The organism is Streptomyces sp. ADI95-17, assembly GCF_003846175.1.
In the GTDB taxonomy this organism is placed as follows: Bacteria; Actinomycetota; Actinomycetes; order Streptomycetales; family Streptomycetaceae; genus Streptomyces; species Streptomyces sanglieri.
Map to the genome: position 1 here is coordinate 876,877 of NZ_ML123044.1, position 56,040 is coordinate 932,916.

55 protein-coding genes and 1 pseudogene (1 of these 56 only partly in view) are annotated in these 56,040 nt (G+C 69.6%); 27 read left to right on the forward strand and 29 right to left on the reverse strand.

Going from position 1 to position 56,040, the window contains the following annotated elements; genetic code table 11:
* A partial coding sequence (locus tag EES42_RS03770; protein WP_164495159.1) for a transglycosylase domain-containing protein occupies positions 1-2,246 on the reverse strand: 2,246 nt, incomplete at its 3' end.
* A 222-nt stretch (positions 2,247-2,468) separates the two neighbouring features.
* Here EES42_RS03770 and EES42_RS03775 point away from each other — a divergent pair.
* The 5 genes from EES42_RS03775 (at position 2,469) to EES42_RS03795 (ending at position 7,372) form a co-directional block, all read left to right on the forward strand.
* Positions 2,469-3,440 (forward strand): SPFH domain-containing protein, encoded by a 972-nt coding sequence (locus EES42_RS03775; RefSeq protein ID WP_124716642.1) that lies wholly within the window; start codon positions 2,469-2,471, stop codon positions 3,438-3,440.
* The gene (locus EES42_RS03780) at positions 3,437-3,685 is read left to right on the forward strand and encodes a type II toxin-antitoxin system antitoxin (RefSeq protein ID WP_124716643.1); all 249 of its coding nucleotides are present in this window, start codon (positions 3,437-3,439) and stop codon (positions 3,683-3,685) included. Before EES42_RS03775 ends, EES42_RS03780 begins: the two co-directional genes overlap by 4 nt.
* A gap of 83 nt (positions 3,686-3,768) precedes the next feature.
* Positions 3,769-4,293 carry a PadR family transcriptional regulator gene (locus EES42_RS03785; RefSeq protein WP_124716644.1) on the forward strand — a complete coding sequence of 175 codons (525 nt, stop codon included), beginning with the start codon at positions 3,769-3,771 and terminating at the stop codon, positions 4,291-4,293.
* A complete protein-coding gene (locus EES42_RS03790) occupies positions 4,290-4,976 on the forward strand; it encodes an ABC transporter ATP-binding protein (protein ID WP_124716645.1) in 687 nt (228 codons plus the stop codon). The genes EES42_RS03785 and EES42_RS03790 overlap by 4 nt, the downstream gene beginning before the upstream one ends.
* A complete protein-coding gene (locus EES42_RS03795; protein ID WP_124716646.1) occupies positions 4,973-7,372 on the forward strand; it encodes an ABC transporter permease in 2,400 nt (799 codons plus the stop codon). The genes EES42_RS03790 and EES42_RS03795 overlap by 4 nt, the downstream gene beginning before the upstream one ends.
* Positions 7,373-7,486: 114 nt before the next feature.
* On the opposite strand, the gene EES42_RS03800 is transcribed toward EES42_RS03795, so the two are convergent.
* From EES42_RS03800 to EES42_RS03815, 4 genes are all read right to left on the reverse strand, one after another.
* Entirely contained in the window at positions 7,487-7,978 is a 492-nt protein-coding gene (locus EES42_RS03800) for a hypothetical protein (protein ID WP_241196284.1), read from the reverse strand.
* 110 nt (positions 7,979-8,088) lie between these two features.
* Positions 8,089-9,879, reverse strand: a complete 1,791-nt coding sequence (locus EES42_RS03805; protein ID WP_124716648.1) for an alpha/beta hydrolase — start codon at positions 9,877-9,879, stop codon at positions 8,089-8,091.
* Between the two features lie 2 nt (positions 9,880-9,881).
* Positions 9,882-10,322, reverse strand: coding sequence for an amino acid ABC transporter permease (locus EES42_RS03810; protein ID WP_124716649.1), 441 nt, complete (start codon positions 10,320-10,322; stop codon positions 9,882-9,884).
* Positions 10,323-10,930: 608 nt separating this feature from the next.
* Positions 10,931-11,890, reverse strand: a complete 960-nt coding sequence (locus EES42_RS03815; protein WP_124716650.1) for a hydrogen peroxide-inducible genes activator — start codon at positions 11,888-11,890, stop codon at positions 10,931-10,933.
* A 131-nt stretch (positions 11,891-12,021) separates the two neighbouring features.
* Between EES42_RS03815 and EES42_RS03820 the strand changes: the two genes are divergently transcribed.
* Together EES42_RS03820 and EES42_RS03825 are read left to right on the forward strand one after the other, a co-directional pair.
* A complete protein-coding gene (locus EES42_RS03820; RefSeq protein WP_124716651.1) occupies positions 12,022-12,576 on the forward strand; it encodes a peroxiredoxin in 555 nt (184 codons plus the stop codon).
* A 12-nt stretch (positions 12,577-12,588) separates the two neighbouring features.
* Positions 12,589-13,122 carry an alkyl hydroperoxide reductase gene (locus EES42_RS03825; protein WP_072483998.1) on the forward strand — a complete coding sequence of 178 codons (534 nt, stop codon included), beginning with the start codon at positions 12,589-12,591 and terminating at the stop codon, positions 13,120-13,122.
* An 82-nt stretch (positions 13,123-13,204) separates the two neighbouring features.
* Here the strand turns inward: EES42_RS03825 and EES42_RS03830 are convergent, their stop codons facing one another.
* The 4 genes from EES42_RS03830 to EES42_RS03845 form a co-directional block, all read right to left on the reverse strand.
* Positions 13,205-14,677 (reverse strand): AI-2E family transporter, encoded by a 1,473-nt coding sequence (locus EES42_RS03830; RefSeq protein WP_124716652.1) that lies wholly within the window; start codon positions 14,675-14,677, stop codon positions 13,205-13,207.
* Positions 14,678-14,820: 143 nt separating this feature from the next.
* Positions 14,821-15,531 (reverse strand): aggregation-promoting factor C-terminal-like domain-containing protein, encoded by a 711-nt coding sequence (locus tag EES42_RS03835; protein ID WP_124716653.1) that lies wholly within the window; start codon positions 15,529-15,531, stop codon positions 14,821-14,823.
* Between the two features lie 390 nt (positions 15,532-15,921).
* Positions 15,922-17,244, reverse strand: a complete 1,323-nt coding sequence (locus EES42_RS03840; protein WP_124716654.1) for a PhoH family protein — start codon at positions 17,242-17,244, stop codon at positions 15,922-15,924.
* Positions 17,245-17,581: 337 nt separating this feature from the next.
* Positions 17,582-18,343, reverse strand: coding sequence for an isoprenyl transferase (locus tag EES42_RS03845; RefSeq protein ID WP_124716655.1), 762 nt, complete (start codon positions 18,341-18,343; stop codon positions 17,582-17,584).
* A gap of 199 nt (positions 18,344-18,542) precedes the next feature.
* Between EES42_RS03845 and mgrA the strand changes: the two genes are divergently transcribed.
* A complete protein-coding gene (gene mgrA / locus EES42_RS03850) occupies positions 18,543-19,583 on the forward strand; it encodes an L-glyceraldehyde 3-phosphate reductase (protein ID WP_124716656.1) in 1,041 nt (346 codons plus the stop codon).
* Between the two features lie 203 nt (positions 19,584-19,786).
* Here the strand turns inward: mgrA and EES42_RS03855 are convergent, their stop codons facing one another.
* Positions 19,787-20,314 (reverse strand): hypothetical protein, encoded by a 528-nt coding sequence (locus EES42_RS03855; protein ID WP_124716657.1) that lies wholly within the window; start codon positions 20,312-20,314, stop codon positions 19,787-19,789.
* A gap of 51 nt (positions 20,315-20,365) precedes the next feature.
* Between EES42_RS03855 and EES42_RS03860 the strand changes: the two genes are divergently transcribed.
* A complete protein-coding gene (locus EES42_RS03860) occupies positions 20,366-21,517 on the forward strand; it encodes a winged helix DNA-binding domain-containing protein (protein WP_124716658.1) in 1,152 nt (383 codons plus the stop codon).
* A 103-nt stretch (positions 21,518-21,620) separates the two neighbouring features.
* Here the strand turns inward: EES42_RS03860 and EES42_RS03865 are convergent, their stop codons facing one another.
* From EES42_RS03865 to EES42_RS03875, 3 genes are all read right to left on the reverse strand, one after another.
* Positions 21,621-22,079: a hypothetical protein gene (locus tag EES42_RS03865; RefSeq protein WP_124716659.1), complete on the reverse strand. Its 459-nt coding sequence runs from the start codon at positions 22,077-22,079 to the stop codon at positions 21,621-21,623.
* Positions 22,080-22,147: 68 nt separating this feature from the next.
* Positions 22,148-22,954 carry a class I SAM-dependent methyltransferase gene (locus EES42_RS03870; protein ID WP_124716660.1) on the reverse strand — a complete coding sequence of 269 codons (807 nt, stop codon included), beginning with the start codon at positions 22,952-22,954 and terminating at the stop codon, positions 22,148-22,150.
* Positions 22,955-23,036: 82 nt separating this feature from the next.
* A complete protein-coding gene (locus tag EES42_RS03875) occupies positions 23,037-23,843 on the reverse strand; it encodes a prepilin peptidase (protein ID WP_124716661.1) in 807 nt (268 codons plus the stop codon).
* A 96-nt stretch (positions 23,844-23,939) separates the two neighbouring features.
* On the opposite strand from EES42_RS03875, the gene EES42_RS03880 reads away from it, so the two are divergent.
* Positions 23,940-24,329, forward strand: a complete 390-nt coding sequence (locus EES42_RS03880; RefSeq protein ID WP_124716662.1) for a DUF192 domain-containing protein — start codon at positions 23,940-23,942, stop codon at positions 24,327-24,329.
* A 56-nt stretch (positions 24,330-24,385) separates the two neighbouring features.
* Here the strand turns inward: EES42_RS03880 and EES42_RS03885 are convergent, their stop codons facing one another.
* Positions 24,386-24,970, reverse strand: coding sequence for a helix-turn-helix domain-containing protein (locus tag EES42_RS03885; protein WP_241196231.1), 585 nt, complete (start codon positions 24,968-24,970; stop codon positions 24,386-24,388).
* Between the two features lie 217 nt (positions 24,971-25,187).
* Here EES42_RS03885 and EES42_RS03890 point away from each other — a divergent pair, with 217 nt between their 5' ends.
* The 5 genes from EES42_RS03890 (at position 25,188) to EES42_RS03910 (ending at position 31,046) form a co-directional block, all read left to right on the forward strand.
* Positions 25,188-26,336 (forward strand): Zn-dependent alcohol dehydrogenase, encoded by a 1,149-nt coding sequence (locus tag EES42_RS03890; RefSeq protein WP_124716663.1) that lies wholly within the window; start codon positions 25,188-25,190, stop codon positions 26,334-26,336.
* The gene (locus tag EES42_RS03895; RefSeq protein ID WP_124716664.1) at positions 26,333-27,763 is read left to right on the forward strand and encodes an APC family permease; all 1,431 of its coding nucleotides are present in this window, start codon (positions 26,333-26,335) and stop codon (positions 27,761-27,763) included. The genes EES42_RS03890 and EES42_RS03895 overlap by 4 nt, the downstream gene beginning before the upstream one ends.
* A gap of 191 nt (positions 27,764-27,954) precedes the next feature.
* On the forward strand, positions 27,955-29,952 hold the full coding sequence (locus tag EES42_RS03900; protein WP_124716665.1) for a hypothetical protein: 1,998 nt from the start codon (positions 27,955-27,957) through the stop codon (positions 29,950-29,952).
* A 45-nt stretch (positions 29,953-29,997) separates the two neighbouring features.
* On the forward strand, positions 29,998-30,576 hold the full coding sequence (locus EES42_RS03905; protein WP_124716666.1) for a hypothetical protein: 579 nt from the start codon (positions 29,998-30,000) through the stop codon (positions 30,574-30,576).
* 20 nt (positions 30,577-30,596) lie between these two features.
* Complete coding sequence (locus EES42_RS03910) at positions 30,597-31,046, forward strand: DUF3592 domain-containing protein (protein WP_124716667.1); 450 nt, start codon at positions 30,597-30,599, stop codon at positions 31,044-31,046.
* 96 nt (positions 31,047-31,142) lie between these two features.
* On the opposite strand, the gene EES42_RS03915 is transcribed toward EES42_RS03910, so the two are convergent.
* The 3 genes from EES42_RS03915 to EES42_RS03925 form a co-directional block, all read right to left on the reverse strand.
* A complete protein-coding gene (locus EES42_RS03915) occupies positions 31,143-31,871 on the reverse strand; it encodes a hypothetical protein (RefSeq protein WP_124716668.1) in 729 nt (242 codons plus the stop codon).
* Positions 31,872-31,921: 50 nt separating this feature from the next.
* On the reverse strand, positions 31,922-34,201 hold the full coding sequence (locus EES42_RS03920; protein ID WP_346775348.1) for a Tox-REase-5 domain-containing protein: 2,280 nt from the start codon (positions 34,199-34,201) through the stop codon (positions 31,922-31,924).
* 235 nt (positions 34,202-34,436) lie between these two features.
* The gene (locus tag EES42_RS03925; protein WP_124716670.1) at positions 34,437-35,030 is read right to left on the reverse strand and encodes a hypothetical protein; all 594 of its coding nucleotides are present in this window, start codon (positions 35,028-35,030) and stop codon (positions 34,437-34,439) included.
* Positions 35,031-35,252: 222 nt separating this feature from the next.
* Here EES42_RS03925 and EES42_RS03930 point away from each other — a divergent pair, with 222 nt between their 5' ends.
* Positions 35,253-35,756 (forward strand): DinB family protein, encoded by a 504-nt coding sequence (locus EES42_RS03930; RefSeq protein WP_124716671.1) that lies wholly within the window; start codon positions 35,253-35,255, stop codon positions 35,754-35,756.
* A 46-nt stretch (positions 35,757-35,802) separates the two neighbouring features.
* Here the strand turns inward: EES42_RS03930 and EES42_RS03935 are convergent, their stop codons facing one another.
* On the reverse strand, positions 35,803-36,672 hold the full coding sequence (locus tag EES42_RS03935) for an LLM class F420-dependent oxidoreductase (RefSeq protein ID WP_124716672.1): 870 nt from the start codon (positions 36,670-36,672) through the stop codon (positions 35,803-35,805).
* 215 nt (positions 36,673-36,887) lie between these two features.
* Positions 36,888-37,229: pseudogene (locus EES42_RS03940) on the reverse strand (transposase); the annotation flags it as partial.
* A gap of 153 nt (positions 37,230-37,382) precedes the next feature.
* On the opposite strand from EES42_RS03940, the gene EES42_RS03945 reads away from it, so the two are divergent.
* The 3 genes from EES42_RS03945 (at position 37,383) to EES42_RS03955 (ending at position 41,928) form a co-directional block, all read left to right on the forward strand.
* A complete protein-coding gene (locus EES42_RS03945) occupies positions 37,383-37,928 on the forward strand; it encodes a MarR family winged helix-turn-helix transcriptional regulator (RefSeq protein WP_124716673.1) in 546 nt (181 codons plus the stop codon).
* A 112-nt stretch (positions 37,929-38,040) separates the two neighbouring features.
* Positions 38,041-40,629, forward strand: coding sequence for an MDR family MFS transporter (locus EES42_RS47540; protein WP_124716674.1), 2,589 nt, complete (start codon positions 38,041-38,043; stop codon positions 40,627-40,629).
* A 123-nt stretch (positions 40,630-40,752) separates the two neighbouring features.
* On the forward strand, positions 40,753-41,928 hold the full coding sequence (locus tag EES42_RS03955) for a serine hydrolase domain-containing protein (RefSeq protein WP_124716675.1): 1,176 nt from the start codon (positions 40,753-40,755) through the stop codon (positions 41,926-41,928).
* Positions 41,929-42,056: 128 nt separating this feature from the next.
* Here the strand turns inward: EES42_RS03955 and EES42_RS03960 are convergent, their stop codons facing one another.
* A complete protein-coding gene (locus tag EES42_RS03960; RefSeq protein WP_164495160.1) occupies positions 42,057-44,510 on the reverse strand; it encodes an LAETG motif-containing sortase-dependent surface protein in 2,454 nt (817 codons plus the stop codon).
* A gap of 371 nt (positions 44,511-44,881) precedes the next feature.
* Here EES42_RS03960 and EES42_RS03965 point away from each other — a divergent pair, with 371 nt between their 5' ends.
* A complete protein-coding gene (locus EES42_RS03965) occupies positions 44,882-45,601 on the forward strand; it encodes an MBL fold metallo-hydrolase (RefSeq protein WP_124716677.1) in 720 nt (239 codons plus the stop codon).
* Between the two features lie 120 nt (positions 45,602-45,721).
* On the opposite strand, the gene EES42_RS03970 is transcribed toward EES42_RS03965, so the two are convergent.
* A complete protein-coding gene (locus EES42_RS03970) occupies positions 45,722-46,438 on the reverse strand; it encodes a DUF6333 family protein (RefSeq protein ID WP_241196232.1) in 717 nt (238 codons plus the stop codon).
* A 116-nt stretch (positions 46,439-46,554) separates the two neighbouring features.
* On the reverse strand, positions 46,555-47,772 hold the full coding sequence (locus EES42_RS03975; RefSeq protein ID WP_124716678.1) for an erythromycin esterase family protein: 1,218 nt from the start codon (positions 47,770-47,772) through the stop codon (positions 46,555-46,557).
* Positions 47,773-47,830: 58 nt separating this feature from the next.
* Here EES42_RS03975 and EES42_RS03980 point away from each other — a divergent pair, with 58 nt between their 5' ends.
* From EES42_RS03980 to EES42_RS04000, 5 genes are all read left to right on the forward strand, one after another.
* Positions 47,831-48,607: a TioE family transcriptional regulator gene (locus tag EES42_RS03980; protein WP_124716679.1), complete on the forward strand. Its 777-nt coding sequence runs from the start codon at positions 47,831-47,833 to the stop codon at positions 48,605-48,607.
* A 65-nt stretch (positions 48,608-48,672) separates the two neighbouring features.
* Positions 48,673-49,245 (forward strand): dihydrofolate reductase family protein, encoded by a 573-nt coding sequence (locus EES42_RS03985; protein WP_124716680.1) that lies wholly within the window; start codon positions 48,673-48,675, stop codon positions 49,243-49,245.
* A 32-nt stretch (positions 49,246-49,277) separates the two neighbouring features.
* Positions 49,278-49,484, forward strand: coding sequence for a hypothetical protein (locus EES42_RS03990; protein ID WP_124716681.1), 207 nt, complete (start codon positions 49,278-49,280; stop codon positions 49,482-49,484).
* A 67-nt stretch (positions 49,485-49,551) separates the two neighbouring features.
* Entirely contained in the window at positions 49,552-49,944 is a 393-nt protein-coding gene (locus tag EES42_RS03995) for a helix-turn-helix domain-containing protein (RefSeq protein WP_206433401.1), read from the forward strand.
* A gap of 48 nt (positions 49,945-49,992) precedes the next feature.
* A complete protein-coding gene (locus EES42_RS04000) occupies positions 49,993-50,403 on the forward strand; it encodes a VOC family protein (protein ID WP_124716682.1) in 411 nt (136 codons plus the stop codon).
* A gap of 92 nt (positions 50,404-50,495) precedes the next feature.
* Here the strand turns inward: EES42_RS04000 and EES42_RS04005 are convergent, their stop codons facing one another.
* Entirely contained in the window at positions 50,496-50,759 is a 264-nt protein-coding gene (locus EES42_RS04005) for a hypothetical protein (protein ID WP_124716683.1), read from the reverse strand.
* 138 nt (positions 50,760-50,897) lie between these two features.
* Complete coding sequence (locus tag EES42_RS04010) at positions 50,898-51,419, reverse strand: ATP-binding protein (protein WP_124716684.1); 522 nt, start codon at positions 51,417-51,419, stop codon at positions 50,898-50,900.
* Between the two features lie 318 nt (positions 51,420-51,737).
* Here EES42_RS04010 and EES42_RS04015 point away from each other — a divergent pair, with 318 nt between their 5' ends.
* Both EES42_RS04015 and EES42_RS04020 read left to right on the forward strand, forming a co-directional pair.
* On the forward strand, positions 51,738-52,589 hold the full coding sequence (locus tag EES42_RS04015) for a helix-turn-helix domain-containing protein (protein ID WP_124716685.1): 852 nt from the start codon (positions 51,738-51,740) through the stop codon (positions 52,587-52,589).
* A gap of 11 nt (positions 52,590-52,600) precedes the next feature.
* Positions 52,601-52,792: a hypothetical protein gene (locus tag EES42_RS04020; protein ID WP_124716686.1), complete on the forward strand. Its 192-nt coding sequence runs from the start codon at positions 52,601-52,603 to the stop codon at positions 52,790-52,792.
* A gap of 69 nt (positions 52,793-52,861) precedes the next feature.
* On the opposite strand, the gene EES42_RS04025 is transcribed toward EES42_RS04020, so the two are convergent.
* The 5 genes from EES42_RS04025 to EES42_RS04045 all read right to left on the reverse strand — a co-directional run.
* Positions 52,862-53,512, reverse strand: a complete 651-nt coding sequence (locus EES42_RS04025) for an OmpA family protein (RefSeq protein ID WP_124716687.1) — start codon at positions 53,510-53,512, stop codon at positions 52,862-52,864.
* 8 nt (positions 53,513-53,520) lie between these two features.
* Positions 53,521-54,135 carry a hypothetical protein gene (locus EES42_RS04030; RefSeq protein WP_124716688.1) on the reverse strand — a complete coding sequence of 205 codons (615 nt, stop codon included), beginning with the start codon at positions 54,133-54,135 and terminating at the stop codon, positions 53,521-53,523.
* Positions 54,136-54,166: 31 nt separating this feature from the next.
* Entirely contained in the window at positions 54,167-54,775 is a 609-nt protein-coding gene (locus EES42_RS04035) for a pilus assembly protein TadG-related protein (protein WP_124716689.1), read from the reverse strand.
* A complete protein-coding gene (locus tag EES42_RS04040) occupies positions 54,775-55,005 on the reverse strand; it encodes a hypothetical protein (RefSeq protein WP_124716690.1) in 231 nt (76 codons plus the stop codon). The genes EES42_RS04035 and EES42_RS04040 overlap by 1 nt, the downstream gene beginning before the upstream one ends.
* Positions 55,006-55,250: 245 nt before the next feature.
* On the reverse strand, positions 55,251-56,040 hold the 3' portion of the coding sequence (locus EES42_RS04045) for a response regulator transcription factor (protein ID WP_124716691.1). Its footprint extends 305 nt past the window's final position; the window shows 790 of its 1,095 coding nt (coding positions 306-1,095); its start codon lies beyond the right edge, outside the window; it ends in the stop codon at positions 55,251-55,253.

A 56,040-nucleotide genomic window follows, 5' to 3' on the forward strand; every position in this document is an offset into this window, starting at 1 on the left:
CGCGCGGGAGGAACGTTGCCGACGACGTTGTTCTCGTTGCCGTCACCCGGCTTGCCGGGGACCCCGCCGCCCGGCGGCTCCGGGGACTGGCTCGTCGGTACGTCCGGCGACTGGGACGTCGACGGCACGTCCGGCGACTGGGACGTCGACGGCACGTCGGGCGACTGGGTCGCGCTCTGCGAGGGCTTGTCCGGCGACTTGGACGGGGTGGTGTCACTGCTCGCCGACTGCGAGGGGGTCGTCGACGGCGAGGCCGGCACGGTGACCTCGCCGCGCTCGACGTCCTCCAGGTCGAACTGCGCGGTGGACCCGCCGCCCAGCGCGCCGAGGGTGTAGTCCGCCCAGATCTCCGCCGGGAAGCCGCCACCGTTGGCCCGGCCGGAGTTGGCGGTGCCGGTCAGGCTGACCTGGCCGCCGCCGTCCTTGGGCGATTCGCCGAAGAGCGCGACGACGGTGGTGAGCTCCGGGGTGTAGGCCGCGAACCAGGCCGACTTGTTGTTCTCCGACGTACCCGTCTTGCCGGCCGCCTCGTACGCCGAGGTGTTGGCCGCCCGGCCGGAGCCCGCGTCCACCACACCGGTCAGGACGGAGGTCACGGTGTCGGCGGACTTGCGGCTGATCACCTGGCTGCCGATGCCCTCGACCGGATCGACCGTCCGCTCACGGTGCTTGGCCGACTTCACGATGAACGGGGTGACCTTCTTGCCGTGGTTGTCGAGCGTGGCGTACGCGCCCGCCATGTCCCAGGTCGAGGCGTTCATGGTGCCGAGCGTGATGGCGGGGCGCTCGGGGAAGTTCTTGTCCGGTACGCCGAGAGCCAGTGCGGTCTTCTTCACCGCGGGCGGGCCGACATCGACGACCATCTGCGCGAAGGCCGAGTTGATCGACGCGTTCATCGCCTTCTGCACGGTGACGCTGCCGTAGCTCTGGTTGTCCTCGTTCTCCGGGGCGAACGGGGTGTCGCTGCCCACGACGGGCCGCTTGCTGGTGCCGTCGTAGCGGGTGTTGACGCCGATCAGGTCGCCGTTCTGGGTCTTGGCCTCGTTCTCCAGCGCGGAGGCGAGCACCAGCGGCTTGAAGGTGGAGGCGGGCTGGTAGTCCTGGCGGGTGGCGTTGGAGATGTAGTGCTGGGTGTAGCCCACGCCGCCGTACATCGCGACGACGGCGCCGGTCTTCGGGTTCACGGAGGTGGCGCCCGCCTGCACGGTCGCGTCGACCTTGTTGCCCTTGCGGTCCAGCTTGGACTCCAGCTGGCGGTCGACGGACTGCTCCAGCTGCTTCTGCCGCTTCTTGTCGATGTTGAGCGTGAAGGTCCAGCCGCCGGCCTGCCGCATCTCCGCGGTGATGCCCTGCTTCTCCAGCTCCTTGTTGGCCGCCTCGACGAGGTAGCCGGTCTGGCCCTCCATGCCCTTGGCGGGCTTGGGCTTGTCCGGGATCTGGAACTTGAGCTTGTCGCGCTCGGCCTGGTCGAGCCAGTGCATCTCGACCATGTTGTCCAGCGTGTAGGCCCAGCGGTCCTTGACCAGCTTCTTGCCGGTGTCGGTCGCGGACTGCCAGTCGTACTGGCTGGGGGCCTGGAGCACGGAGGCCAGGTAGGCGCCCTGGGAGACGTTGAGGTCCTTGGCGTCCACCCCGTAGTAGGCCTGCGCGGCGGCCTGGATGCCGCTCGCGCCGCGCCCGTAGTACGCGGTGTTGATGTACCCGGCGAGGATGAATTCCTTGCTCTTCTTGCTGTCGACCTTGAGCGAGATCACCAGTTCCTTGAGCTTCCGGCTGATCGTCGGGTCCTGCGTCAGGTAGTAGTTCTTCACGTACTGCTGGGTGATGGTCGAGCCACCCTGCTTGCCCTTGCCGCTGAGGGTGTTGAGGATGCCCCGGGCCGTGCCCTTCAGGTCGACACCCTTGTCGTCGTAGAACGACTTGTTCTCGGCGGCGACGAAGGTGTGCTGCACCTCAAGGGGCACCTCGGCCAGATCCACGATCTGGCGGTTGACGCCCTTGCCGGTCCGGGTCAGCAGCGACCCGTCGCTGTACTGGTAGACGTTGCTCTGCCGCTCGGCCAGGGCGTTGGCCTTCGGGACGTCCACGTACATGTACAGCGCGACGAAGGCGCCCATGATCAGCAGGCAGAGTCCGAAGAAGGCGCCCAGCATCTTCTTCCAGGTGAAGAGTCTGCGTATGCCGCCGCTCTTCGCGGCCCGCCGCGCTCCGCGCCGCTGCGCCCGTCGCGCATCCGCTCGACCCATCGCTGTGTTGCTCCCGTTTCTCTGCTCGACCAGATCAGCTCAGCCCAGCCAGCTAACACTGTCGGCAAGGACAAAAAGCGAGCGTTGCGGTCTTTTACGGACGTGACAATCAGCACCCGTTCTTAAGGGAACCGACTCATGAAGGGTGCCCAAGGTTGCGAACACAGGTAATGTGTAATCACATTGCTAGCACCGAGTCAGTCTTTCGAAACGGGGGATCCCATGTCCGACCATGACAATCCGCGCGCCGCGACCACTCTTGCCGCAGACCTCACGCCCGACGCACCGCAGATGCCCGAACCGCAGGTGAGAGAGGTGACGGCGCACAGCATTCCCGGCGGTCTCGGCCTGCTGCTGACCGTGGTCGGCGTGATCGCCGGCATCGGACTCGCGATCATCGGCGGCGTCGTCGGCTCGAACGGCAACAACGGCCTGGGCATCCCGGTCTGCATCTTCGGGGTGCTGCTCGTCATCGTCTCGTTCTTCTGCATGACGGGTGTGAAGATGGTCGCACCGGGCGAGGCCCGGGTGATCCAGCTCTTCGGCCGGTACGTCGGCACGATCCGCACCGACGGGCTCCGCTGGATCAACCCGCTCACCAGCAGCCGGAAGATCTCCACCCGGGTCCGCAACCACGAGACCGCGGTCCTCAAGGTCAACGACGCCTACGGCAACCCGATCGAGCTCGCCGCGATCGTCGTCTGGAAGGTCGAGGACACCGCGCAGGCGCTCTTCGAGGTCGACGACTTCCTGGAGTTCGTCGCCACCCAGACCGAGGCGGCCGTCCGGCACATCGCGATCGAGTACCCGTACGACGCCCACGACGAGGGCGGCCTCTCGCTGCGCGGCAACGCCGAGGAGATCACCGAGAAGCTGGCCGTGGAGCTCACCGCCCGGGTGCAGGCCGCCGGCGTACGGATCATCGAGTCCCGCTTCAGCCACCTCGCGTACGCCCCCGAGATCGCCTCCGCGATGCTCCAGCGCCAGCAGGCCGGAGCGGTGGTCGCGGCGCGGCAGCAGATCGTCGAGGGCGCGGTCGGCATGGTCGAGATGGCGCTCACCCGGATCGCCGAGCAGGACATCGTCGAGCTGGACGCGGAGCGCAAGGCGTCCATGGTCAGCAATCTGATGGTGGTGCTGTGCGGCGACCGGGCGGCGCAGCCGGTCCTGAACACGGGCACTCTTTACCAGTGACCGAACAGACTCCGCCGGCCCGCAGGACCCCGCCGCAGCGCAAGCAGATGCTGCTGCGGCTGGATCCCGCGGTGTACGACGCGCTGGCCCGCTGGGCCTCCGACGAGCTGCGCAGCGCGAACGCCCAGATCGAGTTCCTGCTGCGCAGGGCGCTGGCGGAGGCGGGCCGTCTGCCCGGCTCGGCGGGTCCGATCCCCCGCCGGGGGCGGCCCCCGAAGGACGCGCCGGGCCCGCCGGGCGCCTGAGGTCCAGGGTTGCGGAGGCCGGGGCTCCGAGAGCGGAGCCCCGGTATACACCGGAGGTATACACGCCGTGTACAGTGCTCGGCATGTCTATCGGCCACACCCTGCTCGGACTCCTGGAGTCCGGCCCCCGCCACGGCTACGACCTCAAGCGGGCGTTCGACGAGAAGTTCGGCCACGACCGCCCCCTGCACTACGGACAGGTCTACTCGACCATGTCCCGGCTGCTCAAGAACGGCCTCGTCGAGGTCGACGGCGTCGAGAGCGGCGGCGGCCCGGAGCGCAAGCGGTACGCCATCACCGAGGCCGGGATCACCGATGTCGGCGCCTGGCTCGCGCAGCCGGAGAAGCCCGAGCCGTACCTCCAGTCGACGCTCTACACCAAGGTCGTGCTGGCCCTGCTCACCGGCCGCAGCGCCGAGGCCCTGCTGGACACCCAGCGCACCGAGCACCTGCGCCTGATGCGCATCCTCACCGACCGCAAGCGCAAGGGCGACCTCGCCGATCAGCTGATCTGCGACCACGCCCTCTTCCACCTCGAAGCCGATCTGCGCTGGCTGGAACTGACCGCCGCCCGGCTCGACCGGCTCGCCGCGGAGGTGGGCGCATGATCCCCGCCGGCTCCCTGCTCAGCGCCGACGGCCTGCACAAGGCGTACGGCCGGACGCCCGCGCTCGACGGCGCGTCGTTCTCCATCCACCCCGGCGAGGTCGTCGCCGTGATGGGCCCCTCCGGCTCCGGCAAGTCGACCCTGCTGCACTGCCTCGCCGGCATCGTCACCCCCGACCGGGGCACGATCACCTACGCGGGCCGCGAGCTCTCCGCGATGTCGGACGCCGAACGCAGCGCCCTGCGCCGTAGCGAGTTCGGCTTCGTCTTCCAGTTCGGCCAGCTCGTCCCGGAGCTGACCTGCGTGGAGAACATCGCCCTGCCGATCCGGCTCAACGGCACCAAGCGCAAGGACGCCGAGCGCACCGCCCGCCACTGGCTGGAGCGCCTGGAGGTCGAGGACGTCGGCGCCAAGCGTCCCGGCGAGGTCTCCGGCGGGCAGGGGCAGCGCGTCGCCGTGGCCCGCGCGCTGGCCGCCTCGCCCAAGGTGATCTTCGCCGACGAGCCGACCGGCGCCCTGGACTCCCTCAACGGCGAACGGGTCATGGAGCTGCTCACCGAGGCGGCCCGGTCCGCCAACGTCGCCGTGGTCCTGGTGACCCACGAGGCCCGGGTCGCCGCTTACTCCGACCGTGACGTCACCGTGCGCGACGGCCGGACCCGCGACCTGGAGCACACCGCATGACCCTGCTCGACCGCAAGAAGGCACCGGCCGCGGCCCCGCCCCGGCCCGCCGGACCCACCGGCGTCGCCGCCTGGTTCCGCGACCTCGGCCTCGGCATCCGGCTCGCCGCCGGCGGCGGACGCGAGGGCTGGATCCGCACCGCACTGACCGCCGTCGGCGTCGGCCTCGGTGTGGCACTGCTGCTGACCGCCGCCTCCGTACCGCATCTGCTCGAAGAGCGTTCCGCGCGCGACCAGGCCCGCGTCGAGAGCCGCGTCCCCGGCGGCCCCGACGCACAGGCCAAGAAGTCCGACACCTCGGTACTCCGGATCAACAGGGAGACCGAGTACCACGGCCGCAGCGTCAGCGGCTATCTGATGCGCGCGGACGGCACGCACCCGGCCCTCCCGCCGGGCGTCGCACGCTTCCCCGGCGCGGACGAGATGACGGTCTCCCCCGCGCTGAAGAAGCTGCTCGACTCCCCGGAGGGCCGCCTGCTCAAGGAGCGGGTGCCGTACCGGATCACCGGCACGATCGCCGACTCCGGCCTGGTCTCGCCCGGGGACCTGCTCTACTACGCGGGCAGCGACACCCTGACGTCCGCCGACGGCGGTCACCGGATCGCCGCCTACGGCAACCCGGAGGGCGGCAAGGAGATGCCGCCGATCCTGATCGTGCTGATCATCATGATCTGCGTGGTGCTGCTGGTGCCGGTCGCGATCTTCATCGCGACAGCGGTGCGGTTCGGCGGCGACCGCCGCGACCGCAGGCTCGCCGCGCTGCGCCTGGTCGGCACGGACATCCGGATGACCCGCCGGATCGCGGCGGGCGAGGCCCTGTTCGGGGCGGTCCTCGGCCTGCTGATCGGTGGGGTGCTCTTCCTGGTGGGGCGTGGCTTCGTCGGTCGCATCGAGGTCTGGAACGTGAGCGTCTTCCCGTCCGACCTGGTGCCCTCCGCCGCGCTGACGGCACTGGTCGCCGTCTCCGTTCCGGCGGCTGCGGTGCTGGTCACGCTGGCCGCCATGCGCTCGGTGGTGATCGAACCGCTCGGCGTCGTACGGGGCGGCCGCGGCCGCAGGCGCCGCTTCTGGTGGCGGCTGCTGATGCCGGTCGCGGGCCTGGTGGTGCTCCTGCTGAGCGACAAGGTCGAGCCGTACGCCACGGTCAACCCGTACCCGATCGCGGGCGGCGCCGTGCTGGTCCTGGTCGGGCTCGCGCTGCTGCTGCCGTGGCTGGTCGAGGCGTGCGTGAACCGGCTGCACGGCGGTCCGGTGCCCTGGCAGCTGGCCACCCGCAGGCTCCAGCTGAGCAGCAGCGCGGCCTCCCGCGCGGTCAGCGGAATCACTGTCGCGGTCGCGGGCGCGGTGGCGCTGCAGATGTTGTTCGCCGCGGTGGGCGACGAGTTCAACAGGCTGACCGGGCAGGACCCCTCGCGGGCCCAGTTCTACACGTTCTCCGAGAAGGTCGACCCGGAGGCGGCCACCCGGACCATCCAGGAGTTCAAGGCCACCAAGGGAGTGACGGCCGTCATCGGCAAGGTCGAGGTGTACGTCACCCGGCCCGGCAAGTACCCCGAGGACGCGGTCCAGCCGACCACCAGTCTCATCGTCGGCGACTGCGGAACCCTGCGCGAACTGGCCCGGATCGGCTCCTGCACGGACGGCGACACCTTTGTGGTCCACCCCAGGAACGACAAGGAGATGTCCGACTGGGTGGACCAGACGGCCCGCAAGGGCAAGGAGGTCGAGATCGACCCGGGCGCCGGCCGGAAGCCGATGCGGTGGACGCTGCCCGCCGACTCCCGGACGGTCGTCGCCCGCCACGATCCGCTGGGCGAGGACTCCTGGGGAATCATGGCCACCACCGGCGCGGTCGACCCGAGCAAGCTGCCGGGCGCGACGACCCAGACACAGATCCGGGTCGACGAGAGCGTCGAGGACGTCGCGGAGTACGTACGGAACACCGCGGCCCGGATCGACCCCGGGATGCGGGTGGCGTCCCTCAAGTCGGTGGCCCGTGACGAGAAGTACGCCAGCGTGCAGCGCGGCCTCCAGGTCGGCGCGACCATGACGCTGCTGCTGATCGCCGCCGCGATGCTGGTCTCGCAGCTGGAGCAGCTGCGCGAACGCAAGCGCCTGCTGTCGGTGCTGGTCGCCTTCGGCACCCGGCGGTCCACCCTCGCCTGGTCGGTGCTCTGGCAGACCGCCGTGCCGGTGCTCATCGGGCTGGTGGTGGCCGTGGCGGGCGGACTCGGTCTGGGCGCGGCGCTGATCGCCATGCTCGACAAGAAGGTCACCGACTGGTGGCTGTTCCTGCCGATGACCGGCGCGGGCGCGGCGCTGATCCTGCTGGTCACACTGGTGTCGCTGCCGCCGCTGTGGCGCATGATGCGCCCGGACGGCCTGCGCACGGAGTGACGTGGACGGAGCAGTGGTGAAGGGGGCGCGGTTCGTCAGGGGCCGCGCCCCCGCGCCTTTAGTCGGCGCTGGTCGTGCGCTCATACCAGGCTTGCGACGACATTGCCGTCGGCTTCAGCTCGGAGAACTCGAAGAGACCGGCTCGTCGGACGACCAGAAGTCGGAGTGCACGTTGGGAGTGGGCACTTCCTTCCCGCGGTAGTCAGTGCCCTTCCCCGGAGTGGAGGGCTGCGCCACCTTCGACTTGTCCACACAAGCCGTTTGAACCTTCAGGAAGAACTGCCCCTTGTACCCGACGGTCAAATCCATCCTCAATACACCGTCGCCGGCATCGGCAATGATGGTAGGGAACTCCTCATCGGGGTAAACCTTGGTGATTGTGTAACCCGACTTCTTCCATGCCCGCTCAATGATTCCGAGAAGCGAACCTTTGCGTTCCTCGGAGACCTGGGTCATGACCACAGCCCGGCGTGTGACATCCCCGAGTTCTGGGGCGCCGGTGCACATTCCACTATCGGATTGATCGTGCGTCCACTCCAGGGGAGGGCGCACAGAAGACAGCGTGTCGCCGATGAGGCTGTCAGCCTTGTCTGCGGCCTGCTGCATATTCACACTGGAACTCCTTTGGGAAGCAGGGGAATTATTGCTGCCACTCCCGCAGCCAGCTACGAAAGCCATGGCAAGCACAAGGACGGCGATGCGATTGGAAACGTACTTCACCGCGGGACCTCTGTAGTAATCGAATCTGGACGTCCACCGACGATACGAGCGAGGTTGCGTGCCGTTGAAGGGTTCCTTTCCTCGTCGAAATAACCAGAATGCGCGGGAGTTGGGCCTTGGCCCGACAGCCAGAACGGGAGTGGGCCGTCGCCACTCTCCATTCTCGTGGCCCCGAACTCCTTACTCGTCGGGTCCGTACCGAACCACAGATCATTACTTCCCGTTACGGCTGCCCCCAAGATCCCTCGGCCGACAAGATCCTTCATACTGGGTAGCCTCGACACGGGATCGTTGTCAGCGGAAGCGGCGAACACGTGCCCCTTGCCGACGTTCAGTTCCGAAGCGTTGTCGGCCCCGGTGCCCGGGCTGCCCAGCAGAATGATGTCGTCAACGCCCGGGATACCGCCGTCCTGCCGGGCCGCGGTACCTACCGTGAGTGATCCGTAGGAGTGGCCAATCGCTGTGACGTGCGGGTTCTCGTGTTCATTGGTCGCCTGGATTCCGTCCATGAATGAGTTGTAGGCAGGAGCGCCATTGTTCGCGTCGGTCGTCGACGCGACGTCCTTGAAGCCCGGCGCGTCGTATCCCAGCCAGACGATGGAGGCAATGGCCGGGTCGTACACTCGGGCGTCCTTCGCGGTCTGCATGGCCCTGCTCACGGTGTCGTCCGCGAAGTCTGCGTCGAGAGCCGTACCGAGGCCCGGCACGTACGAGGACACGTTCCTGGCGGTGTCGGGGTTTCCGTAGCTGACAATGGCACGGCCTTTCCCCTCTGTACCGATTCCAAGCAGGTACATGGGTGGGACTGAATTCTCAGACAGCTTGGCCTGAATACCCTTCAGTCCCGCGAGTTTGTCCTGTGCGCCGTCGGCCGTCTGACCTTCGAGGCTGGCGATCACCAAGGGGAGGTTCGCCCGGTTCGCTTCATCGCGCGCCGCAGCCGGGATGCCGTCGAGGTACCCGATCACGTCGGGGAAGGATGTGATGTACTCCTGGCGCTCTTCTTTGCTCAAGTGGTCCCACCATTCCTTGCGCTCAGCCGGCGACTTGTCCAGCACTTGATCTGCCAGATACTCACGGGCCGCGCTTCCAACGGCAGTAACATCCCCCGCCACGTTCGCCCAGGTCTTCCTGTCAACCGTGAGACCAGGCGCGGCCTTGAGGTCCCGAAGAGCCGAACTGTATCGCTCATCGATTTCGCGGGCCTCACTCAGGGCATGAGCGATGCGGTCGGCCACGTCCTGGGCCTTGGCTCGGTGAGGATTGAGAATCCCCGGCTGCGGGGCATTCGACCCCAGAGCAGGGTCGTACATGCCGTTACTGTCGCGGTACAGGCCAGGGTTTCCAGCGCCGATCAAACCGTTGTTGCCCATCACGGAGCCACCCGGTATCGCGTCACCAGTCAACGTGTCCTTGCCGCCGGCCGGGTAGTCGATGCTGCCGTTCACGTTGAGCTTGTAGCCAAGGGAGGCCACATCGTCGAGAGCATCACGCAGTCGGCGCTGCGGGGCGGTGAGTTCGGTGGCCAGGCCATCAAGTGCGCCTCGGATCAGGCCGGCCTCGGTCTGAATGTAGTGGTAGTTCTCACTAAGACGCTTCAGCCGCTTGACGGCCGATTCCGCCGACTCGCTTTCCTGCGTCTTGGTGAGCTTGCCGCTCATATCACCATCGACGCGCTCGCGCGCGACATCAGCACGCCGCATCAGCGCAGCCCAACCGTCGGCTGCTTCGGTCAGCTCGGACAGCTTGAGGTCGCGGAGCTGCTGCCACGTGAGGCCGAACGCCATGGCTACTGCCCCATCCTCGTGCCAGGAACCTTCACCGCCTTGGCCTTGTCACCCACCTCAGCGTCCACCTCCCTGAAGTCGACAGCCACCTGGCGCAGCTTCGGTTCGAGTGAACTGCACTCTTCCCGGACTGCTTTGAGGCGCTCTTCCCAGGAGTTGAGCACGGTCTTCAGCGAGCCGAGGCTGGCCAGCCCTTCGAGGCCTCCGCCTACGCCCTCGTGGGCAGAGCGGAGCTCCACTCTGCACGTGCTCGTGGTGGTCTGCAGGTCATCGGCCGTACCGGCGGCCTCGGTCCACGGCCCGCCTTTGTGCTTGAGCCTGCCTGTCCCGCCCCCGGCCGACGTCGCATATCCGCCTTCGCCTTGGAGGCTGTTGACTTCCATATGCGTCGTGTGGCGCTGCGCCGCATCGACTTTGAGCTGTTCCCACTCGTCCCACGCCATGCCTGACTCCTCTCCCCCGTGCCCGGATGCCATCCGGGCAGGCTCCCCCGACGAGCCGCCGCACTCACTGAAGGCCGCAGTTGCAGATCCTAGTGTTCAGTACGTTGAGTGACGCGCAGTCACACAAGCCCGAGACTGAAATATCCACACCTGGGAGGTTTCGCATGGGTAACTTGGCTTGAAGTATTGCCCATTGCCGACCGTCCGGGACGATCATCATGACTCCCGAGGCCTCCCGTCACTGAGCCACTACCCACAGGGGCGCACACCCCGCTCGGGCTCGATCGGCCCTCGCCCGGCCATCCGGGCAGAAGACCTTCATCGGCATCTCAAACAGGCGTCGTTGAAACGACAGGTCCCGTTGAGCCGCCACCTCGCCCTCCGCCTGGAACCGGAGACAGCGAGCGCGCTCCAACGGGTACGCGCTCTCGCGGACGCGGTGTCCTCGTCAGGGGCAGCGGGCGTCGGTGAGCTCATTGCCGAAGACATGGCAATGGATTCAGTGGCGTCCCACGCGGACCTGCCGGAGACCACCATGCGCAGTGTGACGAGCCACGAGGACATGGTCCATTCAGAGGCGGCACCCCCGCGCCCGACTTGCCCAAGGGCTAAGGCCCGTCCGTCACCCGCACCGGCAGCACCCGCATCGCCTCCCGCAGCGCCGCCGCGAACTCCTCGAACTCCTCGTGCCGCGCGGCCCCGGTCCGCATCCCCAGCGCCACCCGCCTCGACGGTGCCGGCTCCGCGAAGTACCCGGTGGCCAGCGCGTCGTTGCGGCCGGTCTCCACCGTCACCGCGGTGCGCGGCAGCAGCGTCACACCGAGCCCGCCGGCGACCAGCTGGACCAGTGTGGAGAGCCCGGCCGCGGTCGTGGTGACCGGCGCGCCCTCCGTGCGTCCCGCCTCCCGGCAGATGTCCAGGGCCTGGTCGCGCAGGCAGTGCCCCTCGTCGAGCAGCAGCAGTGGCAGCTCGCGCAGCGCCTCGCGCGGGATGTCGGCGCGCCCGCCCAGCCAGTGGTCCTGCTCCATCACCAGTACGAAGTCCTCGTCGAAGAGCGGGAGTTCGGTCACTCCCGGCACCCCGAGCGGCACGGCGAGCAGCAGCAGGTCCAACCTTCCCGCGGCCAGCCCCTCCAGCAGCGAGGAGGTCTGCTCCTCGTGCACCTGGAGGTCGAGCTCCGGGTAGCGCTCGTGGACCAGTCGCAGCACCGTCGGCAGCAGATACGGGGCGACGGTCGGGATCACGCCGAGCCTGAGCACCCCGGTGAACGGTGCCCGGACCGCCTCGACCTCCTCCATCAGCTCACCGACTGCCTCCAGCACCGCCCGCGCCCGTACCGCGAGCCGCTCCCCGGCCGGCGAGAGCAGCACCTTGCGCGTCGTACGCTCGATGAGCTGGACACCCAGTGCCTCCTCCAGCGCCGAGACGGCCCCGGACAGGGCCGGCTGACTCATCCCGATTGCTGCCGCGGCGTCCCTGAAGTGCAGATATTCGGCGACGGCCACGAAGGCGCGAAGCTGCGACAGACTGGGTTGTTTGGGCCGACCGCCCTGATTGCCCTGAGCCACTGATAGGCACCTCCGATCATCACGGCCGAGTGTAGCTATTTCCGTGATCAATGCACTCTGTGCCAAGGTGGACTCCGTCCAACCCTCAGGAAATCCCCCAAAAGGGAATTCCAACGCTACAAGGAGAGCGCGTGCTCACTGTCGGTGACAAGTTCCCCGAGTTCGACCTGACTGCTTGTGTCTCGCTGGAGGGCGGCAAGGAGTTCGAGCAGATCAACCACAAGACCTACGAGGGCAAGTGGAAGATCGTCTTCGCGTGGCCGAAGGACTTCACCTTCGTGTGCCCCACCGAGATCGCCGCCTTCGGCAAGCTGAACGAAGAGTTCGCCGACCGTGACGCCCAGATCCTCGGCTTCTCCGGCGACTCCGAGTTCGTGCACCACGCCTGGCGCAAGGACCACCCGGACCTGACCGACCTGCCGTTCCCGATGATGGCCGACTCGAAGCACGAGCTCATGCGTGACCTCGGCATCGAGGGCGAGGACGGCTTCGCCCAGCGCGCCGTCTTCATCGTCGACCAGAACAACGAGATCCAGTTCACGATGGTGACCGCCGGTTCCGTGGGCCGTAACCCCAAGGAGGTCCTGCGGGTCCTGGACGCCCTGCAGACCGACGAGCTGTGCCCGTGCAACTGGACCAAGGGCGAGAACACCCTCGACCCGGTCGCGCTCCTCTCGGGCGAGTGAGCTGACAGCGACATGGCACTCGACGAACTGAAGGCCGCCGTTCCGGACTTCGCCAAGGACCTGAAGCTGAACCTCGGCTCGGTCATCGGCAACAGCGAGCTCCCGCAGCAGCAGCTGTGGGGCACCGTCCTGGCCTGCGCGATCGCCTCGCGCTCGCCGAAGGTGCTGCGCGAGCTGGAGCCGGAGGCGAAGGCCAACCTCTCCGCGGAGGCGTACACCGCCGCGAAGTCGGCCGCCGCCATCATGGCGATGAACAACGTCTTCTACCGGACCCGGCACCTGCTGTCGGACCCCGAGTACGGGACGCTCCGTGCGGGTCTGCGGATGAACGTCATCGGCAAGCCCGGCGTGGAGAAGATCGACTTCGAACTGTGGTCGCTCGCCGTCTCCGCGATCAACGGCTGCGGCCAGTGCCTGGACTCCCACGAGCAGGTGCTGCGCAAGGCCGGCGTGGACCGTGAGACCATTCAGGAAGCCGTCAAGATCGCCTCGGTGATCCAGGCGGTCGGCGTGACCCTCGATGCCGAGGCCGTGCTCGCCGAGTAGGACCAGCAGTACCCCCTGTACGAGAAGGGCCCTGTGGACGACCGACCGTCCCCGGGGCCCTTCTCCCTTTACGCCCGTGGGCCTAGGAGCCGCTCTTCGTGCCGCCGCCGGCGCCGTCCTCGTCGTCGCCCCGGTCGCTGTTCTCGGGCGGCGAGCCCGGCGCGGGGGTCGGAGCGACATCGATCGCGGTCGCCCCACGCGGGGACGGCGCGTATCTCAGGGCCTGTTCCTGCCCGTACGTCCGCAGATAGCCGACCACCGTGTTGGTGACCGCGACCAGCGGCACCGCGACAACCGCACCGCCGATGCCCGCGATCATGCCGCCCGCGGCGACCGAGAGGACGACGGCGAGCGGATGCACCCGCACCGCGCGCCCCAGGATGAACGGCTGGAGCACATGGCCCTCGATCTGCTGCACGGCGAGGACCACCGCCAGCACCATCAGGGCGGTGAACACGCCCTCGGTGACCAGCGCCACGACCACCGCCAGCGCCCCGGAGATCACGGCACCGACCAGCGGGATGAAGGCGAAGAGGAAGATGAAGACGGCCAGCGGCACCGCCATCGGCACATCGAGGAAGAAGATCCCGAGCCCGATGAAGATCGCGTCGATCAGCGCCACTATGACGGTGCCCCGCACATAGGCGGTCAGCGTCCGCCAGGCGCGCGGCCCGGCGCCCGCGACCCCCGGTCGGGCCTGGGCCGGCACCAGCTTCAGCACCCAGTGCCAGATGCGCCTTCCGTCGTACAGCAGGAAGAGCGTCGAGAACATCGCCAGCAGTATCCCGGTGAGGACCTCCACCATCACGGTGACGCCCTCCAGTCCGGCGGAGGTGATCTGTTCGGTGTTGGTGCCGATGGTGTCGCTGAGGTTCTTCGCGATGTCGTTGATCTGCTGCTCGGTGACATGGAAGGGGCTGTCGAGCAGCCAGCGCTTCAACTCCTCGATACCGTCCCGCACCTTGTCGGAGAGGGTGTCGATGTTGTCCATGACCTGCCAGACCACGAACCAGCCGACCAGGCCCATGATGACGAAGCCCAGGACCGCCGTGACGGCGGTGGCCAGGCCGCGCGGCAGCCCGTAGCCGCGCAGCCGGGCGACGGTCGGCTGGAGCATCGCGGTGACGAGCAGCGCGGCGACGAAGGCCAGCACCACCAGCTGTACGGCACTGATGACCCGCATCAGCACCCAGAGGGTGCCCGCCAGGACCAGCAGCCGCCAGCCCGCCTCGGCCGCGACGCGCATCCCCCAGGGGATCGCCGCGACCGGATCGGGCCGGGCGGCGACGGAGGGGGCGTACGAGGGCGGCGGCGGCACATGGTCGGCCGCGGCACCGCGCCGCTCGTCCGCGACGCGCACGGCACCGGCCGGAACGTCCGCGGCGGCCACGGCGGAGGCGGGCACGTCCCCGGCCGGGCCGGCGTCACCGGCCCCCGGCAGCCCGGTCCGACCGGCCCCCTGCCCGGCGGCCTCGTCCCTGCGCTGCTCCAGCCGGTCGCCCAGCTCGGTCAGTTCGGCACCCAGCCGGCCGAGCCACCCCGGAAGTTTCGACATGATCGTTCCTCTTCCCCCGTCTTCTCTCCCCACCGCTCCCCCACCGGACGGTTCGGACCGACCGTACACGCGCGAAGCCCCCCACCGTAGGACGGCGGGGGGCTCTGCGCGAGAGGAACGCGAACCTCGGGAGGTGCCGGGTTCTAGTACCAGTGGTTGGCCTGCCAGAAGGACCAGGCGGCGCACGGGCTGCCGTAGCGGCCGCTGTTCATGTAGTTGAGGCCCCACTTGATCTGCGTGGCCGGGTTGGTCATCCAGTCGGCTCCGGCCGAGGCCATCTTCGAGCCGGGGAGCGCCTGGACGAGACCGTAGGCACCGGAGGACGGGTTGCTCGCCCGGTAGTTCCAGCTCGACTCGACGTTCACGATGTTGCTGAAGCACTGGAACTGGTCGGCGGGCACGATCTGACGCGCCATCGCCTGAATCTCGGCGATGGTGTACGAGCCCTTCGCCGCGAAGGAGGAGGCGCTGCGGATCGAAGAACGGCTGGCGCGCTCGGCCTCGTCCTTCTTCTTCTCCAGGCGCTCCTGCTCCAGCTTGTCCTCGGCCGCCGCCTTCTTCGACTTGGCGTCCTTGGCAGCCTGGATGCGGGCCGCTTCCTCCACGGACTTCTTCGCGGCCGCGTCGGCCGCGGAGGCCTGTGCGTCGGCCTGCTGCGTCAGCGAGGCGGTCTGCACCTGGGCCTGCTGGCCCGCGGGGATGTCTGCGAGCAGCGTGGTGTCGGCTGCGGTCGCCTCGAAGTTGTTGTCGTCGACAGCAGGGGTGCTGCCCGATGCAACGCCTACGACGGCGCCAACGGTGGTCACGGCAGTGGCAGATGCCACGGCGAACCCCCGGACCGAGATCCGGCTCACACGGTGTCCTTCCAGCATCGCCCGCTTAGGTGACCTCGCGGACGCAATCGTGCCCCTGACGCTGGCCTCCCTACTGCCTGGGTCACGGGAGGCACGGGCCCGGTGGGCGACTCCCCGGAGGGAGCGCCGCGTGGTGCTCGCGGGCGGCATACGGACGGCGTTTGTTGAGTTGTGTGGTGCGTGGCACCTCTGGAGGTGCGGGTGTGCCGTATGCGGGGCCTGACGGAAGCAAGACTCTGCCGGAACGGCACACCGGGAAGCAATTCTCCGTTGCGTGTGAAAGCTCACACCTCGTTTGGAGCAAGTGATTTACGGAAATGGTGCCGCAGCACGGCGCCGCCCGGCTAAGCTGCTTCGCTCGCCGGGCGGCACCAACTGTCGTATCCCGTATCAGATCTGGCCTTCCTCCAGCATTTCGGTCACCAGTGCGGCGATCTGAGAGCGCTCGGAGCGGGTGAGGGTGACATGCGCGAAGAGCGGATGCCCCTTCAGCTTCTCGACCACGGCGACGACTCCGTCGTACCGGCCGACCCTGAGGTTGTCCCGCTGCGCCACGTCATGCGTGAGCACCACCCGGGAATTCGCCCCGATCCGGGACAACACGGTCAGCAGTACGTTCCGTTCGAGCGACTGCGCCTCGTCGACGATCACGAAGGCGTCGTGCAGCGAGCGGCCCCGGATGTGGGTGAGCGGCAGGATCTCCAGCATCCCGCGCCCCAGCACCTCTTCGATGATCTCGCGCCCGGCCACCGCCGAGAGCGTGTCGAAGACGGCCTGCGCCCAGGGGCTCATCTTCTCGGCCTCGGTGCCGGGGAGATAGCCCAGTTCCTGCCCGCCGACCGCGTACAGCGGACGGAAGACCATCACCTTCTGGTGCTGCCTGCGCTCCAGGACCGCTTCGAGACCGGCGCAGAGCGCCAGCGCCGACTTGCCGGTGCCGGCCCGGCCGCCCAGCGACACGATGCCGACGTCCTGATCGAGGAGCAGATCGAGGGCGATGCGCTGTTCGGCGCTGCGGCCGTGGATGCCGAAGGCCTCCCGGTCGCCGCGGACCAGGCGCACATTGCCCTCGGCGGTGACCCGCCCGAGCGCCTTGCCGCGCTCGGACTGCAGGACCAGTCCGGTGTGCACGGGCAGCTCGGCGGCCTCGGGAACGTACAGCGTCTCCTCTCCGTAGAGCAGGTCGACCTGCTCGCCGGAGAGCGGGACCTCCGACATGCCGGTCCAGCCGGAGTCGGTGATGGCGAGTTCGGCGCGGTACTCCTCCGCGAGGAGGCCGACCGAGGACGCCTTGATGCGCAGGGGCAGGTCCTTGGAGACGACGGTGACGTCGTACCCCTCGGCCTGGAGATTGCGCGCGACCGCGAGGATCCGTGAGTCGTTGTCCCCCAACCGGTAGCCGGCTGGCAGTACGCCGGGGTCGGAATGGTTGAGTTCGACGCGCAGCGTCCCGCCCAGATCCCCGAGCGGGATCGGGGCGTCCAGCCGGCCGTAGCGGACCCGGAAGTCGTCCAGCAGGCGCAGGGCCTGCCGGGCGAAGTAGCCGAGCTCCGGATGGTGCCGTTTGGCCTCCAGTTCCGTGACCACGACGATCGGGAGCACCACTTCGTGCTCGTCGAACCGGGCCATGGCGTTGGGATCGGCCAGCAGGACGCTGGTGTCGAGAACATAGGTGCGCCTGTCGGGCATGCGGCGCTTTGTGCTGGTCACCACGGAAGGACGTACCCCCTCGGACGAGGTTGGGGTGCGACGGCGTCGCGGAGCATCCCAATGGGAGAGGACGGACCGGGTTCGGGCCCCGAAGCACGGGCCGGGTGCCGGCCCTCCGCGTCGGCCGCGTTGTTCGTACGGTCCTTCGTGTGCAAAGGGCCTCCCGGGCGAGCGGACTCCATGCCGCTCACTTGGACACGACGTCCGCCTGGTTTTTGACCGGACGTCGACCTGTCAGGGGTATTCCCTCGAACACGCGAAGCCATGCCGCCCGGGGGCAGGCGGGTGAGCTGGGATTTGTGCCCGGGGCACGTGGGTCCGGGCGGGCCCGCGGGAAGGGTCAGCCGCCGTAGCGGCGGCCGCGGGCCGCGTAGTCGCGCAGTGCGCGGAGGAAGTCGACCTTGCGGAAGGCCGGCCAGAAGACCTCGCAGAAGTAGTACTCGGAGTGTGCGGTCTGCCAGAGCATGAAGCCGGACAGCCGCTGCTCGCCGCTGGTGCGGATGACGAGGTCCGGATCGGGCTGGCCGCGGGTGTAGAGGTGCTCGGAGATCAGGTCGGTGGAGACGATCTCCGCCAGGTCCTCGAACGAGGTCCCCTTGGCGGAGTGGTCCAGCAGCAGCGAGCGGACCGCGTCGGCGATCTCCTGGCGGCCGCCGTAGCCGACGGCGACATTGACCAGTATTCCGTCCACGTCGACCGTGGCCTGCTCGGCCTCCTTGAGCACCGTCTGGGTGTCGGCGGGCAGCAGGTCGAGCGTGCCGACGTGGTGGACCCGCCAGCGGCCGTCCGCCGCGAGGTCGCGCACGGTGTTCTCGATGATCCCGAGCAGTGGCGTCAGCTCGGACGCGGGCCGGTCGAAGTTGTCCGTGGAAAGCAGCCAGAGCGTGACGACTTCCACGTCCGTCTCGCTGCACCAGCCGAGAAGTTCCTTGATCTTGTCCGCGCCGGCCTGGTGCCCCTGCGCGGCCGTGCCGCCGGACGCCTTCGCCCAGCGCCGGTTGCCGTCGAGGATGACACCGATGTGCTTGGGCACCTGGGTGTGGTCGAGGCGGGCCTCCACCCGGCGCGCGTAGAGCCCGTACACCAGGTCGCGCAAGTTCACTGAGTTCACCTCTCGGTTCCGTGCGGGCCCGCCCGCCCCTTTGCCCGGGGTCCGGGGTCGTCCCCCTGGGGTCGCCGCACGGGTCCGCAGAGTCCGTCGCCCCGCCGTGCCGTGGCAGTCCCCGAAGCCGCCACATTACTGCGCAGCGGGCGTACCGGCCCAACCCGGCCTGTCACAAGTCCGTGATAAGGAGAGAAACGTGACTGATTCTCCTCTCTACTACCAGGCCGCCCCATCGCGCTACGACTCGATGGAGTACCGCCGCACCGGCCGCAGCGGTCTCAAGCTCCCCGCCGTCTCCCTCGGTCTCTGGCACAACTTCGGTGACGACCGCACGCTGGACTCCCAGCGGGCGATTCTGCGCCGCGCCTTGGATCTCGGTGTGACCCACTTCGATCTGGCCAACAACTACGGGCCGCCGCCCGGCTCCGCCGAGCTCAATTTCGGCAAGCTCTTCCGCCAGGACTTCGCCCCGTACCGGGACGAGCTGATCATCTCCACCAAGGCCGGGTACGAGATGCACCCCGGCCCGTACGGCGAGTGGGGTTCCCGCAAGTACCTGCTGTCGTCGCTCGACGCCTCGCTGAAGCGGATGGGGCTGGACTACGTCGACATCTTCTACTCCCACCGCTTCGACCCGGAGACCCCGCTGGAGGAGACGATGGGGGCGCTGGCCTCCGCCGTCCGGCAGGGCAAGGCGCTGTACGTGGGGGTGTCCTCGTACAACGCGGAGCAGACCGCCGAGGCGGCCGGGCTGCTCAGGGAGATGGGCGTGCCGGCGCTGATCCACCAGCCGTCCTACTCGATGATCAACCGCTGGATCGAGGACGACGACCTGCTCGACACCCTGGAGGCGGCCGGCATGGGCTGCATCTCCTTCGTGCCGCTCGCGCAGGGTCTGCTCACCGGCAAGTACCTGACGGGCATCCCGGAGGGTTCCCGCGCCACCCAGGGCAAGTCCCTGGATCCCGGTCTGCTCTCGGACGAGGTGGTGCGCCGGCTGAACGGGCTGAACGACATCGCGCGCCGGCGCGGTCAGTCGCTCGCCCAGCTGGCGCTCTCCTGGGTGCTGCGGGACAGCCGGATGACGTCCGCGCTGATCGGCGCGTCGAGCGTGAAGCAGCTGGAGGAGAACGTCGGGGCGCTGGCCGGACAGCCGCTGTCCGCCGAGGAGTTGACGGAGATCGACGCCTTCGCCGTGGACACCGCGGGCACCAACATCTGGGCCGGACGGGGCTGACGCGCGGGCGGTCCCGCGGGGCGCCACGGGCCCCGCGCCGCGGCCCGGACAAAAAACGGGCCGGTCCGTGGGGGGGGGATACGGACCGGCCCGAGGGGGGGTTTCCACCATAACCCTTCGTAAGTGATGCTGGGCGCCACGCCACTCCACAATCACTCTCCGGATTCACCGGACTCCGTTGCGCGCATCACCGGGTTGACGTCTCAGTGCCCGCCGACCGGCTTCACACAGCCGGTTCCTTCGAGGTATTTGCCGTGCGCCTCGGCCGTGACCAGGCCGTTGACCATGCCGTCCAGCGAGCCCTCGACGCAGATGGTGCCGAGGTCGAGCACGAAGGTGTTGCGGTGCGGACCGAAGGTGCCGGTGGTGATGGCGCCGGAGCTGTGGCCCAGACCGGCGAGGGCCGACCGGATCCGGGGCTCGGTGGCCTTGCGGCCCTCCGCGATCCCGGCCAGAGCGGCCTTGACCTTCGCCACCTCGGCTTCCCCCTTGGCCCGGTCGGCCGGGGACAGCTCGGCGGTGGACTGGAAGGCGTGGTTCTCCCGGTATTTCGAGGCGTCGCTGCCGTCGACCGAGGAGTCGCCCCGGACCGGCGGGCCGCTGTCCGCGCCGGGGGTCGTGCCCCCGGCGCCGGCTCCGGCCCGTTCGGTGCCGCAGCCGGCCAGGACGGCGGTGAGGGCGAGTGCCGCCGCTGCGGCGAGTGTCCGGGCCGTACGTCTCGCAGAGGTCATGGGCCGAGTATGGGACAGGACCTGACCTGAAGGGCCGGTAGTTTCCCCGTCATGACGAGCCGAACCGCAACCGTGACCTGGACCGCCGCGAACGCCCGCCGGACGGCCCGCCAGGGGCTCGTGTCCCCCGGCAGCGGCACCCCCGCCGAAGTGGTCGCCACGCTGCCGGCCGCGCACGCCCAGGTCCTCTCGGCAGCCGAGCTCTCCGTCGGGCTGCGGGCCACGGACCTGACCCGTACCGATGTGCGCGGCGCGCTGTGGAAGGACCGCACCCTGGTCAAGACGTTCGGGCCGCGGGGCACCGTCCATCTGCTGCCGATGGCCGAACTCCCGCTGTGGACGGGCGCGTTGTCCGCGCTGCCGACCGGGCGCAATCCGTTCGCCAAGGACGCCCGGATGACGCCGGAGCAGGTCGAGACGGTGCTCGCCGCGATCGGGGACGCGCTGACCGGGGCCGAGCTGACCGCCGACGAGCTCTCCGACGCGGTGGTGGAGCGGGCCGGGGCGTGGGCGGGGGACCTGGTGATGCCCGCGTTCCAGGGCATGTGGCCGCGCTGGCGGCAGGTGATGCATCTGGCGGGTCACCGCGGGGTGCTGTGCTTCGGGCCGGACCGCGGCCGCAAGGTCACCTACACCCGCCCCGGTGTCGTGCCGCTCGACGGCCCCGGGGCGCTGGCCGGTCTCGTACGCCGCTATCTGCACGCGTACGGACCCGCGACACCGGCGCACTTCGCGAAGTGGCTGGCGGCGCCCTCCGGTTGGGCCGGGGAGCTGTTCGCGGGGACGGCGGCGCGCGGGGAGATCGAGCAGGTGACGTACGAAGGTGGCCCGGCCTGGGTGGTGGCGGGTGACACCGACTTCTCGGCGGAGCCGGTCCGCGGGGTCCGGCTGCTCCCCTACTTCGACGCCTTCCTCATCGCCTCCCAGCCGCGCGAGCGGCTCTTCCCGGGCGCGGCGTACACGCGTGCGCTGGCGGGCGGCCAGGCGGGGAACTTCCCGGTGCTGCTGGTCGACGGCACGGCCGCCGGGGTGTGGCACCAGCGGCGTTCGGGGCGCCGGATCGCGGTGACCGTGGAACCGCTGGCCCCGCTGACGGCCGGACAGCTGCGGGAGCTGGAGGCGGAGGTGGCGCGGGTCGGGGCGGTGCTGGAGGGGAACGCGGAGCTGACGGTGGGCAAGGTGACGGTGGGGGCGCACGCGTAGGGCGGATGCGCGGGGGCACTCGGGGCTTGTCCGGCGGACCGGTCTCCAGGGCCTCTCGTTTGGGTCATGCCGGGCTCGTCCGGCCCGATCCGGACGGAAGACCCTAGGTGGCCGCCGGGGCGCCGCGGTGGCCGCGGGTGAAGCGGATCGCGACGGTGTCGCCGCCGATGACCACGAAACTGCCGCCCTCGCAGCGGATCACGGCCTCGCGGACCTGGCCGTTCTCGTCCCCGCGTTCCTCGGTGCGGGTGACCGTCCAGCCGCCGTCGGGCGGCTCCGGCAGGGTCGACACGGTGGCGAACGCCCACTGCCCCGACGGTACGCACCAGTCGGGCAGCCGCGGCCAGGCACCGGGGCCGACCCGCAGGGTCCCGTCGGAGGCGCAGGTCAGGAGCACCGACTGGCCGTCGGCCAGCAGGAATTCGACGGCTTCCGGCTCCCCCAGCCGCCCCTCCGGGCGGTAGAAGACCCCGGCCACCCCGATGATCCGTGCGCCCCTGAGCCAGTCGGCCCTCCCCTGCCGCGGGACCCGCGGTGCGTCCTCTTCGTTCCCCACCCTCATGGCCAAGTCCTTCCCCAGGCGCTCACCGTCCAGGGTCGCATCCCCGGGCCGGAAGCGGCGGGTGCGTCTCAGGCCTTGGCATCCGGCTTGCGGGCCTCGATCAGGAATCGGGTGGTGTGGGCGACGAACGGCCCCTCGGTCTCGATCCGGTGGTGCAGTTCGGCCAGTCGCGGCCGGTACTCCTCGACGGTGAAGCCCGGCACCATCCAGATCACCTTGCGCAGGAAGTAGACGACGGCGCCGATGTCGAGGAATTCGGTGCGAAGTCGTTCCGTCCGCAGATCGACGACCTCCAGCCCGGCCGCCTCGGCCGCCGCCCGGGCCGCCTCGGGATCGCGGGCAGTGCGGACGGCCGGGGGCTGCGGGCCGAGGAAGTACTCGACGAGCTCGAAGACGCTGGCCGGGCCGACCTGTTGCGAGAAGTAGGTGCCGCCGGGGGTGAGCACCCGCGCGATCTCCGCCCACCAGGTGGTCACCGGATGCCGGCTGACCACCAGGTCGAAGGCGTTGTCGCCGAACGGCAGCGGCGGCTCGTCCGGGTCGGCGACCACGGCCGCGCCGAGCGGGTGCAGGAGCGCGGTGGCGCGGGCCACGTTCGGCGGCCAGGACTCGGTGGCGACGGCGAGCGGCGGCAGCTTCGGTACGGAGGCGAGGACCTCGCCGCCGCCGGTCTGGATGTCGAGCGCGGCCCGGGCCCGCCCCATCCGGTCCGCCATGGCGCGGGCGTACCCCCAGGAGGGGCGCTCCTCGGTGGCCCGGCCGTCGAGCCAGGAGAAGTCCCAGCCGTCGACGGAGACGGCGGCCGCCTCCGCGACGAGGGCCTCGAATCGTGCGCGTTCTGCTTCGGCTGCTGCGTCTTCGGTGGTTCCGGACATACGGGAATGGTGTCAGCCGGGTGCCGGGTGGCGCGACTCCAATACGGCTGGGCCGCGGGTGCGGCCGGGTCGGGCGGCCAGGTCAGGCGGCCAGTGCGCCCAGCAGCATGCCCAGCAGCGCGCCGGTGATCATGAACGGGCCGAACGGAATGCCGGTCTTGCGTCCGGCCCGCTTGAGGACCATCAGCCCGAACCCGTACACCGCGCCGAGCAGGAACCCGGCGAAGCCCCCGGCGAACACCACGGCCCAGCCGTACCAGCCCAGCGCCATGCCCAGCGACAGGGCGAGCTTGACGTCCCCGAAGCCCATTCCGTTCGGGTTGATGAGGAAGAGCAGGAAGTAGAAGCCCCCGAGCGCGGCCCCGCCGAGCAGGGCGGAGGTCCAGGATCCGGCGTGCTCGGGAAGGAGCGCGGCGGCGCCGAGGAGTACGGCGACGGCCCCGGCCGCGGGCAGGGTCAGCCGGTCGGGCAGCCGGTGGACGCGGCGGTCGATGGTCGCCAGGAGTACGGCGACGGGTGCCATCAGCAGCCAGACGGCCAGTTCGGGGCGGAGCCCGGTGGCCGCCGCGAGGACGGCGCAGGCGAGCGCGGTGACGACGGGGACGAGGACGCCGGGGGCGTAACGCGCGGCGGGCCGCGGACGGTCCGCCGCTTCGCCCGGTTCTTCCGGCTCGGCGCCCGCGGTCGCGGGCACCGGGACGGCCGCGCACCGCGCGCACCGGGTGGAGCCGAGCCAGCCGCGGGCGGCCCCGGTCAGGGCGTGTCCCTCGGGGCAGGCGTCCCGCCAGGGGTCCTCCGGTTCGACGGAGAACCGGTAGGCGGCGCGCGGGACCAGCAGTCCGGCCGCTGCGCCCCAGAGTGCGGCGAGCACTGTCAGCATGGCGTCCACGGCCCGACCCTAGGCGGGCGCCGGGCCCGGGTCATGGGTCCTGGGGCCCACTGCCCGCCGTTGGGGACCCATGGGCCGTCACCTGCCGCTACCTTCATGGCCATGGCTCAATGGCGCAATGGCACAGGCACGTTGACGGTCACCGACGCACAGGGAGGGCAGGAGGAGGCGATACCGCTGCGGATCGCGGCCTCCTACCGGGCCCGGAGTCGCGGGCTGCTGGGGCAGGACGGGATCGACGGCGCCCTGATGATCACCCCGTGCGGGAGTGTGCACAGCTTCCGGATGCGGTTCACCATCGATGTGGCCTACCTGGACCGGAAGTTCAAGGTGGTGGCGGTCCACACGATGAAGCCGGGCCGGCTGGGGATGCCCCGGTTGCGGGCCCGGCATGTGATCGAGGCGGAGGCGGGGGCGATGGAGAAGTGGGGGATCCGGCCGGGGGCCCGGGTGACGATCGTCCAGAGCGAGGCCGACGGGAGGTGAGCGGGCGGGCCCGCGCGCACCATCAGTACCCCTCGTAGCGCCCCTCGCTCCGGGCCCTACGGCCGGAGCTTGGTGCGGGAGAGCGGCAGGGCGGGGGCGATCGACCAGAGGACCTCGGCCTCGTCCTCGCCGGGGTTGTCCCAGGCGTGCGCGGCCCGCGCCGAGAACGTCGTGGAGTCGCCGGCCTCCAGGAAGCGGGGCTCGCCGTCCACGCTCAGCCGCAGCGTGCCCCGGACCAGGTACGCGAAGACCGTCTCGGCCTCCAGGCTGTACGCGCCGCCGGAGCCGCCGCCGGGCCGCAGGATCGTCCGCATGACCTGGACGTGCCGTTCCTCGGCGGGTGTCAGCAGGAACTCCTCGATGCCGTGGCCGCCCATCTCCAGCTTGGCGCCCACACCGCCCCTGACGACGTCCTGGTCCGGGTAGTCGAAGAGCGTGGCGATGCCGGTGCCCAGGGCCTCGCAGATGCGGATCAGGGTCGGGACGGAGACCGAGGTCTTGCCGCGCTCGGCGAGGCTGACGAACCCCTTGGTCACGCCCGCCGTCTCGGCCACCTGGGCGAGTGTCAGGCCCTGCGCCAGGCGGAGCTCACGCAGCCTCGGGCCGATCGTGGACATGTGGCTGTCAGGAGCTTCGGGCATGGCGGACACGCTACCTGTCGGCGGGGTCACGGGCGGTGGCCGGGGGAAGACGCAGGTCGGAAGGGTTACCAGAAGGGTCTTTACCCACCGAGTTTAGTGCTGTAAAACTTGACGAAAGTTTAATGGCGCTAAACAAGGCGTCTCTGGCGGACCGCTGTGCCGCCCCGCGGCCGTGCCGCGCTCCCCGCCCCTTCCGCACCACCCGAGGAGTAAGCCGATGAGCTCCCCGTCCTTCCAAGAGAGCACCGCGCGCACCGTGCGCGGCGTCGTCTTCCGCTCCCCGGGCCAGGAGGTGACCGTCTCCGACATCACCCTGGCCCCGCCCGGCCCCGGTGAGGTCGAGGTCGCCGTGACGGCGGCCGGGGTCTGCCACTCCGACCTCCATGTCATCCGCGGCGAGTGGGACCACCCCACCCCGGTCGTGATGGGGCACGAGGGCTCCGGCGTGGTCACCGCGCTCGGCGCGGGCGTCACCGGGCTGGAGATCGGCGACCACGTCGTACTGTCCTGGGTCCCCTCCTGCGGCACCTGCCGCTTCTGCCTGGCCGGCCGCCCCGCCGCGTGCAGCCTGGTCGCCGAGGTCGTGGCGCCCGGCGGGGTGCTGTACGACGGCACCAGCCGGCTCTCGGTCGACGGCGAGCCGGCCCACCACTACCTGGGCGTCTCCTCGTTCGCCGAGCGCGTCGTGGTTCCCGCCTCCGGCGCGATCAAGGTCCGCGAGGACGCGCCCCTCGACGTCATCGCCCTGGTCGGCTGCGCCATCGCCACCGGGGTCGGCGCGGTCCGCAACACGGCCGGTGTCGAGGCCGGGGCCACCGTCGCCGTCATCGGCTGCGGCGGCGTGGGCCTGTCCTGCGTACAGGGCGCCCGGCTGGCGAAGGCCGGCCGTATCGTCGCCGTGGACGTCGTCCCCGAGAAGCTGGAGCTGGCCCGCCGGCTCGGCGCGACGGACGCGATCGACGCCCGGGACGGCGATGTCGTGGAGGCGCTGCGCGCCCTGGTCCCGGAGGGCCTGGACTACGTGTTCGACGCCATCGGCAAGATCGAGACCACCGAGCAGTCCATCGCGGCCCTCGGCCAGGGCGGCGCCGCCGTCATCGTCGGCCTCCCGCCGACCGGCCGCACCGCGCGCTTCGACCCGCTGGCACTCGCCGAGGCCGACCAGCGCATCCTCGGCTCCAACTACGGCTCGGTCGACGCCGCCCGGGACATCCCGGCACTCGTGGACCTCGTGGTGTCGGGCGAGCTCGACGTGGAATCGATGATCTCGGCACGGCGTCCGCTGGACGAGGCGGGCGACGCACTGGCCGACCTCGCCGCCGGCCACGCCCTGCGTCAGCTGCTGATGATGGAGGACCGGACATGAGCACCGCCGGAAAGCAGTCCACCGCCGAGAAGCCTGCCGACGGCCTGGCCCATCGCTCCGTCTCCACGTTCGAGGTCGGCGCGCAGAGCGTCGCCAACGTCGCGCCCAGCGCCGTCATCGCGTTCGCCCCCGCCAGCATGGCGGCGTCCGCGGGCAACGGGGCCTGGTTCTCGTTCTTCCTGGCCATGGCCGCCGTCCTCGCCATCGCGTACTGCATCTGCGTCTTCGCCCGCAGGCGCGCCGGGGTCGGTTCGCTGTACGCCTTCTCCCGGCTCTCGCTCGGGGCCCCGGGCTCGTTCGTGACCGGCTGGGCGCTGCTCATCGGTGCGGTCTGCATCGGCTCGGGCTCGCTCGCCGGGGCCGGCTACTACACGGCGCGCGCCCTGGACCAGATCGGCATCGGGCTCTTCACCGGCATCCCCGGCCAGATCCTGCTCGATGTGCTGCTGGCCGCCGTCGCGATCCGGCTGACCATCGCCAGTGTGCGCACGGCGGCCCGGGTCGCCTCCGTCCTGGAGGTCGTGTCGATCGTCCTCATCGTCGTCGTGCTGGTCCCCGCCTTCTTCAAGAGCGGGAACATCATCGACACGGAGCAGCTGAGCCTCAGCGGCTCCACCCTCGACGGTGTCGTCTTCGCCGTGGTGCTGGGTGTGCTCGGCTTCGTCGGCTTCGAGGGCGCCGCGTCGCTGGGCGCCGAGGCCACCGACCCGTACAAGGCGATCCCCCGCTCGGTGATGGGCAGCGCGGTGCTGGCCGGTGTGCTGTACATGTTCGCCACCTACGCGCAGGTCGCCGGGTTCGGCGGGGCGGACGCCCTGGCGAAGAGCGCCGACCCGATGGACGAACTGGCGGAGCTGTCCGGACTCGGCTTCCTCAAGTTCTTCCTGCACGCGGGCTTCGCGGCATCGTTCGTCGCCGTGGTGATGGCCTGCATCACGGTCGCCGCCCGGCTGCTGTTCGGCATGGCGAAGGAGGGTGTGATGCCGGCCCGGCTCGGCGTCGCCCACCCCCGCCACCGGACCCCGTCCGCGGCCATCTGGGCCGTCGCCCCGTTCGTCGCCCTGCCCGCGGTGCTCGTGGTCGGCGCCGGGACCGAACCGCTGAACGCGACGACGTACATCGACACCATCGGCGTCTTCGGCTACATGCTCAGCTACACCCTGGTGTGTCTGGCCGCGCCGCTGTTCGTACGCCGGATCGGGGCCCGCGGCCTGCTGCTCACCTGGGGCCTGGGGCTGATCGGCGCCGCCGCGATGGTCTACGTCTTCTACCGCAACCTGTGGCCCGCCCCGGCCTGGCCGCTGAACGTGCTGCCGTACGTGTTCGTCGGCGCGCTGGTCGTCGGCATCGTCGGCTTCGCCGTCCTGCGGGTCCGCAGACCGGAGGTCGCCGAGCGCGCCGGAACCTTCGCGGACGACCTGGACTGACCCGGCCGCACCCCGCTCCCGATGCCCTGCCCCTCCGCACCTCGCGGCGGGGCGGGGCATCGCCCGTTGGGCCCGGGTTTGGGGCCAAGGGCCCAGGTCACCCGGCTCGCGCATCCGTACGCTCACGTCCACACCCGAAATGCGGAACTGCGGGCACAGGCATGGCAAGTGGGCGTCGGAGAGGAAGAACCGTGACTGGTGGCGGGGGCTGGGGAAGCGGAGGCGTGGGCCACATACCGCCGGGGAACGGGGGCAGATCCGACGCGAGCGGCGGCGCGTTCTTCGCCCTGACCCGCAGCTGGGCCGCCGGCGCCCTGGTCTACATCGCCTCCGGGTATCTGGTCTCGCGCGGACTCGTCGAGCTGCTGGCCACCGACGAGCGGCTCATGAGCTTCGGCTGGCGGCTGGCCCTGCTGCACGTCCCCAACGTCATCACGACCGTCCTCACGGTCCTGGCCGCCGCCCGCGTACTGCCCGACGAGTACCGCGAATCCCGTCTGCTGACGCTGCTCGCCTCCCTCGGTGTCCCGGTCGCCGCGCTGGTGTACGGACTGGCCGTGTCCTGGCATCTCGTGGGCTTCGAGGGCACGTTGATGCCGATCGTCTCGCTGGTGACCGGTGCGACCGCGGGACTCGCCGTCGACCGGCTGCTGGACGACCGCGCGGACGAGCCGGAGCCCGCTCCGTACCGGCCGTACTCCTGGCGCGACGGCGGTGCCACCGCCATGGAGTACCTCGGGGTGGTCGTCCTCGTCGTGACGCTGATCGGCGCGATGTCGATGGCGGGTGTCGGCGGGCAGATCGGCGAGCGCATCCGCTGCGCGATCAGCGCCATGGGCGGCGGCGGTGGCGGCTGCTCCACCGGCGGCGGGGAAACCACCGCGCAGCCGAAGACGGACGCCGACTACGAGCCCAAGATGTGCCAGGTCTCCAGCATCTCCGACACCGTCGGCGACAAGGTCAAGATCGGCTGGTTCGAGTGGGGCAACGAGTACGGCTTCCAGCAGAAGGTCAGCCAGGCCAAGACCGATGTGAACGCGGACGGCAAGGTCGACGAGAACGACAAGCTGGTCTACATGACGTTCACCGACGCCGCCTCGGCCGGCGCCACCGCCAGCACCCCCGGGGTGAAGCTCGGCAAGCTGGGCAAGGCCGATGTGGACGTCGGCGGCGGCATCAAGATCACCAACGGTGACACCTGGGTCTTCAAGAGCGAGGAAGAGGCCCAGAAGATGCGGGACGACATCGAAGAAATGAAGATGTGGGAGACCTCCACGAAGTACAGCGGCGGCTACGGCGGCGGCTGGTACTCCGGGATGAAGTGGGCCGACAAGAAGAAGGACGTCGAGAGCAAGATCGGCGACAAGAAGATCTCGTACTCGACCATCGGTCTCAACGCGTACGCGGACGGCGGCCTCTCCATCAGCGCGGGCGACGAGACCAAGCTCGGCGCGAAGCTCGGCGGCAAGGCGAAGTTCTCCCCCGAGGTGACCATCACCAAGGACGACGTCAACGGCAACGAGTCGTACACGTACACCGCCAAGCTGGAGCTGGAGGGCAAGGTCAGCGGTTCGGCCGGTCCGCTGGGCGGCGCGGCCTCCGCGAAGGACAACCGGACCGGGGCGGTCACCGTCACCCGCGACCAGAAGACCGGCAAGATCGTCCGGATCGACATGACCCAGACCATCGAGAACGGCTCGACGTCGAACAAGGGCGACATCAGCGGTGACAACGGCGAGAAGGGCAAGGACAAGCGGGGCGGCAAGGTCAGCGGCTCCGACTCCTCCGGCGAGACCGGCATCGAGGTCCTGACCAACTCGATCGTCTTCGGCAAAGACACCGACAAGGCCACCGAGGACAAGCGCGCCGTCGCCGAGCAGTGGCTGGACGGCTCCGGCAACAACACCGCCCCGTTCGAGTACATGTTCGGCGACCACTCGCTGCAGGAGAAGCCCACCGGGACCGACCCCTTCGACCAGCTGATGTACGAGGACGGCCTGTCGAGCAAGATGAACTACAACGGTCAGACGGACGCCCAGGAGTTCGGCTTCGAGGTCTCGCTCGGGATGAGTCTGGGATTCTCCCTCTCCGACGAGCACAAGAAGGAGACACTGACGGACGCGCAGTTCCTCGGGGCTCCGCGGGACGACAAGCGCTCGTACCTGCCGTACAGCTACTGCGCGAAGTAGCCGTACGGAAAGCACCGACCGAGCACGACGAAGAGGCGATAGGCGATGACGAAGAAGACGTACCGGACGATCGGCGCGACCGCTGCCGCCGCCCTCGGCCTCGCCCTGCTCACCGGATGCGGCGGAGAGAGCGCCGCGCTCCCGCAGGGCTGGGAGAAGCTCGACACCAAGAGCCTGTCGGTCGGCTACCCCGGGGAGAAGGGCTACAAGGAGCAGCCCGCGGCCGGCCGGGCGAAGGCCAACGCGGCCGTCGCGCTCAAGGAGGAGGGCGGGCTGCGCACCGGCATGGTCTCGGTGCAGCTCGACTTCGCCACGGGTGTGGACGATGCCGACGAGGCGGCGTCCGCGGCGGGCGCCGGCATCGGTCTCGGGGCGACCCGCAAGGGGACCGAGGAGGTGCGGCTCGCGGGTGCGGAGAGCGCCCGTGAGGCGCGCCGGATCGACTACGAGTTCACGTCGAGCGGCGAGGACCGGACGCCGGCGCAGGGCACCCGGATGACGGGGGTCGTGGTGGCGGGCGTCGATTCGAAGGATGTGCCGTTCGCGGTCCGGATCAACGCGGTGAAGGGCTCGCTGAGCTCGAAGGACCTGGACGCGTTCGTCGAAACGATCACGGTCAAGTAGCGGACCGGGAGCGCTCGTTCATGCAGATCCTGCCCGGCGGCACGGCCACGTTCCTACTGCTGCTCGGCCTGCTCCTCGGCGCGTTCGCGGTCCGCTCCGCGCTCCGGCTGAACCGGGTGCTGCGGCTGGTGCGGCACGGCGAACACGCCGAGGGGTGGTGCTCGGACCGCCGGACGGTCGACCGGGGGCCGGGCTCGGAGCGCGGTTACGCCACCGAGTACGTCTTCGCGTTCCGCACCCGCGACGGCCGTGACATCGAGTTCACCGACCATGCCCCGGGCCCGTTCGGCTTCGAGGTCGGAGCGCCGGTCCGGGTCAGCTACGACCCGGCCGCCCCGGAGAGGAACGCGACGGTGGCCGGGCCGGGGGCGTGGGGTCCGGTGCTGATACCCGCGGTGTTCGCGCTCGGGCTCGGGGTGTTCGCGGCGGGGCTGCTGCTGGGGTTCGTGGCGATGCGGGGCCTGCTCTGAAGGACGTACCCCGCTCGCGGGTGCACGGTACCGCGCTCGCGGCTGCGCAGTACTCCGCGCGCAGGTGCGCGGTACCTCTCTCGCGGGTGCGCGGGGTCAGAACGTGGCGCGGTCGAACGGCACCGGGAGCGGCGTCAGCGAACCGGTAGCCCGCAGTCGTGTGTTCGCCTCGATGACCGTCTCGATGTCCGGGAGCTCCGTACCGCCACGGGTGAGGTCGATGACCAGTCCGCCGTGTGCGGTGCGGACGTATGTTCCGGGCAGGTCCTCGGGGGCGAGGGCGGCGCGGCCGGCGGAGAGATGGACCGCGCGGCCGCAGCGGGGGTCGCTGTTCTCCAGGTCGAACCGCTCGGCCACCGCCTCGTACACGGGCTTGTCGTACACCTGGCCGGCATCGATCTCCCAGTGCTCCGCGAGGACGCGCAGGATCTCCGGGGCGCGCCGGATCACTTCGGCGGTTTCGTCGACTTCGCGCGACCGGAAGACGAGGGAGACGGAATGCGGCGCGTAGCGCGAGGTGCCGCCCGCGTGCGTCGCCAGGGACACATACGCAGCTCCCGGATTCCGCACCCACAACGACGATGTGTAGCCCACCACGTCGAGGTCGGGGCCCGTGTTCTTCCGCTCGATGTACTCCGCCAGTGCGGGGACCGAGGGCGCCAGCACCGGGTCGGACGGGAGGTCGTCACCGGCCTCGTGCCATACGTCGAAGGTCGTGCCGTCGATGTCCCTGAGCGCGGTGAGCGTGCCGGACCAGCGTTCGGCGATGCTCCGCACGGTTTCCTCGCGCGGGCCCCAGAGACCATTGACGACGACGTACAGCACGACACTCTCTCCTCGGGTTTCGGTCCTGCGCTCCGCTGTCCGGCCGGTGCTCAGCCGACCAGATCATCAGGGGTGTTGATGACCTTAACGTCGATGCCCTGTTCTCTGAACATCTCACGCGCCGCCTCGGCGACGTCCGGGTCGGAGAGGTGCCACTCGACCGGTTTGCCACGAGCCGCGTCGACCTGCCGTCTCGCCTGGGCGGCCCACCGGTCGGCGATCTTCGTGGTGAGCTTTCCGGTGTCGGCGTTGTAGAAATCCGGGCTCTTGTACCCGTACTTCGCCTCCAGGTACGTGCCCCGCGTGGAGTCCCAGCCGTCGAAGTCGACCGGCTTGCCCGTGAGCTTGTCGAGCGGTACCTCGTACTCCTTGCCGCGGCCCACCTTGGAGATCTGCTCCTGGTAACGGGCGCCCATCTCGGTCGCGTAGCTGAAGACGCCCGGCTTGATCTCCGCCCAGTTCCCGTCGCCGGCGTCCTTGGCCCCGGTCGGCGGGTCCTTCAGGTCCTTGTACCAGGCCGGCTTCGGCTGCTTCTGGGCACGCTCCAGCCCTTGCCGCCGCTTCGCCGCGGCGGCGGCCTTCTTCGCCGCGTCGGCTTGCTTCTGGGCCTCGTCGGCGGCGGCCTTCTTCTCCGGGTCGACCTCGTCGCACTTCCCGGCGAGGAATCCGAGGGGCACGGAGGTGCGCGCCCCGGCCAGGACGCCGGTGCCGGAGCCGGGCAGTCCGACGCCCGCGCCGCTGCCGTACGGGACGCGCAGCCGACCGCCCATCCCGACGGTGCAGCCCTTGAGGCCGGCCTGCTCGGCGGCGTCGTCGGCGTGCTGCTGGGCTTCCTTCGCGGCCTTCTCCGCGGCCGTGATGTCGCCGGCCTTGGCGGCCTTCTTCGCCTTGTTCGCGGCCTCCCCGGCCTTCTCGGCGACCTCGCCGAGCTTGCCGAGTTTCCCGAACTTGCCCAGCTTTCCGAACTTGCCGACGAGCTTGGCCTCGCCGTAGCCCGGGATGAACAGCGAGCCGATGTTCCAGAGACCGGTGCCGATCGCCTGGCCCTCGTTGCCCTCCTTCCACATGTCCCGGACCTCGTCGCCGATGAACATGTCGTCGAGGACCTTGACGCCGGTGCCGCCGGACGCCTTGGTCCAGTCCCAGACCGCGCCGAGGTAGTCGCCGTCGGACCACTTGTCCCCGGCGCCCTTGGAGTCCTGGCTCCACTTGTCACCGAGGCTCTTGCCGTAGTCCATCAGGCCGTCCCAGGCCTTGATGGGGTGGAAGACCGTGTCGATCGTGCCGGTGACGTCGCCCCAGAGCCCGTCGCCGACCAGGCCCTTGAAGAAGCCGCCGGTCTGGTGCGCGGCGCAGGAGAAGAACGCGCCGACGCCCGAGGTGCAGCTCTCGTCGGACTTCTCCTCGTCGCCGCCGGTGCCGTCGTCCTGGTCGTCACCGCCGTCCGGCTCGCCGGAGGTGTCCACGTCGTCGCCACCGTCGTCGACCTGGACGACGTCGTCTCCGCCGGAGCCTCCGGAGCCGTTGCCCGCCGAGCCGTTGCCCGCGCTGCCTGCCGAGCCGGTTCCGCCGGCCGTGTCGGTCCCTCCGGAGCCGGAACCGGACCCCGCCGGGCCCGAGCCCCCGGAGTCAGTGCCGCCCGTGGCCACCGATCCGCCCGTGTCCGTACCACCGGTGTGCGTACCGCCCGCGTCCGCACCACCGGCGTCCTTGCCGCCGGACGTGGTCGACCCGCCGGAGTCCTTGCCGGGCCCGGCCTCCACATTGCTGCCGGGCGCGGGGCAGGCGCTCCCGGTGAGCCGGCAGATCGCGTCCTGGAGCCCGCCGGTCAGCTGGGCGCCGATCCCCGTGACGACGAGTCCGCCGATGAGGGCCACGACCACCAGGACCATGCCCAGGTATTCCATCGCGGTCTGACCCGCGTCGTCCCGGCGCCACTTGATCATGCGCGCGATGCTGAACCGCCGGTGCGGCAGGCGCTGTCCGAGCGGCAGGTCGAACCATTCGCGGGAGCTCGCCCGGAACAGCAGCACGACGACGGCGACCGGCATCACCAGCTGGGTGACACCGCGCCCGCCGCCGTCCTGGCCGAGGGTCGCCAGCGCGCCGAGCGTGAGCCAGACATGTACGGCCAGCAGTCCGCGCCAGACCCAGACGCCACCGGTGCGCACATACAGCGAGAGCACGAACCCGATCACGCTCGGCAGCGCCGCGTACAGCAGCAGCCCGAACAACTGGCCGTCGACCTCGTCGACCGCCGAGGCCACCGTCATCACTCCGACGCCGCCCACGACCGCGGCGGCGAAGAGGAGCCGTACGAGGATCAGCACCGCCTGCAGTGGGCGCGGCAGGGACCGTCTGCCCTGTGCACCCACGGCGACGCCCCCGCCCGCGCCACCCGAAACCGCAAATCCGCCTATGCCAGACACGACGAGTCCCCCACCTTGCCGGTGTACGGCCACAGTTCAGCCACTCCACGCATCGGACCACACCGGCACCCATCGGGGCATGGGCCTCAGGGCCCAATGCAAGACTCAAAGTCGGCGCTACCGGACGGGAACCTCGCTACCGGACAGGTACCTCGCTGCCGAAGAGCATCCAGGGCGACTGGTCGTACGAGGCCACCCCGGCCAACTGCGGCTGCATGGCGGCTATCTCGTGCCGCACGGCCAGGGTGTCCGGCCAGCTGTCGAAGAACGTGGTGCCGTTGATGACGACGCCGCTCCAGTCCGTCGCCACCGAGGCGCCCTCACGGTCGACGACGAAACCGATGCAGAGCACCGATGCCCGCCCTATCGCCTCCCTGATCGCCCGCGCGGCGACCTCCTGCTCGTCCCGGGTCAGCCGGCCGAACCCGAATTCGAGCGCGACGACTCCGTCCCGCATCCGACGGATGCGGGCGGGTACTTCGGTTCCGCTGTTCATCCACAACACGAAGTCGACGCTGTCGAGCCGCTGGAGTCCGGCGAGGAGCACGAGCTGCTCCCTGGTCACCCACGACGGCGTGCCGTGCGGGCCGGGCCCCGGGCCGAGCAGTGTGACCCGTCTGGTGACCGGGTGGCTGAGCCGCAGCCCCGCGGCGTCGAGATCATTGAAGAGCGACTCGGAGTCCGGTCGGCTCCAGCCGAGGTGGTACGAGTAGAAGAAACCGTCACTCATCGACACATCACCCCATGCGAGACAGGTGGAGCGTGCAGTTCCAGATATCTGCGGGCACGCCGGACAGGCGCTCGTGGCAAGCGCCGGTCGGGTGGCTCACAGTTGGTCGTGCACGAGCGTAATGAGGCCGGATCGCCGGGGCGTGGGCCCACGGACCCAGCGGCGGGCCCCATTGGACAATGCGGTGGACAGCGGACGGCCCGTCGCACATCGTGTACGGCGATGACACGCACCGATTCGCCTCCCGCCTGGGACGAGCGCACTCAGCTGGCCACCTTTCTCGACTACGTACGCGACACCGCACGCGCCAAGTGCGAGGGCGTCTCGCCGGAGGACGCCCGCAGGGCTCCGCTTCCCGGCTCGCCCCTGATGACGATCGCCGGGCTGATCAACCACCTGAGCTGGGTGGAGTACCACTGGTTCGAGGTGGTCTTCCTCGGCGGCCCGGACGAGGGCCCGTGGACCGACGAGGACCCCGACCGCGAGATGCGTATCGCGGTGGACATGCCGCTCGCCGATGTGCTTTCGCTCTACGAGGAACGGACCGCCCGCTACAGCGAGTTGGTCGCCGCCACCGACCTGGACACCCCGGCCGCGCAACCGCGCCGCGACGGCAGGAATCCCGACCTGCGCTGGATCGTCCTGCATCTGATCGAGGAGACCGCCCGGCACAACGGGCACCTCGACATGATCCGGGAGATCGTGGACGGCACCACCGGCGTGTAGACCCGCCCGTTCCGCGGTGGGTGCGCGGCGCACCCGCCGTCGTCGGCTATCCGATCCCGGCGACGGCGGGTGCGATGCGCTCGGCGATCTGGTGGGTGAAGCTGACCGGGTGCCGGTCGGGCAGCACCTGGATCTCGCCGATGCCGAGGCCCGCGTACGCCTCCGCGTCGGCGAGGAACGCGGCCGGCCTGTCCAGCACCGGCCCGCCGTACATCACGGTCTTCGTGATGGCGTCGTAGTCACGGTCCTCCGCCTCGCAGTGCGCCCGCAGCACATCGAGCTTGTGGGCCACTTCCTCCTGGCCGGTGGCGAAGAGATTGCACGCGTCCGCGTAGCGGGCGACCAGGAGCAGCGTCTTCCTCTCGCCCCCGCCGCCGATCATGATCGGCGGGTGCCCTCCGATCGGCTCGGGGACGCACAGCGTCTCCGCGAGCCGGTAGTGCCGGCCATGGAACGGGCCGTTGTCGTCGCTCCACATCTGGAGACAGATGCGGATGGTCTCCTCCAGCCGCTCGAAGCGCTCGGCGACCGGGACCACCGGCACGCCGAGCCCGTACTGCTCGCGCTCGTACCAGGAGGCGCCGATGCCCAGCCTGGCCCTGCCGCCGGACAGCACGTCGAGGCTGGTGACGATCTTCGCCAGCAGTCCGGGGTGCCGGTACATCACGCCCGTGACCATCAGCCCGAGCGTCATCCGCTCGCTCACCGCCGCCACGTAGCCGAGGGTGGTGTACCCCTCCAGCATCGGTTCGTCGGCGACGCTCTGCCCGGTCTCCATCTGGAAGTAGTGGTCCATCACGCTGAAGGACGCGATCTGGGCCTGCTCGGCGACCCGTACCGATTCCGCGAGTGTGGGCGCGATGAGCGCCGGGTCGGCGGGGGTCGAGTAGTTCCAGTAGTGCAGGCCGAGCTTCATGTGCGCCCTCCGAAGGCCGAGGGGGCTCGGGCGCGGGACTTCGGCGCCGTCGCGGCCGGGGATTTCACGCTACGCGCGGCGGCACCCATCGGCATGTCGGACGGCGACCGCCGCGCGACACCGCCGCGCGATTTCGGGGCGTGCGATTACGGCGTGGCGTTCCGCGACGGCCGACAGCGCGCCCATCGGTGAACCGGTCAGGCCGTTCTGCCCGGGGCGCGCGCGTTCACCGCATGGATCGCGCTGCGGGACCAGTCCTCCGATCCGTCGCGGGGAGCGGGCCGGGCCTGCGCCAGGCGCTGGAGCTCCGCCCATACGCCTGCACCCGCCCACTCGCAGAAGCGCCGGTGGGCGGTCGCCCCCGAGGGGCCGAACGAGGCCGTGGGCAGTTGATGCCACGTACAGCCCGACATGACCACGAACACGATCGCGGCCAGCACCTCACGGTCACCGTGCCGGCGCCGCCCACCGCCCTGCGGCCGCGAGGGCGCCCCGGGCACCACGCGCTGGAACAGCTCCCACAACTCGTCCGGCACCAACTGCTCGACGATCCCCATCAGGCCCCCACCGAATGAGACGACGTACGGTGCGCCCACCGGTGCGGCCCGCGCGCGGCCATGCAGCCGCCGGAACCACCTCGGGAGCGAGGACCGGAGCTTACTACGGTTTCAAAATATCCGAATCGGAAGTACTGCTCCTATGCTGGAGCCATGGAGACCACGCGCGAGCCCGCCCCCGGCGGCGACTCGATCGACCGGCACATCGCCCGATGGCGGCGGGAGGTCCCCGACCTGGACCCGCTGGTCGAGGGCGCCGTCACCCGGATGCAGATGCTGGTCCAGTACCTCCAGGGCCGCAAGGAAGCCGGGCTCGCAGAGCGCAGGCTGAAGATGTGGGAGTACGAGATCCTCTGGCGGCTGCGCTCCGCCGGCGAGCCGTACCGGATGACGCCGACCCAGCTGGCCGAGGGCCTGGGCACCCATCCGGCAACGCTGACGAACCGGCTGGACCGCCTGGCGAAGTCCGGTTACGTGACCAGGGAGCCCGCGCCGGAGGACCGCCGGAGCCTGCTCGTCGTGCTGACCGGGAAGGGGCGCGACGCCTGGGCGTCCACGATCGGCGAGCAGATGGCGACCGAGCGCGCGCTCCTGGCGCCGCTGGACGAGGCGGAGCGGGAGCAACTCGTCGTCCTGCTGCGCAAGATCGCCTCGGCGGCGGAGTCCGACGGCCCGCCGCTCATGCCGTCCCCCGGCTGAGCGGGCACGCCGCGACGACGAAACGGCCGATGCCGAGAGGAATCGCCCGGGCGCGGCCACGGTTCGTCGCGACTCGGCACCACGGGTTGGATACCTCAACTATCTTGCTGCCGTGGACCAGTTGATCGCCGAAGATCCGACGCACATCGGCCCCTACCGTCTGATAGCCCGGCTGGGCGCGGGCGGCATGGGTCTGGTGTATCTCGGCCGTTCCGAAGCCGGACGGACCGTGGCCGTGAAGGTGGTGCAGGCCGAGCACGCCCAGCACCCCGAATTCCGCAGGCGGTTCACGCGCGAGGTCGCGGCCGCCCGCCGGGTGGGCGGGACCTGGACGGCGGCCGTGCTCGACGCCGACACCGAGGCGCAGGTGCCGTGGGTCGCGACCCAGTACATCCCCGGGCCCGACCTGACCACCGTGGTCGCCAAGGACTTCGGACCGCTGCCCGAGCACTCGGTCCGCACCCTCGCCAACCGCCTGGCCACGGCCCTGGAGTCGGTGCACGGCGCGGGCCTGATCCACCGCGATCTGAAGCCGTCCAACGTGCTGGTGACGGTGGACGGACCACGGGTGATCGACTTCGGGATCGCGCGGGCCATGGACAGCCTCGCCGGGGACAGCCTGCACACCCGCACCGGGATGCTGATCGGCTCCCCCGGCTTCATGTCGCCCGAGCAGGTGCGCGGCCTCGAACTCACCCCGGCCAGCGATGTGTTCTGCCTGGGCGCGGTCCTCGTCTACGCCGCCACCGGCCGCCTTCTCTTCGGCGCCACGGAGACCGGCCTGAACGCCCACCTGTTCCGGATCGCGGAGGAGGAGGCGGACCTGACCGGCGTGCCGGAGTCGCTCATCGATCTCGTACGCGCCTGTCTGCACAAGGACCCGGCGCAGCGGCCCACGCCCGCCGACGTGGTCGCCCGTACGGCCGGTGACCAGGGCGGCGAGTGGCTGCCCGGCTCGGTGCTGGCCCAACTCGGGCGGCATGCGGCACAGTTGCTGGACTTCGCTCCGGAGGCGCGGGCCGCCACGCGGCCGGATCCGCGTGTGCCGGCCCAGCCGCAGTACGCCGACCGGCCCCAGCCGCTCCCCCCGCATCCCGCGTACGCCCCGACGGCGCCGTCGGACGGCCGCCCGTCACCGGGGTTCGGGCCGTCCCTGAGCAAGGCGCCCGGCGGCCTGCCGACGGCCCCCGTCCCGGCAGGTGCGCCGGCTTCGCACCCGATGCGGTGGTGGGGTCTGGTGATGGCGGCGCCGGCACAGCTGCTGGTGCTGATCGGCACGTCGGTCACGAGCACCGCGCTGCCGTCCATCTACGCCGACCTGTACGCTGCCACCGACGATCTGAGCCTGCTCTTCACCACCTACACGCTGGCCTTCGGCCTGCTGTTGCTGCTCGGCGGGCATCTCTGCGATCTCCTGGGCCGCAAGCGGGTGTTCATCATCGGCTCGGCCGGTTTCGCCGTGGCCTTCGCGGTCGCCGGGCTGGCCCCCTCCACCGGCCTGCTCATCCTCGCCGGTGTGCTCCAGGGCATGTCCGCCGCGCTGCTCTCGTCGTCCGCGCTGGCCCTGGTCTCCGCCGGATTCAGCGACCCGAAGGAACGCGGCAGGGCCTTCGGTGTCTACGCCGCGGTCGCCGGCGGTGGCCTGGCGTTCGGCATGTTCGCGAGCGCCATGCTGGTCGACAGCCTGGGATGGCGCGCGTGCATGTACGCCGTTGCCGCGCTCGCCCTGGTCCTCGCGGTCTGCGCGGCTCCCCTGGTGCACGACCCCCACCCGGTCCGCTCCCCTGCCCGTCCCGACGTACCGGGCCTGGCGATCGGCTCCGTCGCGCTGATCGCCCTCGCCTTCGGCTTCGACCGGGCCCAGGCGACGGGCTGGGCCACCCCTCTGACCCTGATCCTCCTCACGGGCGGCGCCCTGTTGCTGCCGGCCTTCGCGTGGCAGCAGACCGGTTCGCCCCATTCGATCGTCCCGGCGGGCGTACTCAGGGACCGTGACCGTGCGGGCTCTCTCCTCGCTCTGTTCGTCCTCGGCCTGAGCCTGTTCGTCACGTTCCTGATCCTGGGCAGGTACCTCCAGGTCACCCTCGGACACTCCCCGGCCGGCAGCGGTACGGCCCTGCTGCCCATGGCCGGCGCGGCCGTCCTCGCCGCCACCCAGGTCGCCGCCCGGCTGTGCCACCGGCTGGCGCCCCGCAATCTGATCGTGCCGGGCCTGCTGCTGACGGCGGCCGGTCTGGCGATCCTGGCCGGGATCGACGCCGACAGCTCGTACACCGCCCAGGTGCTGCCGGGCACACTGCTCATCGGTTTCGGTGCCGGACTGGCCCTCACGCCGCTGTTCACCACCGTGACCGGCGGAGTTGCCGCACAGGATTCCGGCGGGATCTCGGCGGCGGTCAACGCGGCCCAGAATCTGGGCGCCTGGGCCGGGACGCCGCTGCTCGGCAGCATCCTCGCCTCCGCGATCTCCGCGCGGCTGGCCCATGCGTCGGACATTCCCGCTCCGCTGGTCGAAGCGGCCGGAAACGGCTCCGTCATCAGCCCGCACAATCTCCCGGCGGCACTGTCGGGCACCGTGGACGACCTCAACACCGCGGTCCTTGGCGGATACTCCGTCGCCTTCTGGTGGGCAGCCGGTTTCACACTGCTGGGGAGCCTGCTCGCCGGCCTGCTGATCACGGCCAAGGCCCCGAAGGCGTGAGCCGGGGGCCGCACCGGCGATCACCCTCCGCGCACCAACGATCAACCACCGGGCCCGCGTTGCGCGTCACAGGCACCGCAGGGGGCGACACCACGCCCCCTCGGTGACCCGGAGGCAAGACGTATGAGGCAACGGACCGCGCGCATCTCCTCGCTCGCCCTGGCGGTGGCCGCGACCGTGGGAGCGGCCGCATTCGGCCCTTCCGCACAAGCGGCCCCCGCGTTCACCGCACCGGGGCACGAGGCGACCCGTGCCGCGTTGCGGGCCGTGGTGGAGAAGGGCGAGCTGCCCGGCGTGGCCGCCATGGCCCGGGACGGCAGGGGGAGCTGGTACGGGGCGGCCGGTCACGCCGACACCGCGACCGGTCGCGAGCGCTCCCCGGGCGACCACTTCCGCGGGGCCAGCATCACCAAGACGTTCATAGCGACCGTCCTGCTCCAACTGGAGGCGGAGGGGAGACTGAGCCTGGACGACACGGTCGAGCACTGGCTGCCCGGCCTGGTGCGGGGCAACGGGTACGACGGGAACCGGATCACCCTGCGCGCGCTCCTCAACCACACCAGCGGCATCGCCGACCACACCTCGGACCCCGCGTTCGTGCACGACGCCGCCGGCCCCGGTTTCCCTGAGCACCGGTACGACACCCATACGCCCGAGGAGCTGGTGGCGGTCGCGCTGAAGCACCCGCCGGTCCCGGACCCGGAGAAGACGCCGCTGTACTCGAACACCAACTACGTCCTGGCCGGGATGGTCATCGAGAAGGCGACGGGCCGTTCGTACGCGCAGGAGACCACCCGCCGCATCATCCGGCCGCTGAAGCTGCGCGGGACGTCGTTCCCCGGCACGGCGCCGCAGATGCCCGACCCGCACCCCGTCGGCTACTCCCGCCTCCACCAGGAGGCCCCGGACACCGAGATCCATGACGCCACCGAGCAGAACATGACCTGGCTGGGCGCGTCCGGCGACATCATCTCCACCGGAGGCGACCTCAACCGCTTCCAACGCGCCCTGATGAACGGCAGGTTGCTGCCGCCCGCGCAGATGGCGGAGATGCTCGACGAGGTACCGCTGGGCGACGGGACCGGGTACGGACTCGGCGTCGAGTTCGCGCAGCTGTCCTGCGGCGTGAAGGTGGTGGGCAAGAGCGGCCGTACGAACGGTTCCCTCTCGGCGATGGTCGGCACGCAGGACGGGAAGCACCAGCTGACGTTCAACATCAACGGTGACTGGCTGCGGAGCGGGGCGGTCTACGTCGATGTGATCGAGGCCGAGTTCTGCGGCAAGGCCCCGACGCCGTAGGTCCCGCGTCGGACAGGCTCCGGTGTCCCGAGAGACGGAAGGGCTCCACCCGGTTCACGGGTGGAGCCCTTCCTGCCGGATGCGCTGCCGGCCGGGTGTGCTACCGGGCAGGTGTGCTGCCGGGCAGGCTAGTGCTGGGCGGTGCGGCGTCGGCGCATCCACCACATGAGGCCGCCGCCGGCCGCCGCGAGCACCGCGGCGATGCCTGCGATCAGGCCGATGGGGGTGTCGCTGCCGGTGTGGGCGAGATCGCCGTCGGCGCCGCCCGGCCCGGACGTGGCCGGGGGCTGTCCGCCGTTGCTGTGGGTCGGATCAGGCGTGCCCGGCGTGGAGGGCTTGCCGGTCGGGGTCGGCTTGCCGGTGTGCGACGGGGCGGGAGTGGGTTCGCCGCCCGGGTCCTCGCCGCTCTCGTCACCGCTGGGCCCGGCACCGAGGTAGAGGGTGTCGGTGTCCCGGTAGGAGGTGTCGTCGGACACGCGGGAGTTGCGGGTGGTGTTGTCCAGGTCCCGGTTCTCCCGGTCGAAGCGCGTCTTACTGATGTTGCGCTTGGGCTGCTTGGAGAAGTCGACGCCGCCGACGCCCTGCTTGTAGATCTTGCCGCCGTACTTCAGCTCGAACCACTCGATGCCCTCCTTGTACGTCTTCATGTACTTGTCCCAGACCATTTCGCGGGTCCAGTCCTGGTGCGGGGCCCGGATCGGCCACGCGGAGACGTCATTGGAGTTGATGATCCGGTGGAAGTCCGTCGGGGACTTGGCGTCGGTCTGGCGGATGTACTCCGCGGCCACGCGGGCGTTGTAGACGGCGCGCAGATCGGCGTACTTGGGGTCCTTGTTCACCCGCTCCTGGATGATCGGGACGATGTTGGCGTTGACCGACACCTCGATCTGCTTCTTCTCGGCGTCCGAGAGGTCGGTGCACTCGGTGGAGCCGGGGACGGTGTAGTCGACGTCCAGCCACTGGGCGGAGACGTCCATCGGCGAGTCGAGGATGTAGATCCCGCCGTCCTGCTCACGGACCTTCGCCTCGTCGGGCTCGATCCAGAACCGGGTACCGGGGAAGCACGGCATGCCGTTGCGGCGCGGCGCGGTGTCCCAGTAGCGCTTGCCCTCGGCGTGCTTGTCCGGGTTCAGCGCCTCGGAGAAGTCGTACTTCATGAGCAGATCCGCGTCGAGCAGAACACGACCGGCGTCGGTCTTGCCGAACTTCGTGTCCATGACCTTGCCCGGCTGGTCCGGGTTCAGGTTGACCCAGAACTTGTCGGGGCTCAGCGCGAGCCAGGTGAACAGGGCGTCGGAGGAGAGCTGCATCCTCCTCTCACCGCCGAAGCCGGGGTTGTTGTCCGGGTCGGGCATCTGGTCGGCACGCATGGAGTACTGCATGCCCTTGCCCTTGCCGAGGCCACCGACGTAGCGGAGCTCCATGGTGGTGAAGTCGACGCCGCCGGGGCCGCCCCTGGGGAGGGTGCCCCTCGGGTCGAGGCGGTTGGCGTCCCGCTGGAAGCGCTTGGCCTCTTCCAGGGTCTTCCCGGAGGAGATGGCACGCTGGTTGGCGGGGCCGCGGGTGCCGCAGTTGTTGGCGCCGGCCGCCATGAGCTGTGTCTGTGTGCCGCCGGTCTGGCAGGCCGGGGCGAACCACCGCTGGTGGTCGGAGAATCCGCGGATCGGGGTGGTCTTCGGCACCGGGTTGTAGAACCGCTGGTTGCCGCGGACCTGGCCGGTCTTGCCGCCCCGCATGGTGCGGACATCGCGTTCCAGGTCGTTGATGTGCTTGACCTGGCCCTGGGTGAACTTCTTGGCGCCGGTGAAACGGAAGGTGTGGTTGGGCATCGACTTGGCGACGACCCGGTCCTTCGCGAGCTGCTTGGCGGTCAGCTTGCTGTTGGACTTGAACTCGTTGAACTCTTTGGTCTTCTTGTTGTAGGCGTCGTAGCGGCGCTCACCGACCTTCTCGCCGTTCTTGTCGAACAGCTCGACGGTGACCTCGCACAACCAGTCCGGGCCGATCAGGCGGTAGTCCTTGACGAGCTGGCGCTCGAAGCCGGAGCCCTTGTGGTTGTTGATCTGGTTGCGGATGTACCGCTTGTCGAACCAGTGCTTGAACCCGAGCCCCTCCTTGTTCGCGAAGTACCGGGCGTAGATCTCCATGGCCCGGTCCTCGGGCTTCTTGGAGAGGTCGGCGGCCTTCTTCCAGGCCGCCACGTTCTTCTCCAGGTCGCCGGGGACCTTCGACAGTGCCTTCGTCTTCTCGGCGGCCGTCGGCGTCTTCAGGCCGTCGTAGGCCTGGCCCGGAAGGTCGTACTCGAACTTCCGCGGGAGGGCGGTGTCCTTGTGGAGGTTGCCGGTCAGGTCGTTGGGGAACCCGGAGTTCGCCGGGGTCTTCGCGGCGGCCGGGAGATTGTTGCGGGTGTCGCAGCGCTGGCCGGAGCCGGGCTTCATCTTCGCCGAGACCGGCGGCAGCTTCGGCGGCGCGGCCTGGACGGCCGGCAGTCCGGTGATGGTGACGGCCGCGGTCAGGCCGAAGGCGGCCGTGAAACGGGCCGCGAACCGCCACCGGGACGGTATGCGGAGCAGTTTGTTCAAGAGCTCGTCTTTCCCTCGGATGGGGCCTGAGGGGTCGTGGGCGGCACGTTGGGCCCCCGTGACGTGTACGCGCCGCCCGGACACCATAGCCTCAACTACGCCTGGGTAAAGATGAGTTAATGGCGTGTCGGCACTGCAACTCCTCGCCCCCTTCACACCGTGGCCGCCGCTCCCGCTCGCCTTGGAGGTTGCGCGGACGGACATGCGTTCATGGGCGGCGGACGCTCTGCGGATCGGGCTCGGATCCGGGCCTGGTCCGGGTCCGGCTCGGGTCCGGCCGAGGCGGGTCCGGCTGCCGCGTTCACGCTGCGCTTAATTCACCGTCGGCGGAAGTACCTGGACATCCGCCGGCCCCTCGTTAGCGTCGAATCATGGAACTTTCCCAGGTCACCCCCACTGTCTGGCGGCTTGCCTTCCCGGTCGGGCACGTCCACTTCGTGCGCCTGCCGGACGGTTACGGGCTGATCGACACCGCCGTCCCAGGCTCCGCCCCCGCGATCCTCGATGCCCTGACGCGGCTCGGCGGCCGCCCGGAAGACCTGCGGCAGATCGTGCTCACTCACTCCCACATCGACCACATGGGCTCGGCCGCGGATCTCGTCGAGGCCACCGGCGCCCGGGTCCTCGCCGGAGCCGTGGACGCCCCGTTCATCCGCGGCACCGCACCCGAACCCCAGCCGGTATACACAGCCCCGGAACACGCGCTTCACGAGCAGATCATGGCGGGCTTCGCCGAAGCGGACGTCCAGCCCACGCGACATGTGCCGGTGGATGTGGAACTGCGCGACGGGGACACCATCGATGGCTGGGGCGAGCCCGTCCACGTCCTGCACGTGCCCGGACACACTCCGGGAAGCATCGCGCTGCACCTTCCCTCCAGCGGCGTGCTCTTCCCGGGCGACATCGTGGCCACCGCGGAGGGCCGGGCGATCCTCGGCCCGTTCAACGTGGACAGGGAGCAGGCCATCGCCTCCTTCCGGCGGCTGGCGTCGCTGGACGTGGAAGCGCTGTGCGTCCCGCACGGCGAGCCGGTGTTGAAGGGCGCGAGCGAGGTGCTGCGGGCGGCGACTCCGGAGAACGACTGGGTGTGAGCCGAGCGCGGGTCGATCGGTCGCACGGACCGCCGAACCGCTCCGGGCCGGCCCGGGGCCGTTCCGGGGCCGGTTCGGCTGTCCATGAACGCACGCCGCACGCCCGTCCGCGCGGACCCCTCAGACGAAGTACAGGCCCTCCATCGAGCAGACGGACAGATCGCTGTGCTGTACGCGGAAGGCGGTGGTCTGCATCTCCTCCCACCCCCAGGGGTCGGAGTGCCCCAGCGCCAGGCCGGCCAGGGAGGCCCATTCGACCTCGTGGACGGGCTGGTCCATGTCGATGTCGGCGGCGGTGAGCATCCAACTGCTCAGACCGAGGGAGGCGATGACGGCGTAGGGGTCGCCCAGGACGACGAACGGCTCGTCGTCGGGCCAGCCGGAGGCGTGGAACATGGCGCCGTCGGGGAGCATCACGACGGTTTCGGTGTGTTCCATTCCGCCGTAGTAGGTGACGTGACCCACGATCCGCGTCGCGGGGAAGCGCTTCCGCATCCGTTCGGCCTCGGCCAGCAGCGGGTTTCCGTTGCCGTCGTCGGCGAAGACAGGGGTGGAGACGGCCCGCATGCCGCCCCACGCGGCGGCATGGACGATGTCCAGGTCGGAACGGACCGACGAGGGCAGTGGCGTCTGCACGGAGCGCGGCCCGAGATCCTCCAGGACCTCCTCGATTCCGTCGATAGACTCGACGAACAGGCGTGCCTGGTCGGGGTCGTTGGGCGGGAGGCTGCGGGCGTCGATGTCGAGCGGCGGCTGAGCCACGGTGAGATGACACAGGCCCATCGAGCCGCGAACTGTCCGGTCCGGAGCGGAAGTCCAGTACTTGGTATCGGTCATGCGGGCCACCGTAGCCGGGTGAGGAAGCGTGGCTCTCTCGGCGCGAACCCGGGAACGGTACGGGACCTGCCCGCCCCCGGCCCACCCGTCGCCCGGCCCTGACACGCCGGACATGCCTAAGCCCGTGGGACGTCCTTGACGAACACGATCCCGTCGCTGTCCGCCAGTTGGGCCGGATCGAGCGGGGCGTAGCCGAACCAGGGCGATACGCGGGCGACGGGAGGCGTACCGCCGAGGGCGGCGGCCAGTCGGCGGGCGTCGAGGACGTACCGGTCCTCCGGGAGCGCGTACAGGAGTCCTTCGACGGTGTCCGGCGGCGGGGCGTCCACACCCTGGTGCCGGATCGTACCGAGGGCCGTCGCCACGAAGGCGTACTCCTCACCCAGCCGGGCGCTCACCAGCGCACCGGCCCCCCACCACTCCAGCTGCGCCCCGCCCATCCGCATCGTGCTCCTCCCCCGCTGGAGGTGCGAGTTGTGGGCGTGGGCGAGCACCGGGCCCCGTGCCGCGAGGGCGAGGAGGTTGTGCGCCATCATCTGGTCCCGCAGGCCGACGAGCCGGGTCAGGCGGGCCGGTGAGGGGTCGGCCATCCAGTGGTGGTAGCGCAGCAGGCCGATCGCGGTGCGCCCGTACAGCTGCGCCCGGTCCCGGTCGTCCCGCGAGTCCGTCGCGATCAGGTGCGGTGTCTGCGCGTCGAGCAGTGCCACCAGATCGTCGGCGAGCAGCCGCAGCCGGACGGCCTCGGCCGACTGTCCCGCGGACCGGGAGGGGTCCATCATCGCGGCGGGCTCGGTCCACCGGTCGTCGGCGCCGAGCAGGCGGTCGAGCGTCTCAGCGGTGCAAGGGAGCAGGTCCGCGTCCACCCTGGCCGCGAGGTAGCCGTGGAGCGCGGTGAGGGCCTGCCGGGGACTCGCGGCGTGGCTGATCTCCAGCGGGCCGTCGAACCCGGCGAAGCGGAGCCGCTCGGACGCGGGCCGGCCGTCGTTGTCGGCGCGGACGTTGTGGGCGCGCATCCAGCGCACCAGCTCGCGGTTGCCCTCGAAGGCGCCCCAGCCGTGGCTGAATCCGTGCTCCATGGCCTCGTCGAGTGTGCCCGCGCCAGAGGTGACGTAGTCGTCCACGACCTGGCCCATCAGGCAGTCGCTCTCGATCGCGATGGTCCGGAGACCCTCCTGCTCGACGAGTTGCCGGAAGAGCTCGTTGCGCACGTCGAGCAGGGTGTCCTCGCCGTGGGTGGGCTCGCCCAGGGCGAGCAGCCGGGGCCGGTCGGGGAGCAGCCCCATGACGGCGGCAGCATCGACGGTCCGGGCGATGTCCTTGATGTCGGTAGCCATGCCTTCAACGCTATCGTTGAACCCTCGGTTGAAACTTTCCCGCGATATTGGCAGGACCATGGGGCAGAACCTTAAAAGTGGTGGTCGGCTCAGGCCGGTCGATCTGGCGCGCGAGCACGGCCTGTCCACACAGGCGGTCAGGAACTACGAGGAGGCCGGCATCCTCCCGGCCGCCGATCGCACACCCCACGGCTACCGCGCCTACACCCCGCTGCACGCGGGCGCCCTGCGCGCGTTCCTCGCCCTTGTCCCCGGCCACGGCCACCGGACGGCGACGTCGATCATGCGGGCGGTGAACAGGGACGCGGTGGACGAGGCGTTGCACCTCATCGACGAGAGTCACGCCCAGCTCCTCGACGACCGGCAGACCCTCCGTGCCGTGGAACGCGCCCTGAAGGACCTGGACGGCGATGCGGGGCCGGGACGGGGGCCCGTTCCCGCTGCCGGGTCCGGGCGCGGGAGCACGTTCATCGGGCCACTGGCAGGGAAGCTCGGAATCCGGCCCGCGACGCTGCGCAAGTGGGAGCGCGCCGGCCTGGTGCACCCGCTCCGCGACCCGGGGACCGGTTACCGCGTCTACGACGAGGCCGCCGTACGGGACGCCCGCCTGACCCACCAACTCCGCCGGGGCGGCTACCTGTTGGAGCAGATCGCCCCACTGATCGCCCAGGTGCGTGCGGCAGGCGGGCCGGAGCCGCTGGAGGCCACCCTGCGCGACTGGCACTCCCGGCTGTCGGCCCGGGGGCGCGCGATGCTGTCCGGGGCCGCCGAGCTGGAGGCGTACCTCCGCGAGACGGAGTCCTTGATCCGCACCGGACCGATGAGTTTCTCGTAGTCCCGCAGTCAGTACGCATGTAAGCAAACAAGCAAGCAATGGTTCGTGAACCAAGGAGTCCCAAGATGCGCAGCTTGATCAGCACCGCCTTCGTCTCGCTCGACGGTGTGGTGGAGGCCCCGGGCGGCGAGCCCGGTTACCGGAACTCGGGGTGGACGTTCAAGGACATGGAGTTCGTCCCGGAGGCGTTCGAGATCAAGGGCCGGGAGCAGCAGGAAGCCGCCGCGATGATGATGGGCCGGGTCAGCTACGAGGCGTTCAGCCCGGTGTGGCCGGACATGGCGGACTTCGCCGACTACAAGCCGATGCCGAAGTACGTCGTCTCCACCACCCTCACCGAGGACGACCTGGTCTCCGGCTGGGGCGAGACCACGATCCTGCGCTCGCTCGACGACGTCGCCGCACTGAAGGAGACCGAGGGCGGCCCGATCATCGTCCACGGCAGCGCCACCCTCAACCGGAGCCTCTCGGACGCCGGCCTGATCGACCGCTACCACCTCCTCGTCTTCCCCCTGCTGCTCGGCGCGGGCAAGCGCCTGTTCAGCGACACGGACAAGGACGCCCAGAAGCTGAAGCTCGTCGAGCACGCGGCGTACTCCAACGGCCTGCAGATGAAAGTCTTCGACGTCGTCCACTGACGCCCCGCCGTAGTGGTGCGCCGGTCGACCAGTTGGTGGAGGTCGACCCCGACGGGGGCCGGTTCCGCCAGGTGGAGGTGGCCGAGGGCGGAACCGCCGTGCGCAGCAGCCCCGACGACTGGATGTTCAACCCGCCGGTGGTGGACCTCTTCGGCCCGGCGCTCGCGGACCGGGAGATCGGCCGCGGCGACTTCGAGACACAGTGGGCAAGGGCCCGCCAGGGAGACTCCGGCCTGTAGACGCGCACACGCCGTGTGGTGTGATGGCCCCGTGAACCGCGCCGTGAACCGCTCCGTGAGCAGCGCCGTGAGCAGCGCCGCGGAGGAGACCAACCGCCGCATGCTCCGGGCGCGGGACGCGATGGACCGCGCCTATGCGCAGCCGCTGGACGTCCCGGCCCTGGCCCGGATCGCGCATGTGTCGCAGGCCCACTTCACCCGTACGTTCCGGGCCACGTTCGGCGAGACACCCCACCGCTATCTGCAACGCCGCCGCGTCGAGCGTGCGATGTTCCTGCTGCGGGAGACCGACCGCAGCGTGACGGACATCTGCTACGAGGTCGGCTTCGGCAGCCCGGGGACGTTCAGCCGTACGTTCCACGACATCGTCGGCCGCTCGCCCAGGACGTACCGCAAGGAATCGACGGCCACGGGCGTCCCGACGTGCTTCACCATGACCTGGATGCGTCCGAGCAGCTGAGCAGTTTTGGATAAGTTCTTTTCGAGCGCGACCCGTAGCGTGATGCACATGTTCAACGCCATCACGCAATCGCAGATTTACGTCCTCGACCAGGACGAGGCCCTCGACTTCTACGTCGGCAAGCTCGGCCTGGAGGTCAGCGCCGATGTGCAGCTGGGCTTCATGCGCTGGTTGACCGTCAGCGTCCCCGGCCATCCCGAACGCCAGATCCTGCTGGAGAAGCCGGGCGCCCCGGCCATGTCCGAGGAAACGGCCCAGCAAGTACGCGAGTTGGTGACCAAGGGTGCGATGGGCGGCTGGCTCATCCTCACCACGGACGACTGCCGCAAGACGTACGAGACGCTGCTGGCCCAAGGTGTCGAGTTCACCGAGGAGCCCACCGACCGCCCGTACGGAACCGACTGCGGCCTGCGCGACCCCTTCGGCAACCGCATCCGCTTCACCCAGCCGAAGGGCTGAACACCTGTTGCAGCTGGAAAACGGCAGGGGCCCGGCACCGCGAAACGCACGCGGTGCCGGGCCCCTGGGCGGTCGCGGTTGCCCCCAAGGCGTCATCCATGGTTGGCCAGGAAAACGGCACCCATGATCAGGAGGATTCCGCAGCCGAAGACCGCACCAATCCCGGGGTTTCTTCGCTGCACGACAGTCCGGCCGAGCATCCCCAGAACCGGAATCCAACCGGCCGCATAAACGATCCAGGCGATTTTCGGCATCACCGGACCGGAATCCGCCTTGAACAGCACCCATGCCACAAACACAAAGAGAGCTGGTGCAGCCCACAGGTTGCGCTCGATCGTTTCCTGACGTTCCGACAACGGAATCCCCCTGGCCCAATGAGTTTGCGCCTGTCGCGAACAGACGGGCCGTCACCACACTCCCTGAAGGCCCCACGCCCATCTTCGCGGCCTTGATCGCGGATATCCACACTGTTTCTTGACCGTCTCTTTGACTCGTCAGCGCGGCAGCACCACCCACGACTTGGTGCCTCGCTGCGACGGCTCCGCCTCGCAGGCACCCCATTCCCCACCCCAGTCGTCGACCACGGCCGCCAGCAGCCACAACGCCCGCCGCCGTCGCGTCTCGCAGAGCGTCGCCAGGTCACGATCACTGTGGCGTGGATGCTGGTCCCAGACGAGAAGGCGGACGGCGTCGTCCCGATGACGCAGGGAGACGTAGAGCTCCCACCCCGGGCTCATCCTGACGGTGACCGCGACGAGTTCGGCGACGGCATGGGTGGCGGGCCAGACGTACGGGCCGAGCCCGTTGGCCTCCAGCGCGGCGGAGACGGCGGTACGACCGACGAACGCACTGCGGACGTCACCGGGGAGCGTGAAGCTGAGGACGAGCCCGTGGCCGGAGCCGCCCGACCGAGGGGCGGGTTGCGGGGCCGGTCGCAGAGTGCGGTGGGAATACGGGGCCGGCGTGCGTGCCCCGGCAACGGCCGGGCAGAGTGCGGCGAGTGAATATGAGTGCATGACTGACTCCCCTGGTGCGGGTGGCGAGTTGGCGGCGTCTCTCTTTCGCATGGGCGCGCACGAGTGGCTCACGTTGTTGCGTTGTGGACGAGCAGTGGCCTGTCTCCCTGACGCGGGACCGCCCCTCCCAGGGCAGGAGGTTGCGGGCAGGACCGCGTGATGCACTTCCGGCTCGTCGGCGCTGTGTGAGCGGTGCACCACCTAAAGTAGCGCCATGAGGGCAAATTTACCCCGACCACCTGGAGAATGAACCCTTTCGTGGCAGCAGGGCGCGCGCACGCGGCAGACTGCCGGTGACCGCATGCGGAAAGGAACGGCATGGCAGCAAGGACGTCCCCCACCGAACGTCAGAAGCGGCTCGGCGCCGAGCTGCGGAAGATGCGCACTTCAGCCGACGTCTCCGCCGAGTTCGCGGCAGGTCTGCTCTGCGTGGACCGGGGCAAGATCTCGAACATCGAGTCGGGCACACGCCCCATCAGCTCGGAACGCCTGCGCACACTGGCCTGCAACTGTGCCTGCACCGACGAGAAGTACGTCGAGGCCCTGGCCGAGATGGCCCAGCCGAGCGGCCGCGGATGGTGGGAGAGATACCGGGGAGTGCTGCCCCAGGGGCTGCTCGACATCGCCGAGTTGGAGACGCACGCGGTGCGCATGCGAGCCGCGTACTCGATGCACATTCCGGGCCTGCTGCAGACCTCGGACCACGCTCTGGCGCTCTTCCGGGTGGTGATCCCCCAGCTGCCGGATCGGGAGATCGCGCTGCGACTGGCACATCGCGTGGAACGCCAGGGCGTTCTGGACGGCAATACGCCGACGCCGTACACAGGAATCGTGCACGAGGCTGCACTCCGCATGCAGTTCGGCGGCCGCGCCGTGGCGCGCGCTCAGCTCGACCACCTGCTGGAGAAGTCCGAACAGGCAAACATCACGCTGCTGGTCACCCCCTTCGAAGCAGGGGCCTTTCCGGGCGCTGGGCAGACCGTTCTCTACGCGGAGGGGCCGGTGCCTCAGCTGGACACCGTGCAGATCGACAACTCCCACGGACCACTGTTCGTCCACTCGGAAGCTCAGCTGGCGAAGTACCGGGCTCACCTGGACTGGATGGAGGAGATCGCACTGCCCCCGGACAAGTCGCGAGACTTCATCCGTGCCATCGCACGCCAACTCTGAGGAGGCGACAGATGTCGGACGTCCAGTGGGAAGACGCGTTCTGCGGAGAAGGGAACTCCTGCTACCGGATAGGAACGGATGAAGCAGGCAACAGCTACATCTCCATCAGCGGCGCGGAGGAGCACTTCCTCACCGACAGCCGCGAAGCGCTCCAGCAACTGATCCGCGACATCAAGGCCGGCAAGGCAGACCACCTGCTGTAGCCGCGCAACGACAGGGGCCCGGCACCGCGATCCGCTCGCGGTGCCGGGCCCCTGCTGTGGCGCGAATCCTCAGGAAGACGTGCCGCGCGGGAAGGAGACCTCCACGCGCCGGTTCTTCTTCCGACCTTCTTCCGAACTGTTGTCGGCGATCGGGTACTGCTCGCCGTAGCCACGGATCTCGAAGGTGACGGTCGACCCGAGATCCTTCACCAGCACCGTCTGCACGGCGTTGGCACGCTGCTTGGACAGCACGTCACCGTGGGCCGACGAACCGAGGTTGTCGGTGAAGCCGAAAACACGCACCTTGGTGGCGTTCTGCTTCTTGATCTCGGCGGCGATGGCAGCGATACGGGAGTTGGCCGCGGAACTCAGCTTGGCGCTGTCCTTGCCGAAGAGGACCTCGGCCTGGAGCGCGAACTTGATGTTCGCGTTGCTGTCCTCGCGTCGCTCCTCGCCGCCCATGTCCTCGACCACCTGGACGATGTCGAGAACCTTGGCGGGGGCGAGTGTGCCGCCCTCGGGCATCTTCAGGTCGGGGTCCTTGGGGTCCAGCGTGACCGGCGGAACTGATGTCGCCTCGGTGCCTGGGGGCACGCTCGGACCGTCGTCGGCGAACGCCGAGGCCGCTCCGAACAGCGTGGTGCTCACAACGACCACGGCTGCCGCGACGGTGAGTCCAGCAGCGCTGATGGGCTTCAGCCGGGTTTGAATCTGGGTCATGTCGGCCGTCACCCTGAGATCTTCAAGGAGGTCGTCGCAAACGTCGGCAGGGTGAAGTCGACCTCCGCCGTCGTGCTCGGAGGTGCCGGGAACTGCATGAAGATCGGGGTCGACTCACCCGGCGACACCGGGAGGATGTTGGTGGTGCAGAGACAACGACTCTCCGTGTCCCGGAGAACGTAGTAACGCTTCTTTCCTACCTTGTCCACCAGCGTCGCACCGGCCACGGAGTTCGGGTTCTTCGTGGCAATCGCAGTCTCCTGGCCGGCCCATGAACCGGAGTTCTGTGCCCGGTCGCTCACGTTCTTGATCTCGCCCTGAACCGTGACGAACCCTCCGGAGTCACGCTTCACCTGATTGATCACGAGGGTCAGTCCGCTTCCCCTGATCTCGGCGAGTTTCACATTCGGGTCCACGTTGTCCCCAGCAGCGGTGTCCTCCTTCTTCGCCGCCTTGTCCCCGTCCGAAGGCTTGGACGGCTCTGAGGACGGTGACGAACCGGCATCGTTCGTCTGCTCGCCCCCGCCGTCAGTGCCGCAACCCGTGACGGCCAGAGCCAGGGCGGCCGCCAAGGAGATCGCAGCCACTGCCCTTCGGGACTTGGTGGAGCACCGAATGCTCATGGATTCTGATTCCTTTACTCGTCGTTCGCCGTCAGTTGTCGACCAGGTGCACGTCGTAGAGAGTCTTACTCACCTTGGACCAGGGCGGTGGACTGGCGGGCTCGATTTCGAGCATCTCGCCGCCTCTGCAGGTGAAGAAGTACATGTCCTGGACGCCATCGTCGTTGAAGTCCACGGACTCCCAGTTGGGGCAGCGAAACTCGATGACAGCGGTGGCCTCGGCCTCGCCGACCACGTTCTCCGTGTCGCGAACGACCGGAGAGTCCACCGAGTCGTGCCCCTTGACCTCAACCCTGATCCGGTCCCGCTGACCACCGGGCATCGGATAGCAGCCCGTAACGGTTGCCCGATTCGCCGAAGCAAGCCCATAAGCCGCAGGGCAGCCGAGAACCGGGTGGGCATTCAGAAAAGGGTCCAGCATTTTCCCGGGCAACGAAGCGTAGAACGGCGCCCCGAACTGCTCACGAGTCTGCTGGGCAGCAGCCAGGGCCGCGGCATCCGCGGCCCCCTGGGCTCCATTACGCAAGGCCGAGGCCTTGCCGACGGCAAAGAATGCGAACGCGAGGAAGAGCAGGCCCGCCACCATCGCTACATAGATGGGGAAGGCCTGCCCTGCATCGGTACGAGTGCGACGTCGCATTACTTGGTCGCGATGGTGCCCACCAAGCCCTTGATCTTCTCGCTGATCGCGGAGCCGATGCCGGTCGCCACGATCGCACCGATGATCGCCACGACCACCAGGATGATGCCAAGGTACTCGAACGCCGTCTGGCCGCGGTCCTTGGCCTCGTAGCGCTTCTGGATGGCGCTGACGGTCGTGTTGGCCCAGCCCTGGACGCGGACGGCGGTCTTCAGGGTGATGTCCGACATGGGGTTCCCCTCCGGGTTCGGCCGACCGGTAACCGGCCGACTCGCACGTTTCGTTGGTGTCGCCCGCAGTACCGGCTTCCTCCTGGCCGGTACCGCTGGCGACATGAGAAACATACGGCGGCGGGACCTGTCGGCCGGAGGGTCCCAGGGCCCATTCCCGGGCCCAAACCGTCAGTTGGGCCTGCGGCACCGGCGCGCCCGGGGCCCCACGCCCCGCACGCATCCGCCTCGGCCCGCTCATCCGCTCAGCCATGGTGCCCACCGACCCCGCGCACCCCTGGTCCGGCTGTGTGCGCCGTGCCGAGCCAGCGTGCGATGGCCTCGCTGCGGCTGGCGCTGTGCAGCTTGGTGAAGATGCGGTTGATGTGGTTCTTGACCGTCTTCTCGCTGATGAAGCAGGTGGCGGCGATCTGCTGATTGCTCATGCCGGACGCGATCAGCTCCATGACCTCCACCTCCCGTGAACTCAGCCCGTACTGCTGCCTGTTGGGCGTCGCGCGTGGTTCCCTGTCCATGGAAGACTGTGCCATAACTGGTTGCAGATGCGAAAGACCCTGAGGTGTCCGGACCGGTCGCGCCGCAGGTGGAGACAGTTCGGGCTTGGGCATATGTGCAGGCGCACCGTGTTGCTGAACGGAACTCGGGGCGTGGCCGTCGTAGCCGGGCCCCTGGTACGGAACGCCCGTGGTCAGGGCCGCCCCGAGCCCTTCGGGAAGCGGTCGTCCCTGCGGGCCCGGACCCTGGCGCATGTGAGCGAGGAGTGCGTTCGCCGCAGTGGCCGTGAAGTGGGCGCGACCGTTCTTCGTGTCGCGTACGGCCTGCACCAGCTGGTCGGCCGTGAATTCGCCATGGACCAGATAGCCGCTCGCGCCCAGCCGCAGTGCCTCGTGGACGATCTCGTTCTCGCGGCTGTAGGTCAGCATCATCACGGGTGCGATCTGTACCAGGTGCGGCAGCGCGGAGATGCCGTCGACACCGGGCATCCGGACATCGAGCAGGACCACGTCCGGACGGTGCTGGACAGCCATGTCGTAG

Coding starts and splice junctions, on each gene's coding strand:
- EES42_RS03775 (WP_124716642.1), top strand. CDS start 2,469: ATGTCCGACCATGACAATCCGCGCGCCGCGACCACTCTTGCCGCAGAC.
- EES42_RS03785 (WP_124716644.1), top strand. CDS start 3,769: ATGTCTATCGGCCACACCCTGCTCGGACTCCTGGAGTCCGGCCCCCGC.
- EES42_RS03790 (WP_124716645.1), top strand. CDS start 4,290: ATGATCCCCGCCGGCTCCCTGCTCAGCGCCGACGGCCTGCACAAGGCG.
- EES42_RS03795 (WP_124716646.1), top strand. CDS start 4,973: ATGACCCTGCTCGACCGCAAGAAGGCACCGGCCGCGGCCCCGCCCCGG.
- EES42_RS03800 (WP_241196284.1), bottom strand. CDS start 7,978: ATGCAGCAGGCCGCAGACAAGGCTGACAGCCTCATCGGCGACACGCTG.
- EES42_RS03805 (WP_124716648.1), bottom strand. CDS start 9,879: ATGGCGTTCGGCCTCACGTGGCAGCAGCTCCGCGACCTCAAGCTGTCC.
- EES42_RS03810 (WP_124716649.1), bottom strand. CDS start 10,322: ATGGCGTGGGACGAGTGGGAACAGCTCAAAGTCGATGCGGCGCAGCGC.
- EES42_RS03825 (WP_072483998.1), top strand. CDS start 12,589: ATGGCACTCGACGAACTGAAGGCCGCCGTTCCGGACTTCGCCAAGGAC.
- EES42_RS03830 (WP_124716652.1), bottom strand. CDS start 14,677: ATGTCGAAACTTCCGGGGTGGCTCGGCCGGCTGGGTGCCGAACTGACC.
- EES42_RS03855 (WP_124716657.1), bottom strand. CDS start 20,314: ATGACCTCTGCGAGACGTACGGCCCGGACACTCGCCGCAGCGGCGGCA.
- EES42_RS03860 (WP_124716658.1), top strand. CDS start 20,366: ATGACGAGCCGAACCGCAACCGTGACCTGGACCGCCGCGAACGCCCGC.
- EES42_RS03865 (WP_124716659.1), bottom strand. CDS start 22,079: ATGAGGGTGGGGAACGAAGAGGACGCACCGCGGGTCCCGCGGCAGGGG.
- EES42_RS03870 (WP_124716660.1), bottom strand. CDS start 22,954: ATGTCCGGAACCACCGAAGACGCAGCAGCCGAAGCAGAACGCGCACGA.
- EES42_RS03880 (WP_124716662.1), top strand. CDS start 23,940: ATGGCCATGGCTCAATGGCGCAATGGCACAGGCACGTTGACGGTCACC.
- EES42_RS03885 (WP_241196231.1), bottom strand. CDS start 24,970: ATGCCCGAAGCTCCTGACAGCCACATGTCCACGATCGGCCCGAGGCTG.
- EES42_RS03890 (WP_124716663.1), top strand. CDS start 25,188: ATGAGCTCCCCGTCCTTCCAAGAGAGCACCGCGCGCACCGTGCGCGGC.
- EES42_RS03895 (WP_124716664.1), top strand. CDS start 26,333: ATGAGCACCGCCGGAAAGCAGTCCACCGCCGAGAAGCCTGCCGACGGC.
- EES42_RS03905 (WP_124716666.1), top strand. CDS start 29,998: ATGACGAAGAAGACGTACCGGACGATCGGCGCGACCGCTGCCGCCGCC.
- EES42_RS03910 (WP_124716667.1), top strand. CDS start 30,597: ATGCAGATCCTGCCCGGCGGCACGGCCACGTTCCTACTGCTGCTCGGC.
- EES42_RS03925 (WP_124716670.1), bottom strand. CDS start 35,030: ATGAGTGACGGTTTCTTCTACTCGTACCACCTCGGCTGGAGCCGACCG.
- EES42_RS03930 (WP_124716671.1), top strand. CDS start 35,253: ATGACACGCACCGATTCGCCTCCCGCCTGGGACGAGCGCACTCAGCTG.
- EES42_RS03935 (WP_124716672.1), bottom strand. CDS start 36,672: ATGAAGCTCGGCCTGCACTACTGGAACTACTCGACCCCCGCCGACCCG.
- EES42_RS03945 (WP_124716673.1), top strand. CDS start 37,383: ATGGAGACCACGCGCGAGCCCGCCCCCGGCGGCGACTCGATCGACCGG.
- EES42_RS03955 (WP_124716675.1), top strand. CDS start 40,753: ATGAGGCAACGGACCGCGCGCATCTCCTCGCTCGCCCTGGCGGTGGCC.
- EES42_RS03965 (WP_124716677.1), top strand. CDS start 44,882: ATGGAACTTTCCCAGGTCACCCCCACTGTCTGGCGGCTTGCCTTCCCG.
- EES42_RS03970 (WP_241196232.1), bottom strand. CDS start 46,438: ATGACCGATACCAAGTACTGGACTTCCGCTCCGGACCGGACAGTTCGC.
- EES42_RS03975 (WP_124716678.1), bottom strand. CDS start 47,772: ATGGCTACCGACATCAAGGACATCGCCCGGACCGTCGATGCTGCCGCC.
- EES42_RS03980 (WP_124716679.1), top strand. CDS start 47,831: ATGGGGCAGAACCTTAAAAGTGGTGGTCGGCTCAGGCCGGTCGATCTG.
- EES42_RS03985 (WP_124716680.1), top strand. CDS start 48,673: ATGCGCAGCTTGATCAGCACCGCCTTCGTCTCGCTCGACGGTGTGGTG.
- EES42_RS04000 (WP_124716682.1), top strand. CDS start 49,993: ATGTTCAACGCCATCACGCAATCGCAGATTTACGTCCTCGACCAGGAC.
- EES42_RS04010 (WP_124716684.1), bottom strand. CDS start 51,419: ATGCACTCATATTCACTCGCCGCACTCTGCCCGGCCGTTGCCGGGGCA.
- EES42_RS04015 (WP_124716685.1), top strand. CDS start 51,738: ATGGCAGCAAGGACGTCCCCCACCGAACGTCAGAAGCGGCTCGGCGCC.
- EES42_RS04020 (WP_124716686.1), top strand. CDS start 52,601: ATGTCGGACGTCCAGTGGGAAGACGCGTTCTGCGGAGAAGGGAACTCC.
- EES42_RS04025 (WP_124716687.1), bottom strand. CDS start 53,512: ATGACCCAGATTCAAACCCGGCTGAAGCCCATCAGCGCTGCTGGACTC.
- EES42_RS04030 (WP_124716688.1), bottom strand. CDS start 54,135: ATGAGCATTCGGTGCTCCACCAAGTCCCGAAGGGCAGTGGCTGCGATC.
- EES42_RS04035 (WP_124716689.1), bottom strand. CDS start 54,775: ATGCGACGTCGCACTCGTACCGATGCAGGGCAGGCCTTCCCCATCTAT.
- EES42_RS04040 (WP_124716690.1), bottom strand. CDS start 55,005: ATGTCGGACATCACCCTGAAGACCGCCGTCCGCGTCCAGGGCTGGGCC.